This window comes from Acidobacteriota bacterium, assembly GCA_016208495.1.
Classification (GTDB): Bacteria; Acidobacteriota; Blastocatellia; order Chloracidobacteriales; family Chloracidobacteriaceae; genus JACQXX01.
The window spans coordinates 1-50,740 of the sequence record JACQXX010000113.1 but is presented as its reverse complement, the minus strand read 5'-3'; the positions used below and the strand labels follow the sequence as shown (position 1 = coordinate 50,740).

Sequence of the window (50,740 nt, the reverse complement as noted above, 5' to 3'; positions counted from 1 at the left end):
TGCCATGAGCTGGAGTCGCACGGGCAGTAAAGCCCTCGCCGTTTTGAAAGTCGTTGAACTCAACCAACAATGGCCTTCCTTATGGGATTTCGAGGATTTGGCTGCCTAATCTTGATCACAGGATTTGTGACAGAAAGAAAAGCTTTGGATCACGCTTGGCTGTGTCGTGGCGATTTCGTTCGCGGTACTGGGTGGTGTCGGATACAAAACCATTTCCGAAGCCCCGCCGATTCCGATTCGCGTTGTCTCGGTTGATGGTCAGGAAGTCATTGCTCCCGGAGAAATTCAGCGCGGGCAGGCCGTCTGGCAGTCGCTTGGCGGACAATCAATTGGCTCGATTTTTGGACATGGGGCCTATGTCGCGCCCGACTGGTCAGCCGACTGGCTCCATCGGGAAGCCGAATACATTCTCAATCGCTGGTCACGGGAAGCCAATGGAACTGACTATGCCAGTTTGTCAGCCGAACAACAGGCGGCATTTCGGGAACGGTTAAAACAGGAACTCCGAACCAATACCTATGATCCCGTCAAACAACAAATCACAGTGAGTCGAGTTCGGGCCGAAGCTTTCACAGTGTTGTCCCAGTACTACAAAGGTGTTTTCGCCAGCGGCAAAGACGCCTACGCGATCCCTCCTGGTGCGCTGACCGATGCGACCAGAGGCAGGGAAATGAGTACGTTCTTCTGGTGGACTTCGTGGGTATGCGCAACTAACCGTCCCGGCGAAGCCATTACTTACACCAACAACTGGCCGCACGAACCGTTGATTGGCAACGTCCCAACCGCCAGTGCCGTGATGTGGAGCATCTTCAGTATCATTTTATTGCTGGCCGGGATTGGTGCACTGGTCTGGTATATGGGATCAGAGAAAAAGGAATCTGAATCAAACGAAATACCGCTTCGCGACCCGTTGCTTGGAATGAATGTGACGCCTTCACAACGTGCCACGATGAAATACTTCATCATTGTCACGGCCTTGATTGTGGTTCAGGTGATTATGGGGGCGATTACGGCGCACTATGGCGTCGAAGGCAACGGCTTTTATGGCATTCCGCTGGCCAAATATTTGCCGTATTCGGTGGCCCGGATCTGGCATCTCCAGATTGGGTTGTTCTGGATTGCGACCTCGTGGCTGGCGACCGGATTGTTTGTCGCGCCGGCAATTGGCGGCAGCGAGCCCAAAGGACAGAAGCTTGGCGTGGACATTCTGTTTGGGGCGCTCATTTTCGTGGTCGGTGGTTCGCTCATCGGAGAGCTTTTGGGTGTGCATCAAAAGTTAGGTGAATTGTGGTTCTGGTTTGGAACGCAAGGCTATGAATACGTTGACCTTGGGCGGTTCTGGCAGATTGCGCTCCTGGGCGGGATGGTGTTCTGGTTGTGGCTGGTCTGGCGTGCGATTAAACCGGCTTTGCTGGCAGCGAAAGAAGCTAAATCGCTCCTGACATTGTTTGTGATTGCGAGTATTGCCATTCCGCTCTTCTACAGCGCCGGTTTGATGTATGGCAAACATAGCCACATTGTGCGGGCGGAATACTGGCGCTGGTGGGTGGTTCACCTGTGGGTCGAAGGGTTCTTTGAAGTCTTTGCCACAGTGGTGATTGCCTTCCTGTTTACGCGGCTTCAATTATTATCCATCAAAACCGCAACCAAAGCGGTGTTGTTTTCAACCATCATCTATTTGACCGGAGGCATTATCGGGACATTCCACCATCTGTACTTTACTGGGACGCCAACGATGGTGCTGGCCCTGGGCGCAACGTTTAGCGCGCTGGAAATTGTGCCGCTGGTGCTGGTCGGTTTTGAAGCCTGGGAAAATCTGCGCCTCTCAAAAGCGGCTGAATGGCTCGCTGCCTATCGCTGGGTGATTTACTTCTTTGTTGGCGTGGCATTTTGGAATCTGGTTGGTGCCGGGTTGTTTGGTTTCCTGATCAATCCGCCAGTTGCGCTGTACTATATGCAGGGATTGAACTTAACGCCGGTTCACGGCCACACGGCGCTGTTTGGAGTATATGGAATGCTGGGGATTGGATTGATGCTGTTCTGCCTGCGAGCCTATCAGCCGGAAAAGGTCTGGCATACCAAATCGCTGGCGGTGGCCTTCTGGTCCATCAACCTGGGGCTGATCTTAATGGTGGTGTTGAGTTTGCTTCCGATTGGATTGCTCCAGACCTGGGCCGCCATTGAACATGGCACGTGGTATGCCCGTTCGGCGGAATTTTTACAAACCGGTCTGATGGATAAACTGCGGTGGCTGCGTGTGATCGGAGACACCCTGTTTTCAGTCGGCGTGTTTGCGCTCGGATGGTTTGTGTTCCGGTACTTTGTGGACCGTCCATCGGCACAACTGGTCGAAGAGCCTTCGCACCGGCCACATCTGCCGGTTGGTCAGGCTCAGCCGAATACGGGAGACTGAGGATTTGGGGCTGAGGGCTTGGGGCTGAAGAAGTTCAGAGATCCGCCTTCAGGCGGGGATTGGTCACCAGGATCATTACTTTTTCTCCCAAATGATCACCACAACTGATCGGCCTTCGCAGGGAATCAAGGGAGCAATTTCAGCTCTGGGTTCTTCGGTCAAACAAGCCTGATACACTGTGTTGGCGGTTGTTTTGTCAAGAGGCAAAACAACCGCCATTTCAGCCGTTTCCAGAGAGTTTTTGTCTGATGCTTCTTTCAGTTGGTTGATGTACTGGTAGGGAATGACAACTCCATCGGCTCCAGCTTGATATAGCCGATCAACAAATTTATGAGCCTCTTCGACGGTTCGAAACCGGTTTAAAATCATTTGAGAATTCGTTGAATGCTGTGTTAACCACTGGCGGGCTTCAATTCCTTCATGCGCCTTCGGCATTGGAGGGCCGTCTTTAAGCGGAACCAGTTCAATCGGTGGTTCAGTTGTGCAACCTGTCAAAAGCAAGATGAGAAGAATTACCAGAGTGGATTTGTGATTCATAAAGCCTCTCAAGTAGAGGTTTCGCCCGGATGGGCGCTGGATCAACTTCAAGTTTGGCGACACTCATTCTTTGATGACCGGACTTCTTTTGCAGCGCCCTACCGGGCGCGAACACTTCACGGTCCGTGTTCCGGTGGGTGCGCCTCAAAGCAGGCTGCCCACCGGCTACTGTCCGGCGCCCTGCCGGGCGAAATCCAACTTTTCCCCATTCAAGAAAACCGTTGCGGCTGGGGGTTCCCGCCCGTCAGAAACCATCGCAAAATCTTTACCCACAGCGACCAGGGTTGCACATTCAACGGGAGTCCAAGTGATTGTTCCGCAACGGTAAAGCCATCTTCCACTAATGCGTCGTGAAGATGGCGAAACACCAACGGCCAGAGAATGATTGCTGTGCCGTGGGTTGTCATATCAATGGTATGCCGCAAAATGACGGTATTTTCCAGACCCTGAATGACTTCAAGGATATGGAATCCATTCAAGCCCTTCGGACCAGTGAACCGAAATTTGATTGAACTCCCTGGGGTGTACTCCTCGACATAGTACCGAATTGGACCATGCCCGCCATTGGCGCCAACACCAAGTGGACGATCAAATTTCATTGGTGGCCAGAGCCGTTTAGGCCAAAGCCGATCACCAGGTGAAGCCAGCGTGTCAATCAATGCTCCGACCTGACTGCAGGTCGCCTCAAGTCGGCGCTCGTGGATGTTTAAAATGTTCATAGTCGTAGGGTTCAGGGTTCAGGGTTCAGGGGTCGGGGTTCAGAGAATACATTATGAATAATCTTTCAATCTGTGGCGAATGCAAGCCCGGATTTTCAGAAAGTCTTACTTCCTCAAGATTGATGAGAGCTTTTTTCCCTGAACTCTACCGCCAGTTTGTTCTGTGGTGGTACAGGAATTGCACGAGCCAGCATGAAAACAAATTCTTATTGAATCTGAAAGTTGGGTTATGGAGAGGCTATTTAATTGATTTTTAATGATTTATCCTATTCATAATTCATAATTCATAATTCATCATTCGTAATTCATTCTTCCGGTGAGGAAAATTTACCAATGTCTACTGCACAGCTTGCACAACTGACGTTCGGTGGGGCGACGATGAACGTACCGTTTCACCTGATCCAAAAATACAACCGACCAGGACCACGGTACACGAGCTACCCGACCATTCCGGAATGGTCCACTGACTTCAGGGTGGAAGATTTTGAGCACTCCATTGCGCGAACCAATCAGGGTGAACAGCCGCGCCCGGTGTCGCTCTATTTTCACCTTCCGTTTTGTGAGTCGTTGTGTTTGTACTGTGCCTGCACGACGGTCATCACCAAAAATCATGCCGTCGTCGAACCCTATCTGGCACAAATCAAGCGCGAAGTGGGCTGGGTGAGCGAGCATCTGGATGCCGGGCGTCAGGTTGAGCAGATTCACTTCGGCGGCGGGACGCCAACATTTCTGACCCCGAATCAGTTGGCTGACCTTTACGGCGCGATTTCCAGCCAGTACCGGATTTCACCGACGGCAGAAATCAGCATCGAAATTGACCCACGGGTGACATCACCTGAACATTGCCGGACGCTCCGTGAATTAGGCTTTAATCGAGTCAGTTTGGGCGTGCAGGATTTTAGCCCCGAGGTCCAGAAAACAGTCCATCGGATTCAATCTTATGCCATGGTCAAGCAGTTGAACGACACCTGCCGTGACCTTGGGTTTGACAGCATCAACATTGATTTAATTTATGGCTTGCCGCACCAGACGCTTGAAAGCTTCCTGGCGACGGTTGATCAAGTCATTGAAATTCAACCAGATCGAATTGCGCTCTTCAGTTATGCCCACGTGCCCTGGATGAAGCGCCAGCAAAAAATTCTGGAAAAGCACCTGCCGCCGAGCGAAGTCAAATTTGAGATTTTTACTCAGGCCATCGCTAAATTGACCGGAGCCGGCTATCGCTATGTCGGGATGGATCACTTTGCGCTGGAAAAGGACGAATTATGCCGTGCCCAGGATGACCGGACGCTCCATCGAAATTTCCAGGGCTACACGACGAAGGCAAATTGTGATTTGTTTGGTTTTGGAATGAGTTCAATCAGTGGTCTGGAAGACACCTACGCTCAACACTGGCACACGTTGCCAAATTACTATGAAACCGCACACACCGCAGCCTGGCCATTGATGCGCGGATGCCAGTTGACTGATGACGATAAACTCCGCCGGGCCGTCATCAGCCGCATTTTGTGCCACACGTTGCTGGTGAAGTCGGAAATTGAACAAGAGTTTGGGATTAGCTTTGATCGTTATTTTGCTTCTGAACTCGAAACATTGACCGAACTCGAACAAGATCAACTGGTTACAGTGTCATCTGATCGAATCGAAGCGACACCGCTTGGGCGAATTCTGATCCGGAATATTGCAATGATCTTTGACGCCTACTTGAAGAAACCGGTTGAACAACGGTTTTCGAAGACTTTATGAAGTCAGTAGTCAGTAGTCAGTAGTCAGTAGTCAAACCTTCTGATACTTCAATGAGTTCATTCATGAGAAAAAACAGTTCGTAACCAGGACAAATAGAACTACATACGCCTGGCAAATAGATCAAAATCCCAACGCTTGACTACTGACTACTGACTACTGACTACTGACTATCAACGAAAGGGGGTATTCCTATGAAACACAAAGTAGGAATCTGGATTGACCACCGAAAAGCGGTCATTGTGAGCTTTGAAGGCAGCCGCGAACAGGTAACCGTCGTGGAATCGGACGTCGAAAAGCACGTTCGAACGGCGGGTGGTTCGCGGTCAGCTTCGCCATATGGACCACAGGAAATTGTTTCTGAAGGCCGGGTCGCTCGGAAATTTACGCAGCACTGTGAGAAATTTTACTCCGAAGTGGAGTCCCTGCTGCCGCCAACCGATGCGATTTACATTTGTGGACCCGGAGAAGCCAAACTCGAATTCAATAAACATCTGGCCCGAAATAAAGAACTGTTTGAACACGTGCGGGATGTTGAACCGGCGGATGAACTGACGGAAACACAAATCGTGGCCTGTGTGAAAGAGTATTTCCGCATCGCCTGAAAATTTGGAGTGCTGCGACTTGTCGCAGCTTTGGTATTTTCGCCACGGGTTCGGGCTCACGTCTGAATCCGTGGCTTTGCATTTTCGAACTATGAACGTCTCTCTGATCAAGATTGGGGTTGGTCAGGTCAATATTGAACCACTTCATCTTTCCGTACCCTCCAGAAAACGGCGTGCGGATTCCGTAAATTGTTCAATCGTCAGCGATTGCCGGAGATGGTTTTCAATCATTAGCTCCGAATAATTGATCCAAACCTGCCAGCCAGTCAGATACACATCCGTTAAAAAGCCAGCCATCTCGCCAGCATCAGGTGATGCGAAGTCAAACTGGAAATGAAGCCGAGGGGTAAACTTTTCAACCAGGACTTCATCTCTGGCATAAAAACAATACCACTCAAAAATCATTTGGTCCCGAAATTGTCTGAGGAGTAATTCCATCAATTGGATTGACGGAGTTGCAACATCCTTGAGTTCGTTTGGGAAATACTGTGATTGTAGTGTGCCAATCGTGATACTGGCAACTCCTGAGAAATGAAGGAAATAATAGTCCGAAAAGGTGATGGTCCCATCGCTTTGCTTACGGCAGAACTCAATGGCGGCCATCACCTTTTGGGTATTAAATACTGGTAAAAGAAAACACAGCCGGGCGTTGCCTTCGATGACTGAATTCAACTCATTCCGACGGGTCAGGAACTCAATCATGGTGCGCCTCGTTCACGGTATTGATTACCTCACGATGATTTTCTTGAGTTGCTCCAGGAGTGGCTCAGCCTTGTCTTGGGGAAGTGTGGTCGTCTTTTTGAGGACTTCGCGAACTGGTCGCGGAAGCTGTGTGTCCCCCAAAATTGGCGGGTTCGGAGGCGGTGTGGACGGCGGTTTGGGTGATGGTGGTTTGCGCATAAATCCTCCTTTTTGACGGGGCTGAAAAATCCTCGGGCTTGGGGCAATCCAAGGGATGAGGGATGAAAGATGAGGGATGAAATAAAACCAGTTCTTCCGCCCCAAGCCCGAAGTCTTCAGCCCGAGATTTTCGTTTCCGGCGGGCGAATCGGAGCCGTGAGATCAGTTTCAACCAGTTGCTGTTTGCGACGGGTGACCAGCCAGAGAAGACCCGTCCCCAGACTTTGAATAAGAATGAAACAAGCAAAGCATATTCCCAAAAGTGGAGTTGCCGCAACCAGTGTCACAATTGCACCGCCAACCAGCACCTGGATGATTTCAGACGCACGTGGGGTTTTGTGCAGCAGCATCACGTCCAGGCCGATCAGGCGCATCCGGGCAGTCAGTCCAAGGAAGGTCAGCCACGTCATGGCCAGGAAGATCAACAGCGCCAGAATCCGCAAGGCCGGAATCTGAGCCACAACGATGGCCAGGGTCATCAGCAGAATAAAATTAAACAGACCGACAAAAAATTGATACATCCCTGAGCGATTGATGGCAGTTTTATCGAGTTGTTCAATGCTCTGACGAAGATACATCCGCGCCAGCAGCACACCGGCAGTGAGTCCACATCCGGTAAAGATAATAAGTCCTGAAAGCAGAAATAATTGAGGCCCAGTCATAATCGGTTCGACTTTCTTTTCTTGAGTGCGATCAACAGGCTGTTGCCCAGAACGGCCACCGCCACAATGGCCAGAATTATCAATGAGTCTGAGAAATGAAGCTGGCCGGCAATGTTGGCAAACGTCTCGCTAATTCCATCAGAGAGAGACGGCTGGTTCCCGGCCACCTGGGCTGGTCCAGGGCCCTGTATCAACTGACTCAGCCCAGTGAAAAAGACGGTTCCGGCTGGCGTAAACACAAACAGAATCGTGGCGGCGGCGGCCAGCCCCTGGGCCAGAAATCCAGGTTTGATCCACCACTTCCCAAAGGTTTTCGGTCGTTGTATTTGCGGAATTGCTTCCCGAACCGGTGTTTTCTCGGCCAGCAATCTGATTTGATCCATCACATCTATAGTGAGTGTTGCCGGTGGAGGCTCTGGTGGAATTTGCCGCAAAGCTGCTGCTAGCCGCTGGTTTTTTGCCTGCCAGGACTGGCACTCTGGACAGGCGCGCAGATGAACCTGGGCTTCGGCAATCACCCGCGTAGAGAGCGATGCGCTGGCACGGTCTCCGTCAAGTTCAATCAGGCTCAGATATTCGCGGGCGTCAGAGCAGTTCATACAACATCTCAGAAGGTTCAATTCCCACCCACTCACGCAGGTGGTACTGACATCATAGTTGGTTATACCATTTTGGAATCATGTCCTTGATTTACAGGAAGGTTAAACTATTGAAATAAGTGTAGTTCCCTGAACTTTGAACCCTGAACCCTAAATGGTATTAGATTTTTCCAGCTCGGTTCGGAGCAGGTCACGAGCGCGAAAAATCCAGGTTTTCACAGTATTGCGCGGCGAACCAACAATTTCGGCGATGTCTTCGGCGGTCAAATCGTCGAGGTATTTCAAAATGAACACCAGGCGATAGGTTTCCGGAAGTTTTTGGAGCGCGTCGAGTAAAGATTCGCCAAGTTGACGACGCTCCAGGTTTGAAATCGGTGTTGGTGAATGGTCAGGGAGTTGGAGCGGGTGAATCTCACCCTGGGAATCTTCGCGGTCAATCGGTGTGGTTGGTACCCGACGTTGATTCAGAAAGTTAATCGTGTGATTGCTGGCAATCCGCAAGAGCCAGTTTTGAAGTGGTTGACTCTGATCATAGCGATGCAAATTTTGGTAAAGCTTGCAGAAAATCTCCTGCGAGAGATCTTCGGCATCGGCACGGTTGCCGACCATCCGGTTGACCAGATTAAATACCCGCGACTGATACCGCTCGACAAGGACCCCGAAGGCTTCAACTTTTCCGTCCAGCACGGCTCGAACGACCTGAAGGTCGCTGGCCGTGGTTGGAAAAAGGAAACGGAGTTCGGAAGCCATGATCTAGGGTTCGGGGTTTAGGGTTCAGGGTTTGAAAACCAGGGTTCGGGGTTCAGGGTTTGAAAACCAGGGTTCGGGGTTCAGGGTTTGAAAACCAGGGTTCGGGGTTCAGGGTTCAGGGTTCAGGAAAGGCATAAAAGGACATAAACCCGGAACCCTCTTAATTGGCGGTCAATCCTGCTACAGTAGTTCATACCACAAACCTCATCTCCGGGATTCAGCAAAAATGGAAAATCAGGACCAGTCAGCGCACTTGCGCCGTGAACTCGGTTTTCGCGATGTGTTCTTTTTCTATGTCATCACGGTATTTAACCTGCGCTGGCTGGCGACGGCGGCAGCGGCGGGGCCGAGTGCCATCACCATCTGGGTGATTGCCTGCCTGGCACTGTTTGTGCCGCTGGTGTTCTGTGTGTTGGAGTTGTCATCACGGTATCCGGAAGAGGGCGGCCTGTATATCTGGAGCAAGCGCGCCTTTGGGAATTATGCGGGCTTTATGACTGGATGGAATTACTGGGCATCAAATCTGCCCTATTTTCCAGGACTGCTGTATTTTGTCGCCGCAAATATTCTGTTTGTCGGTGGAGATTCGCTCCAACACCTGTCAACCAGTCCCGTCTATTTTATTTCAGTCGCGCTGATTGGTTTGACGCTGGCCGTGGTGTTGAATGTGATTGGGCTTGATGTCACCAAATATCTCTATGCGGCGGGTGCGGTTTGCCTGTGGACGGCAACTGGAATCGTAATGGTGCTCGGTGGGCTGGCGTGGTGGAAATTTGGCTCGGCCAACGAAATCAGCTTCAAAACCCTGATTCCAAGTACCAACCTCAAGGATGTGGTGTTCTGGTCCACGATTGCGTTTGCCTTTGGCGGTGTGGAGAGTGCTTCGACAATGGGTGATGAGATCCGCGATGCCCGGCGGACCATCCCTCGGGCTATTATCGCGGCGGCGGTGGTCATTACCGGGCTTTATATTTTAGGAACATTGAGTGTGTTGCTGGCGCTGCCGCAATCAGAAGTGAGCAGCTTGCAAGGCATTTTGCAGGCCGTTTCCAAGGTTGAACACCGGATTGGCGTTTCCGGGCTCTCGGAACTGGTCGCCTTGCTGGTGGCCATCAGCGTGCTGGGCGGTATCGGCGCCTGGTTTGCGGCCACGGCCCGACTGGCGTTTGTTGCGGGGTTGGACAAATTCCTGCCGCCGGCGTTTGGAAAAATTCACCCGAAATGGGGAACACCCTATGTCGCGTTACTGGTGCAGGCCGGAGTTGCGGCGGTGTTTGCTTTTTTGGGGCAGGCGGGAACCACCGTTCGCGGAGCCTATGAAGTGCTGGTCAGTATGGGAATCATCGCCAATTTCATCCCGTTTCTGTTTATGTTTGCAGCGTTGATCAAAGTTCAATCCTTCCCGGCTGGCCCGGACGTGTTGCGCGTTCCTGGAGGAAAACCGGTTGCCATAATCGCCGGAGCCCTTGGATTTTTCACCACGGCGCTCTCGATTGTTTTGGCGACGATTCCTTCGGAAAGCGAACCCAACCCCGCGCTGGCGGTTGTGAAAATCATTGGGCTGACATTTGTGTTGCTTCTCATTGGAACGGGAATCTTTGTTGCTGGTACCCGAGCCCAAAAGAGATAAATATTTTTGTTCAGAGTAACGCCTTCAGGCGTGAGAAGTGCCAGATGGGACGGAAGAAAAACCTCTCGTCTAAAGACGATACTCTGAACCTTTTTCTGAAAGGCTATATACAAACGGGTGTCACATCCTCCGCCGTGGGTGAAGAGGGTCTGGCCGGATTGAAGCAATCCCTCTGACAAAGTCAGGAAAACTGTTTTGGATCGATACCGAGCTTTTTCATGCGGGAAAGCAGTGTCGTGCGATTGAGCCCCAGGCGTGCCGCGGCGCCATCCGTGCCACCAACCCGCCCCTTGCTTTCGGTGAGTACACTGACAATCTTCTCACGCTGCTTCCTGGCATGTTCGTCAGCCTCGGTTTTCTGGCTGTTGAGCGCCGTGAGGGTTTCTTTCACAATCAGGGCAATTTCTTCCTGGCGGTGTGCCGCCGTCGTCGTTGGCTCGTCGAGGGGGAGTTTGCGGAGTTCCGCGAGCGGTGCCTCAAGTGAACTCCCGCGCGTGAGAATCACGGCGCGTTCGATGAAGTTTCCCAGTTCCCGGACGTTGCCTGGCCAGTCCCATTCGGTTAGCGTCCGGATGGCAGCGGCGGGGATTGTTTCGATCCGCTTCTGCATCTGCTGGGCGAACTTCTGAACGAAATAACTCACCAGTAAGGGAATATCTTCTCGCCGCTCCCGCAGGGGAGGGATGCGAATCGGAAAAACGTTGAGTCGGTAATAGAGGTCGCTGCGAAATTCGCGCGCCGCGATCATGCTTTCCAGGTCGCGGTTGGTGGCAGCCACCAGCCGCACACTGACTTTCTTCGTCCGGGTACTGCCCAGGCGCTCGAATTCACGTTCCTGTAGCGCGCGAAGAAGCTTGGGCTGGATTTCCAGGGGGACGTCACCCACCTCGTCGAGAAACAGCGTGCCCTGGTCGGCAAGCTCAAGCCGTCCAATCTTCTGGCTGATGGCGCCGGTGAAGGCGCCTTTTTCATGTCCGAACAATTCGCTCTCAAGCAAACCGGTCGGGATCGCCGCACAGTTGAGCTTCACGAAAGTATGGTTTTTGCGCGGGCTGTGATCGTGGATGGCACGGGCGATAAGCTCTTTTCCGGTTCCGGTCTCACCGAGCAGCAACACCGTGGAATCGCTGCGGGCAACCGTTTCGACCAGTTCCAGGACCTGCCTGAGCGCCGCTGAGTTGCCGACGATTTCATCAAAATTCATCTCGCTGCGAATCTCTTCTTCTAAATAGAGCTTCTCCTGGGAGAGTTTTTCCTTGAGTTCGGAAATCTCCTGAAAAGCCAGGGCGTTTTCGACGGCGATGGCAATCTGGCCCGATGCCTGGCTGAGAAACTCGATATCTTTCGGTGTGAAGTCCCCCTCTCGAGTCCGTCCAACCACCAGCAGTCCAACCGCCCGGCCACGGTTGGCGAGCGGGATAAAACAATGACACTTCAGCCCCTCGGCAACGACCGTTTCATAGGATTCGCGACTGATGTCAGCGGCATTGACCGTGTTGATGATGACCGGTTGCAAGGTGTCCAGCGCGCGTTGGGCCGGGTCGTTCTGGCCAGGGACAATCAGCAATTCTTCCTTAAAAAATCCTCGACTGCTCGGAAAATCAAGGGCATACATTTGAAAATTTCCTGACACCGGATGGGGCAATAAAATGGCGGCCCCGTCACATTCCATAACCTCGCGGATGTTGGCGGAAATCGCGCGCAATACCTCCCGCAGCTCCAGGTTTGAGGTGATCCGGTTGGTCAGGTCCAACAGCAACTGGAGTCGGCTGTTTTGCTGGCGTAATTCGGCCTGAGCCGCTTCCGCCTTTCTGAGGTTGAGGCCGTCATCCAGCGCAAATGCGACCACCCGCCCAACGAGTTGCAGAAAGCACAGGTCTTCGGTGCTGTAGGAACCCCCAGCGTGGCTGGCGATACTGAACGTGCCGAGGCGTCGGCGAAGGGTGGTCAAGGGGACACAGGCCACCGAGCCACAGGCAACTCCCGCCAGTTCAGCCCAGTGCTTGAGGCGTGGAAATCTCTCATCGCGGCTCAAGTCAACAATGTGGAGTGGTTCCTGACAGTTGTACACCTGCCAGATGGGCCACTCTTCGATTGGTTCATCCGGCAAAGGGAGTGCCCCCTTGCCCCAGGCGTGCCATTCGATTTCGTTGGGATTTTCCTTCAACGCGAGCAGGTCAAGATGGTCAAAGTGGAGAACGCCGTCTAACTGATCGGCCAGAACCTGGGCCAGGTCTTCAGGATCAGTGCAGGCGGAGATCATTTCAGAGATGCGCAGGAGGGCTTCATAGCGCCTGGCCGTACTTCCTGAGTCAAATTGTTGATCTGTATTCATCACCCACGGCTCCATGCAGAAAATCGCCGACACGATTGAATCCTATACCCCTCGTCGGCTTCAACGCAATCCACCACTCACAAACCCCATCACTCTCCCCATTTTGACGAAATTGACGATGACACTTTTGACTTTCGACACCAGGGTTCGACACCAGGATCGGCCTGTCGTCTTTTGATCTCCTGCAATTTCAATAGTTTAGCAGCCTGAATGAGTGCGTCGGGGTTGTGGCATACCAGTTGCCATTACCTGAGGTGTCAGCCGGGACCGGTCCAAAGAACCAGGGGTACGCAGATGAGACACATAACTCTCAATCCCTGGTGTGGCGAGAGCCCAAATACGGAGGAGAACAAATGATGCTCAGGATTACAACCCACCATGAGGCCCAGATGACCAGTTTCGTGATTGAAGGGAAGCTGGTCGGGCCGTGGGTAAAAGAATTGGAGAAGTGTTGGGAAAGTGCATTGGCGGCAAATCCATCCAGCGTGATGCTGGTAAATTTGGCTGCCGTGACGTTCATTGACAGCCAGGGGCGAGCCCTGTTGACCCGAATGCGGCGACAGGGGGTCAGGCTGCTGGCAACCGGAGTCCTGATCAAAGCGATTGTGGCGGAGATTGAAACTCTCGAAGAGCAACAAACGACGGAACGCAACAACTTCAAGCAGAAATGAGAAAGAACCGCCCCCGTTTGCCCAGCTTGCGGTGGCCAAACTGTAAGGATCAGTCTATGGATAATCGAATTGTTTTCGTACTGGTGATCATTCTCCTTCTGGGTTGCCCGGTGAGCGTCCCGGCGCAGCAAAAAGAAGGGGGGGCTTCGGGTGCTATATTGACGCTGGATGAGGCGATCTTCCTGGCGTTACGTGACAACCGCCAGGTCAGAAACGCCCAACTGGATGTCGGCAAAGCCACGGATGAAGTGGCGGCAACCAAGACTTTTCGGCTGCCGAAGTTCCAGTTTTCGGCGCTTGGCGCACAGCAACTCCAGGGGTTGGATTTCACCTTTACCAGAGGGGTTTTGGGCAATTATGCCAACGTCGGCCCGATTCCGGACCGTGATATCAAGATAAGAACGCCAAGCCGGCCAACGGCCATTCTCTTTGGCCAGATTACGATGCCGCTGTCGCAACAGTACCGCCTCGGTCTCAACGTCAAACAGGCCAGGTTGTCTGATGAAGTGGCCCGCGAGCAAGTGCGGTCACAAGAACAGTCGGTCATCACAACGGTCAAGCGCACCTATTACGCAATCCTCCAAACGGAAAGCGCCCTGGCCAGCCTTCAGCAGGCCCTCACCTTCTACCGCGAACTGGATCGTGTGACGGGCGATTACGTGGTGCAACAGGTGGCGCTCAAAGCCGAGGAACTTGAGGTCAAAACCAGACTGGCCAAAACCGAAACCGAGGCGCTGACCATTGCCAATCAACTGTCCACCTTGAAGGAACAACTCAATCAATTGATGGGGCGCGACATCGGCACTGAATTCAGAGTCAGCCCTGTACCAGAGTTGTCAACCCTGGAAATGGATGTCACCGCCGCGCGCAGTCGCGCCCTGGAATCCCGGCCTGAACTCCGGGAGGCCCGACTCCGAGTCAAACAGGTGGAACTGGAGAAGCGGGTCAAGAAATCTGAATACATCCCTGATGTCAGCCTGGCGCTGACCTATACCTCCCCGCGCAATTTCAATGAATTTGTCCCCCGGAATTTTGCCGCTGTCGGGATCCTGGTGAATTGGGAGGTGTTTGACTGGGGTCGGAAGAAGCACCAACTGGCACGAGCGGAGAAAACGATTGAGCAGGCCACCAACAGCCTGCGTGAGGCAGAAAACAACATTCTGATCGAGGTCGGGGTGAAATTCCGTGAAGTTCAACAAACCCGGCAGATGTTGCGCGTTGCCCAACTCAAGCAGGAAACGGTGCAAGAAATCATGCGCATTGCACTCAACAAATACAAGGCACAGATGGCGTTGCTTTCGGATGTGTTGCAAACCCAGGCCACGCTGGCCGATGCCGACTATCACTATCAACAGGCACTGCTGGCTTTCTGGACAGCCAGGGCCGAATATGAAAAAGCAATCGGAGTTGACCAATGAAACGGAACATATTGAACGTGGTTACCGTGAGCGCAACCCTCATCCTCACAGTTGGGCTGGGGGCCTGCCAATCCAAACGGGTGGAAAAATTGCCGAAGCCGGTGAAAATCACAGCGGTGGAGGTATCCTCGGCGGACACCAAAGCGCGATATTCAGCCACAATTATTCCACGCACCCAGGTGGAGTTAGCCTTTAAGGTGGGCGGCTATGTTGAGGCGATTCAACAGGTCCGAGGCATAGACGGTACGCTGCGTGACTTGCAGGAAGGCGACAGCATTACCGCCGGAGCCGTACTGGCGCAGGTTCGCCAAAGCGATTATCAGGTCAAAGTCAAGGAAGTGGAAGCCCAGGCCCACGAAGCCAAATCGGCGATTGAGACGAGCAAAGCCCAATACCAGGAAGCCCTCTCCGCCATTGCATCGAGCAAAGCCCAACTGGCGGAAGCCGAGGCGGCTTATGAAAAGGCAAAACTCGATTTTGACCGCGCACAAAACCTGTTTGTCAGTCAAAGCCTGACCAAAGCCAATTTTGACGCGGCCCGGGCCCAGTTTGACATGGCCAGTGCCAAAGTGGCCGCCGCCCGTTCGCAGGTGGGGATGATCCAGGCCAGAGCCGATTCCGCAAAATCGCAGATTGAAGTCAGTACCGCCAGATCAAGCGGCGCCGAGGCCGTTGTGTGGAAAGAAACCATTCCCCTCCAGGACACCGCACTCAGGTCGCCGCTCACTGGGGTTGTGCTGCAAAAGTCCATCGAGAAAGGAACCCTGGTCCCGCCTGGCCAAACAGGATTCATCGTTGCCGACCTGGCGTCAGTTAAAGCGGTTTTTGGTGTCCCGGACATTGCCGTAGCGGAAATGAAACTGGGCAAGACACTCAGCGTCGGGACCGAAACCATGCCCGGCACGGAATTTCAGGGACAAATCACCTCCGTCTTTCCCGCCGCCGACCCCAAGAGCCGAACTTTCAACATTGAGGTGTCAATCCCGAATCCAGATCAACTGCTGCGACCAGGCATGGTCGTCTCACTCAGCGTGGAACCTGAGCCGGTGGCGCCAGCCCAGCCGGTCATCCCCTTGAATGCAATTCTCAAACCGAAGGGCAATCCCGCCGGGTATGCCGTTTTCGTGGTGGTGGAGCAAGACGGACGTCAGATTGCCCGGCTTCGAGAGGTAACGCTGGGGAGTGCCTCTGGTCGCACGGTGTTCGTAACGGAAGGGGTAAAGCCGGGGGATCGCGTGATTACAACCGGTGGAACCCAGGTGACAGATGGGGATCAGGTTCAAGTCATTCCTTGAGACACGCTCAGGCGTCTTATCCGTGATAAAGGCAGGCTTTATACCATTTTGGAATGAACCTATTGCATTACGGGAAAGCTAAATCATTGGGAGAATTGTATTTCCCTGAACCCTGAACCCGATACCCTGAACCCAAAATGGTATTACTCGCCTTGACCTTCGAATTACAGGGAGAATTTATGGCACACGGTCAGAACAACAACGAGATGATTCAAAGCAAGTGGAACCTTTCCCGCTTTTTTGTCGAGCAACGACACATCACCTGGGTCATGCTGATTGCCCTTTGCGTCTGGGGACTTTATAGCTATCGGAGCATGCCCCAACGCAAAGATCCAGACACCCCGGTCAAAACCGCCGTCGCGCTCACGGTCTGGCCAGGAGCCAAGGCAGAGAAGATCGAGCAACTGGTAACCAGAAAAATCGAAGAGAAGATCGCGCAAAATGCCAACGTGGATAAAATCCGCTCGATCTCGCGAACCAACTTTTCGATGGTCTACGTGGACCTGGACGAGAATTTTCCCGGCAGTCAGGTCGGCAAGGAGTTTGATGACATCGCTCTCAAACTCAGTTCGATCAATGATTTGCCGGACGGGGTAGGACCGGTGAACTTCATCAAGGACTTTGGCGATACAGCGGCTTTGATGCTCACCGTCGCCAGTCCAAAAGTGAGTGAGGTGGAGGTTGACCTGCGCGCCAAGGCAGTGAGTGAAGCGCTCACGCGTCATCGGGCGCCGGAGGCGCTGACGGGAGGCGGAACACGCTTTACGATTGTCATCAGCCTCACCCATCCCATCAGCCCTCGCGTCGTGCAGGGCCCGCTCAATCTGTTTGCCGATTACCTGAAAGAGAAGAACGCGGCGCACGACCTGCACGTCATTCTTGAGCCAGGATTTATCGGGGTGGACGGTGTTTCCGAAGCCAGCGATGAAATCTTGCTCAACCACACCCGGCAATTTACCAACGAGCGGCTGCAGGCGACGGATTTTCACCCGGATAGCTGGCAACCAGTGGTTATCCGCGACCTCACCGAAGCCCGTTCAAAGCTGAGCCAGGTGGCAGGTGACAAATACAGCTACCGCGAGATGGATGATTTCACGGATCTCATCGAGAAAACACTCAAGAGCGTCCCACAAGCGTCAAAGGTGTCACGCTCGGGAATTTTGCCGGAGCGGGTCTTTCTCCGGTATTCCCAGGAGCGCATTGCTTCCTATGGTCTGCAGCCTGGAGATTTGCCGAATATTCTGGGCGCCCGCAATATCACCACGGCAGGGGGGCAACTCGAAGCGGTGGGCAAGACCTTTACCATTGATCCTTCCGGCGAATTTAAAAGTGAAAAGGAGATTGGCGATGTGGCCATCGCCCACACGGATCAGGGGGCACCGGTGTACCTGCGTGACCTGGTGGACATTGAGCGCGGGTATGACAGCCCGCCGAGGTTCCTGAATTTCTATGATTGGCGCGATGCCCAGGGGAACTGGTACCACAGCCGTGCGATTACGGTCGCGGTTCAGATGCGTCCGGGCGGCTACATTGGTGAGTTTGGTCACAGTATTGACGACGCACTGGCCGAGGTCAGAAAACAGTTGCCCGAAGACCTGATTCTGGCGCGGACCTCCGACCAGCCGCGCCAGGTCACTGAAAACGTTGACCTGTTCATGAACAGCCTCTATGAGGCGATCATCCTGGTGGTACTTGTCTCGCTCATCGGATTCTGGGACTGGCGTTCAGCCTTGTTGATGGGGTTGGCCATCCCCATTACGCTCCTTATCACCTTCGGCATGTCGCACATGCTGAAAATTGATCTGCAGCAGGTCTCCATCGCGACGTTGATCATTGCGCTCGGCCTGTTGGTGGACGTGCCAGTGGTCTCTGGCGATGCGATTAAGAACTCAATGGCAAGCGGATTGCCGCCGATCATTGCTTCCTGGCTCGGGCCGACGAAACTCATCACGGCGATTATCTTCGCCACCATTACCAACATCGTCGCGTACCTGCCATTTCTGACCCTGCCTGGGAGCACGGGCGAATTTTTATACAGCCTGCCGATTGTGCTCACCTGTTCTTTGGCGGCGGCATTGATCGTGGCGATGACGTTCATTCCGTTCCTCGGCTATTTTTTGTTGAAACCCACCCATGAACCGCCGATTGAGGAACGACGAAAAAAAGGGTTTCCGGCCTTCTATTACAAAATCGGTGAATGGTCTATTGCTCACCGCTGGCTGGTGCTGGCTGGTTCGCTCATCCTCCTGACGGGTGGCGGACTGGTGGCCAGCCAACTCAAGACCGACTTTTTTCCAAAAGACCTCTCGTACCTTTCATATCTTGATATCTGGCTGCCGGAAGATGCCCCGCTTTCGGCGACGAAGGAAGCCGCTCAACGCGCAGCGGAAGTGGTGCGGGAAGTGACCAACGAATACGGACGGGAGCACGCTGAAAAAAATGGGAAGCCGCATGAAGTCCTTGAATCCCTGACCACCTTTGTCGGGGGTGGTGGCCCACGGTTCTGGTTCTCAGTCTCACCTGAGTTACAGCAACTCAATTACGCGCAGGTCATCATTCAAGTCAAGGACAAGCATGACACCGGCCATCTGATCGGCCTGATCCAAAAGGCGCTGGACACGCAGGTTCCAGGTGCGCGCATTGATGTCAGACAGCTTGATACGGGCAAACCCATCGCGATGCCGGTTGAAATTCGTCTCACGGGGAGCGACATGACCGCGTTGCGCCAGGAAGCGGAAAAAGTGAAAGATATCTTGCGCGCCACTCCATACGCTCAGCGCATCCGCGATGACTGGGGGGAAGAGAGCTTCACCGTCAAACTTGAAACCGACTCTGACCGCGCAAACGCGGCGGGAATCACCAACCTCGACGTCGCGGCTTCTTCAGCGGCGGGAATCAATGGCAGACAGGTGACCGTGCTGCGCGAAGGCGATAAGCAGATTCCAGTCGTGACACGATTGCGGGTGGAGGAGCGCGCGCAACTGGCCGACGTGCAAAACCTCTATGTGTATTCCCTGCAAGGGGCCCAGAAAGTGCCGCTCAGACAGGTCTCAGCCGTCGAGTACGGGATGCAGACTGAGAAAATCTTCCGGCGTAATCAATTTCGCACCATCACCGTTTCGTGTATGGCCGAAGCCGGTCACCTGCCGTCTGAGATTATGAACGTTGCCCATCCACAGTTGACCGCTTTTGCCAATCAGCTCCCGCCTGGGTACCGCATGGAAATCGGCGGATCGGAAGAGGAGCAGGTCAAGGGATTTAAAAACCTGGTGGTTGTCCTGGTGATCTCGGTGATTGCGATCTTTCTGAGCCTGGTCTATCAGTTCAAAAATGCCATCAAGCCCTTTGTCGTCTTTGCGGCGGTGCCGTACGGAATTGTAGGAGGGCTGGTCGCGCTGTGGATTATGGGCACCCCCTTCGGGTTTATGGCGTTCCTGGGAATCATCAGTCTGGTCGGGTTAATCGTCAGTCACATCATTGTTCTCTTCGACTTCATTGAAGAAAAGCACGCGGAAGGCGAACCGCTGAAGGAAGCCGTGCTGGATGCCGGCATTATGCGTCTGCGACCGGTGTTGATTACGGTTCTCGCGCTGGTGATTGCCCTTGTTCCGCTGGCGATGCACGGCGGACCGTTGTGGGAGCCGATGTGTTACGCGCAGATGGGCGGGATGATCTGCGCGACTTTTATCACATTACTCTTGGTGCCGGTGATCTATTCAATCTTCGTCCTCGATCTCAAATTGATTCAGTGGGACACGACGGCCACGGCCACGGAGGATGGACCGGAAGCAGCCGCACTGGCCACGGGCATAAAAGTGCCAGGATAAGGAATGTTGATCGCTTTTGAGACCAGGAGACTGGGAGACAAGGGGACACAACCCATAAGCGCCAGGAGAAGGATTTGAGGCCCGAAGGGTCGTCGTGTAATAGCCGTGGTGCGAAGCCCACGGACCTGGCCAGGACGGGATCCAGGCCCGACACGAGCGTCGTTCAATGCCAACGGGAAGGACACGGGCTTTCTTATCCTGGCGCTTATGCCCCGCCCGGCCAGCCGCCGTAGGCGGCGGCTGGCCGGGCAGGGCATTTTGGATTGGAGATGACCCGCATCCGGTGGTGGCGCGTCCAAAGCGACGCTGACCACCGGCTCACCTTACTCCATCCCAACGGGGATGAAACCCAAAAAACACTTCAACCCTTAACTGGCATTACTGACTACTGACTACAAACTGATGTTAAACATATGACAAACAAGGACACATTCCAATGAAACCAATTTTACTGATAGTTGATGATGATCCGCAGGTATTGCGAGTCATCTACCGTGACCTGTGGCGACGGTTCGGAAGTGAATTCCGGATTTTGCGCGCGGATTCCGGCGCAACCGCGCTGGAGGTGCTGAGAAAGCTGAAAATCCGGGGTGAATCGGTCGCCCTTTTGCTTTCGGACCAGCGAATGCCGCACATGAGCGGAGTCGAATTTCTGGAGGCGGCCAGGCAGTTTTATCCGGATGCCAAAACGGCGCTGATAACCGCCTATGCCGACACCGACGCCGCTATTCGGGCCATCAACCAGGTCAAGCTTGATTATTACTTCACCAAGCCCTGGGATCCACCGGAGGAGCATCTCTATCCGGCACTGGCAGACCTGCTGGAAGATTGGGGCGATACCTTCGTCGCACCTTTTGAAGGAGTCCGGGTGATTGGACATCGCTGGTCTCCGGCCACCCACCGGTTAAAGGAATTCCTGGCCCGGAACCTGGTTGTGTACCAGTGGCTCGACCTTGATCTCAGTGAGGAGGCCCAGCAGTTGCGCGCCTCGCTGGGCACCGAAACCATGCTTCCACTGGTGATCTTTCCGGGCGGCGACGTGATGTCAGCCCCTACGCCGGAACACATCGCCGAGCGGATTGGCCTCAACCGCAACGCCCAAAACGAGTTTTATGACCTGGTCATCATCGGCGGCGGTCCCGCCGGATTGGCCGCTGGCGTCTATGGCGCGTCGGAAGGGTTGCGGACCGTGATTGTCGAAAAACACGCGCCGGGCGGACAGGCCGGCACCAGTTCCCGGATTGAAAACTACCTTGGGTTCCCAGCCGGTTTGAGCGGTGACGACCTGGCTCGCCGGGCGGTGGCGCAGGCCAGGCGGTTTGGGGTGGACATCCTGACGCCGCAAACGGCGGTTGATATTGTGGCAACCGACCCGTATCGGGTAGTCAAACTTGCCAACAGAACGGAACTCAACTGTTATGCGGTCCTCATCGCCACCGGGGTGTCCTACCGGAAGCTCGATATTCCCGGAAGCGACCATTTGGAAGGCGCGGGGATTTACTACGGCGCGGCTTTGACCGAGGCGATTTCTTGCCGTGACGAAGATGTCTACATTGTGGGCGGGGCCAACTCGGCGGGGCAGGCCGCCATGCACTTCTCCAGGTTTGCCCGCAAGGTATACATGCTGGTCCGGGCCGATGGGCTGGAACAGAGTATGTCCCACTATTTGATTGAACAGATTGCCAGCACACCCAACATCGAGGTCCAGTGCTGCAAACAGATTGTCGGGGTTTCCGGCACCGAGCACCTGGAAACGCTGACGATTGCCGACATCCGGACCGGCACCCAGGAAACGGTTCCAGCTTCTTCTCTGTTTATCTTCATTGGGGCGCATCCGCATACCCAATGGCTGCCTGAAACCATCCGGCGGGACGAACATGGATTCATTCTGACGGGGCTGGACCTGCGCCGGGAGGGCCGGATGCCCAAAGGGTTCAATAACCGGGAACCGTTTTTGTTTGAAACCAGCCTGCCGGGGGTGTTGGCCGCGGGTGACGTTCGAGCAAACTCGGTGAAACGGGTGGCTTCAGCCGTCGGGCAGGGCTCGATTGCCGTCCAGTTTGTCCATCAATATCTCACCATGGTTCGGTGACTCATCCCATTTTTGAATGAAGTGATCGGATTAGAAAACAGTCAAGTAATTCAATCAATTGAAGTTAGTGAACCACTGACTACGATCTACTGACTACAAACTGGTATCATTTTCCAAAAACCTATGAACGATCCTCAATACGATTCCCTTTGCCCGCAACTGACTCCCGAAGACCTGGACTGCCTGCGCCAGTACGGCTCAGAACTTCACTTTGAAATTGGCGAACGACTGTTTTCCGAAGGTGACCCCGGCTCCGATTGTTTTTTTGTGCTGCTTTCCGGCAAGGTCCGGGTCACCAAACGGGTGAGCGGTGGGGAACTGACTCTGGTCACCCACGAAGCCGGCCAGTTCACGGGTGAAATCGGCATTTTCACCGACGACCGGGCCTTTGCGACTGCCCGCGCCATGACGGCGGTCAACGCCTTGCAGATTCCCATCGCCGGGTTGAAAAAACTGGTGAGCCAATGTCCCTCGGTTGCCTCAATCATTATGCCGGCCTTGATTCACCGGCGTCCCGAGGTTATGGCGGCGTTTCATCAGCGCGAAAAACTGGCTGCGCTGGGCAAGCTCTCAGCCGGATTGGCCCATGAACTGAACAATCCGGCGGCGGCCATTATCCGGGCGGCCTCACAGTTGCGCGGGGTGCTGGCACGACTTTCCGCTGCGGTGACCGGCCCGGACTCGCCAGTCTCGAACCCCTATACCGAACTACGGACCAGGGCACTCTCAGGGCCACCGCTTCGGCTGGACCCGATTACCCAGAGCGACCTGGAAGACGCGCTTTCCGCCTGGCTGGAAGCGCAGGAGGTCGCGGAACCCTGGAATCTGGCACCAACTCTGGTCGCCTGCGGTTTGTCACCCGCCGACCTGAAATCCCTGGAAAAAAACGCCGCCGGGGATTGTTTTCCGGAAACGGTGGCCCGGCTGGCAGCCGACCTGACCGCCGCCCGCATCATTGGCGACATCGAGGAAGCCGCCGACCGCCTTTTAAAGGTCGTCAAGGCGGTGAAATCCTATTCCTATATGGACCAGGCAGCCGTCCAGGAAGCCAATCTGAACGAAGGAATTGACAACACGTTGACCATGTTTGCCCACCAGTTCAAGCGGGGCGTGACCGTGGTCCGTCAATTTGACCCGCAGCTTCCACTCGTGATGGTGGCCGTGGGCGAACTCAATCAGGTCTGGACCAATTTGATTGACAATGCCCTGGATGCGCTCGATGGAAGCGGCACCCTGACGGTCCGGACCAGCACCGAGGGCGACAGTGTGTTGGTTGAAATCATTGACGATGGGCCGGGCATCCCGCCGGAAATCCAATCACGCATGTTCGAGCCGTTTTTCACGACCAAACCGATGGGTGATGGGAGCGGATTGGGGCTTGATATTGTCTGGCGCATCATCCGGCGACACGGCGGCGATATTCGGTGTTTTTCAAAACCGGGGGAAACCCGCTTTTCGGTTCGCCTGCCGCTGTCGTCCAAACTTGAGCTACATGAAGCCTGAATAATCTTGCACTGCTGAAGCGTGGAAGCGTATGCGGAGCAAACCAGGGAACCCCTGTGGAAAATCTCCGTGCCTGCGCTCTGAAGAACTGTTCATCGAATTTCAATTGTGCGGTGAATGGCTCAGGCAACAAACGACGAGGAAATACATATGCATTTTTTGGCAAGTATTGTCTTGCTCTGGCTATGTTCCGGGTTGTACGCCCAGGAACCAACTCCAAATCCGGCGCCACCAAATGACATTGTGGACCTTTCCGCAGTTGCGGCTGAGGATTCGTCAGCCAGCCAGCCGCACGTGCGCATTATTGACGTCACCAAATTCCCGAAAAAAACCCCGCTGCTCGGGCGGATTCTGCTCGCCCCCTTTCGGGCCATCGCGCCAAAAGCCAATGCCGGGCTGACTTTTTTGGAGGAAAACAAAGGACTCAACCCGCTGGAGGCCATTTTGCGGGACCCGGTTATCCATCCGGTCTTTGGGAATCTGGGGGACGGCTCGGGATTCGGTTTTGGGTTCTATGCCTCGACCGCCGACAAGCTGTCAAAAAAATTCAGTTTGTTCACCCAACACCGCTACACCACCAAAAAGTACCTCGAATCCGCAGGTGGGATGCTGTTTAAACCGTTTCCGGAGTCGCGGTTGGGCGCGCAGGTGAGCCTCACGGGCACCTATCGGTTGCGCCCGGAGGAGGATTTCTGGGGCATTGGCCCCAATTCACTCAAGTCCGAGCGTTCAACCTATAATTTGGAGGAACGGCAGGTGGGGGTGACGGTTTCGGCCACCGTGCTGAAAAACCTCCGTGCCGGGGTGGGATTGAGCTATTCCAGCAATTCGGTGTTTGACGGCAAAGACCCACGCTTTGCCACCACCCAGGAGGTGTTTGGCCAGCGCGGCCTTCCCGGACTGGCGGAAGGAGCGGCCTTACTCGGAACCTCGGCGTTTTTGGAATATGAAGGGCGCGACGAACCATCCCATCCACGCACGGGCGCCTATGGCAACTTCAGCGTCACCAACAATGACAGCGTTGGACGGGGTGACTTCGGTTTCGTCAATTACCGGCTGGATGTGCGGGGGTATGTGCCGCTCGGGACCAAACGGCGGACGCTGGCGGTGCGCCTGCTGGGCGATTTCAACACTGAAAAAGGTGGTTCGCGGATTCCGTTTTTCCGGCTGGCCCGCCTGGGCGACCAAACCACCCTGCGTGGCTATGACACGTACCGGTTTCACGGCAAAAACGCTGTGCTGGGCACGGCTGAATACCGCTACCAGCTCGTCCAGGGGATTGAGGCGCTGGGGTTTGTTGATGTCGGCCAGGTCTTTAACCGGCGTTCGGAATTTTCCGCCGCCAACCTGACGGCGACTTTTGGCGGGGGCATTTCCTTTTCCTCGTCCCGCACGACGGCCTTCAAAATACTGGTGGCCCAAAGCCCCGAGGGCGCACGGCTGTTTTTCACTTTTGGCCCGACCTTTTAGGAGTTTGATACCGATTTGGGTTGAGGGTATCGGGCTAAGAGATGAGGGAAATACAATATTTCCAATATTTTAGCCTTTCCATAATGCAAGGACTTCACTCCAAAATAGTTTGATCAAGAGGATATTTATAATGAACGTAACTGAGAACCTGAGTATGAAAAAGGTATGGCGGCACACACTGGTTTGGGGATTGATTGGAATCTGGCTGCTGATGGTGACGGCCTTGCCGCTCGCCGCCCAGCAACCGCAAACGCCGGAAGTACCACCCATCTGGCTAGATTTCGACATGGAAAACATTCCCGAGCCGAAAGTGGTGGAAACCGGCTACCTCTATGACTTTGCCAACAACACGTTCTTTCAAAACGTCAAGCAGGCATTTGACTTTCCGCGCACGCTACGGGCCATCCGGCGTCGGCCAAAACCAGCGTACAATGTCAATTCAGTGGGCGAAGTTCCCGACTCATCCTGGTTTACCAATCGCAACGGACAGCAAGGCCGGATGTCGCTGGCGGCCCTCAAACAGGGACCAAACACCGGCAGCGGACCAGTGGCCGGAGAGTTGACGGTCATGAAAGCAAAATCCATTGGGATTACGCCCGGATTTTGGATTCGGGACAGCGCCGGAGTGACTTACATCCTGAAATTTGATCCCATCAACCATCCCGAACTGGCCACGGCGGCAGAGGTCATTTCCACCAAACTCTTGTATGCGATTGGCTACAACGTGCCGGAAAATTATCTCTTCCGGCTCGACCGGAGCCGATTGAAAATCTCCGAAAAAGCCACCTACACCGACGAACTGGGGAAGAAACAGGCAATGACTGAGGCCGACCTCGATCACATACTGGCCAAAGTCCATCGCCAGGAAGATGGAGTGTATCGGTGTGTGGCGAGCAAGTTGCTGACCGGCAAGCCAAAAGGTGGGTTCTTTTTCCACGGCACTCGTCCCGACGACCCAAACGACCTCATTCCACACGAACATCGGCGCGACCTGCGGGGGCTGCGGGTGTTTGCCGCCTGGCTGGAACACAACGACATCCGGGCTGGCAACACCCTTGATATGTATGTTTCGGAAGGCGGACGAAACTTTATCCGCCACTACCTGATTGATTTTGGTTCGACTTTGGGCAGCGACTCGGTTTTTCCGAATGTTCCGATTGTCGGCTACGAATATCAAGTGGATGGCAAGGAAGCGGTCAAATCACTGGTCACATTGGGAATTTATGAACGTCCCTGGCTCAACCCGGAGCGGGAACCCGATTTTTCACCGCAGGTGGGCCGCTATGGCGCCCGGTTTTTCAATCCGCGCAAATGGAAGCCGAATTTTCCCCTGGTGGCATTTGAAAACATGACTTTGGCCGATGCCATCTGGGCCGCCCACATCGTCGAATCCTTTTCGGATGAACAAATTCGGGCCGTGGTTGAAATGGGCGAGTACCGCCGCTCCGCTGATGCCGACTATGTTTTTGAAACCCTCTGCCGGCGGCGCGACCTGATTGTGAACTCTTACCTTCGGTCTTTGTGGAAACCAAAACGGCAGGTGACAAGGTGACAGGATGACAAGGTGACAGGATGACAAGATGACAAGGTGACAGGATGACAAGGTGACAAGGGAACAAGGAGAAAAAACAGTCCCCGCTCCCAACCGGAGGTCATTCACGCTCCCAATCTCGATGGGATGATCTCCGTATCTCCCCATCTCCTTGTCACACACACCGTTCCTTATCCTGGCGCTTATGCCTGAGACTCGTCTGTGGTTGCCATCCTCGTTTCACCAGCAACCACCATCAAGAGAGGAGAAAACCGTGATCGAAGCTGCCCCGTGCAAGTCGGAAGGCAATGTTCTTCAGCCGATTTTTGACATTCGGGCGGGTGAGTGGGCAAAGGTCCTCCCGATGTCTTTGTTCTTTTTTTCGGTGATTGCCACGTTTTGGGCGCTGAAACCCATGAAACGCGGCCTCTTTATTGATTACTATAAACAAAATCCCTTTGACCATTTTGGCTGGCACCTCGGCGGGGCACAGACGGAGCAGTTGGCGAAAATCACGAACGTGGCGGCGGCTTATGCCCTGGCGGTGTTCGTTACCTGGCTGGTGCGGAATTTTTCCCGGCAACAAATCATCTCCATCTTTTGCACCTTGTTCGGGTTGGGATTTTTGGCGTTCTCCGTCCTGCTGGACCAGCCGAGTGCTCCTGTGATTTGGACGTTTTATGTGTTTGGGGATATGTTCAACACGGTCATGGTCATGCTCTTTTGGGCCTTTCTGAGCGATATTGTCACGACTGGGGAGGCAAAACGGCTCTACGGGGTGATTGGACTGGGAGGCGTTGCCGGAGGGTTGTTCGGCGCCTTCTTTGTCGCCACGACGGTGAAAACCATGGGCCGGGATACCATTTTGCTGGCCTGTCTGGTGCCCATGATTCTCATTTCCCTTATTGTCTGGTGGGTGAATCGACAGGTGGAGATTGATCACCCTTCCGTAATTGGCGTGCCGGCTCACCCTGAATGTTCATCGTTTGACGAGGGCATCAAACTGCTGCTGGAGTCAAAATATCTGCTCTCGATTGCCGGAATGGTCATTCTCTATGAACTGGTTTCCAGCATTATTGATTTTCAATTGAGTGTGACCGTGGAAGCCATGGTGCCTGGTTCGATGGAGAAAACAGCTTATTTCAGCCAGGTGGCGGTGATTCAGGGGATGGTTTCGGTTGTGGCCCAACTGGTTGTGACCAGTTATGTCATGCGGAAATTTGGAGTGGGCACGGCGCTTCTGATTCTGCCGATGGCCATTTTTCTTGGTTCGGCGGGGTATTTGATTTTTGCCAACCTGTTATTTGTCACCGTCCTCTCGGTTTCAGACAACTCCCTGAGTTATTCGGTGAACCAATCCGCCCGGGAACTCCTGTATGTTCCAACCAGCCGCTGTACAAAATACAAAGCCAAAGCCATCATTGACATGTCGATTCAACGATTTTCCAAAGTGCTGGCGGTGGTGGTGAACCTGGGAGCTTCCTGGTACCTGAGTCTGGAGAATGTGCGGTGGTTGTCGCTGGTCTGTCTGGCGGTGGTGATGGCGTGGTTTTTCCTGATTCGATACACGGAACACAGTTTCCAGCACATGACAGCCGAAACTAAGCCCATTTTTGATCGTTCACCCCATTCTCGGACTGGTAGAAGCAGAAGCAGCCTTCTGATTCCACGAAACCAGCGATATGAAGGTGAATAGCAGTTCAGTCAATTTCCTGAGCTTTGGTCACCAGCGAGAGAAATTCCTGCCGTTCAGTGTTGTAAACCGGGCTTGTTTCCTGAGCGAGCCAGGCGATTGTTTCAGGCGACCAGGATGTGGCTTCGGCGCTTTTGCGAAGGATTTCGCCAAACCCGGCCACCGCGATGGCAAACCGAAAATCTTCAGAGGCCAGACGGACATCAGGCATTATCCGTTCGGCTTGATACTCGGCTGACACCTCAGTTGCAACTGCACCATCCGGTTGTTTGTACCGGAGATGAACGCTGGCCAGCCGCCCGGTTGGGTGCTGTGTGAGTTCGAGTTCATACAGGGCTGTTACCTGATGACCGGCTCCGATTTCACCACCGTCAACCTGGTCATTTCGAAAATCCTGGTCGGCGACATTCCGGTTTTCATATCCAATCAACCGGTAGCGGGAGACGACATTGGGGTTAAATTCGACCTGGATTTTGACATCTTTGGCAATGACCTGAAGCGTGCTGGTGAGTTGTTCGCCAAATACGCGCTCTGCCTGCCGCCGGTTATCAATGTAATAGTAATTGCCATTTCCTTTGTTGGCAAAGCGTTCCATCATTGTGTCTTTATAGTTCCCCATGCCAAACCCAATCGCACTCACGGTGATGCCTTCCTGCACATAGCCGGCGATGGTGTCGAGGATTGCGTCCGGGCTGGTATTGCCGACATTGGCGTCACCATCCGAACAAATGATGATTCGGTTGATCGCTTTGGGTTTGAAACTGGCGTGGGCCTGCCGATAGGCCAGATCAATCCCGGACGCCATGGCTGTTGATCCACCTGCCTGAAGCTGGTCTATGGCCTGCAAAATGGTGTCTTTGTGCTCGATACCTGTCGGCGTCAGCACCGTTGCCACTCCTCCGGCATAGGTTGTCAGCGCCACGATATCGCCCAGTTTCAGATGTTGCACCAGAATGTGCAGGCTTTGTTTCACCAACCCCAGCTTATCGTCTGACTGCATGGAACCACTGGTATCAACCAGAAATGTCAGATGGGCTTCGGGCCGTTGGGCAACTGGAATGGTTTTGCCCTGAATGCCAACTCTCATCAAATGTCGTTTGGGGTTGAACGGAGAGTGGGCCGCTTCGAGGGTGAGTGAGAACGGATGCTCAGTCTCGGGTTGTGGATAATTGTAAGAAAAATAGTTGATAAACTCTTCGACCCGAACCGATTCCGGCGGAGGAAGCTGCCCTTCGTTCAGTTTACGCCGGGCAATGGTGTACGACGCTGTATCAACATCAATGGCAAACGTTGACAACTGATCCTGGTGGGTATCCACCATCTGGTTGATACCATAATCGGTGTAATGCTCAGTATTTGAAGCTTCTGGTTGAGGAGATACTTCCTGGACATACATCGGTGGCATTGGTCCCGTGACGGTGTTGTCCAGGAAGCCAGCCTGAATGTCGGCATATTGGGCATTGGCCGGGTAGGTGGTTGATTGGGTTTGACGGCGTCTGGAAAGCAGGTTGGGTTTGGCAATCAGGAAAAGAATTCCCGCAACTGATACAACAATGACACACCACACGATTTTTTTCGCCATACAATGATGGACTCCTGAAAGGGGATTGATTCATGCGGGGTGTAAAAGCACGGTACACGCGACGTAATAGAAAATTGTTTCGGGGTGAAATCCCTCGGCCTGGCCGATGCTCGACACTGAACTTTTAATATTTTCTGCACCTGAATATATTTTCGAATGCGGTTGCAGATATTACAAACAAACCCTGTGCCAGAGAGTGGCAATATTTAGAATCAGCAAGATACGGCAGGCAGGTGGCGACCATAAAAGTGGAAGTGACACGAATCGTCAACTTCCACTTACACAAAATGGGGTACAGGAGGGGGCGATATTACAGAACCGTCGTCACAATTTCCCGGATGCTGCGCTGGAGCTGGCTATCGTCGGTAATCGGGTTGACGATAGAGACTTCACAGGCGGTGACCGGAGAAATGCCTTGTTTGATCAGTTGCCCGGCATAGACCAGCAGTCGGGTTGAGACGCCTTCTTCCAGGCCGTGACCTTTCAGGTTGCGCACTTTTTCACCGATTTTGACCAGATCCTGGGCAGTTTCCTGATCAACACCGCTTTCCCTGGCTACAATTTCCGCTTCGATTTTGGCTGGCGGATAATCAAATTCAATGCTGATAAACCGCTGGCGGGTTGATTGTTTGAGGTCTTTTAACACACTCTGATAGCCGGGGTTGTAGGATATCACGAGCAGAAAATTATCCGGGGCGCTCAAAATTACACCGCGTTTTTCGATGGGGAGGATGCGTCGGTCATCGCTCAAGGGGTGGATCAGAACCAGCGTGTCTTTGCGGGCTTCGACGACTTCGTCCAGATAGCAAATCGCACCGTGTCTGACTGCTGTCGTGAGTGGGCCATCGTGCCAGACGGTCTGGTCGCCTTCGAGCAGGTAGCGGCCAACCAGATCCGTGGCCGATAAATCCTCATGGCAGGCAACCGTCACCAGCGGACGGCTCAATCGCCACGCCATATGCTCGACGAACCGGGTTTTCCCGCATCCGGTTGGGCCCTTGAGCATCACCGGAAGTTTTGACTGATAGGCCGCACGAAAGAGTTCGATTTCATTCCCAACGGGAAGGTAGAACGGCTCTTTCGCAATCTGGTATTTTTCGATTGAAGTTTCTGTCTGCATATTCCGCACTTTACCAATGAAGCTGGAAAATTGACAAGCCGCCAACTCCCGGCTTCTTTCTCAAACTTTTTGACTGCCCTGAGTATCTCTTTGGTTTGGTGTGATTTGGCTTTCAGGTTGATGCCAGTGCTATACTGCCAGTTCAACCAATCTCAACCCATTTGACTTCCAAACCCTGTTGACCTGACGCTGTATTGTCTCGAACCCAAAAGCGTCTTTCACCGATAGAGGTTGTATGACTGAATCAGTAGTTACACTCAACATTGAAGATATCATTACCGAGGATGACACGCCTGTGGATAATCTGCCTTCTGAAAAACAACAACGCCTGCTCACCGAGCCACTCTACAGTTCATGGCAGCGCCCAGGTGGTGGGCCTTTCCTGGCCGCCGCCAATGTTGGCATTTTTAATTCAGTTCACCTGCCTCCGATTGTTCCAGACATGTTTTTAAGCCTGGATGTCCAGGTGGCGGATGACTGGTGGCAAAAAGAACATCGGTCCTATTTCACCTGGGAATTCGGCAAATCCCCTGAGGTAGTGATTGAAATCGTCTCAAATCGAGTTGGCGAAGAAGCGGGCCTCAAGTTTACCCGATATGCCACCATCGGCGTCGTTTTCTATGCCATTTTTGATCCGATGAAATTTCTCAAGGGCGATGTTTTGGCCGTGTATACCCTCCGGAGTGGCCGCTACGAAAAGATGGACTCGCGTGAACTGTCACCGATTGGACTGAAACTGGATTTATGGGAGGGTGAGTTTGAAGGCAAGCAAAATTCGTGGCTGCGCTGGTTTGATTTGGAAAGGAATGTCATTCCGACAGGGAAAGAGCGAGCCGAAGCCGAACGTCAACGAGCCGAAGCCGAACGTCAACGAGCGGAAACCGAACATCAACGAGCCGAAACTGAACATCAACGGGCCGAGGCCGAACGTCAACGAGCGGAAACCGAACATCAACGAGCTGAAACCGAACGTCAACGAGCTGAAGCCGAACACTCTGAAAAAGAGCAGGCATTGCAACTCATTGAACAGGAACGAAGCGAAAAAGAAGCAGCGTTACTCCGGGCTGAGCAACTGGCCGCCCGGCTGCGCGAGCTTGGCGTAGACCCCGATAACCTTTGAACGTACAAGGAGATAGCGGAATGCAAATAAAAATGGTCTGGTTGGTTGTAGTTGGGTTTGTGTTGGCTGGCTGTGGAATATGGATGCAACGTGCCCCGGTTGCCAGTGCCAGTGACTTAAAGCCCAGGGTTCAACAAAATGTGAGTTCACTTGATGGAGTATGGCAAACGGTTGAACCCGGCCAGGTTCGCCGATGGGTTTCGACTCGTCTTGCTTCAACAGCTCAAATACATCATTGCGCTTTGAATCGGACCGTGTTTGCCAGACTGATGGCTTCCGCTCCGATGGAATTTTCAGCGCCAGCGCGGCAACGGCAGACCGTGATGACGTTGCCGATGCCGGATGGCAGGTTTGAACGGTTCCAAATTGAAGAGTCTCCGATTTTTGCCCCGGAACTCGCGGCGCAGTTCCCAGAATTTAAAACCTATCATGGGCAGGGGATTGATGATCCAACCGCGATGGTTCGCTTTGATTGGACGTCAAAGGGATTTCACGCCATGGTCTGGTCGGCTGGAAATCGAGTGGTGATAGATCCAGAAGGGGACGGAAATGCTGAAACATATGTGAGTTATTATTCGCGCGATCTACAACGGATTGGAGACGCTCCGCAGTGCGAGGCCGTCGAAAAAGACGCCTCAGTGGTACTTCCAAATCAAGGTGCTGAACTCAAAACGGTTGAACCAAGGCAATCAGGAAGCCTGACGGTTGGACGGCAGCTTCGAACCTTCCGGCTGGCGCTGGGAGCAACGGGTGAATACACCCGGTTTCATGGTGGAACGGTCGAAGCCGGACTGGCGGCGATGACCACCACGGTCAATCGCATCAATGGGATTTACAGCCGGGAACTGGCCGTCCGCCTGATGTTGATTCCCCAGGAAACGGCGATTATCTACACCGACCCGGCAACGGATCCATACAGCGGGGGGAGTTCAACCAGGGTGTTGGACGAAAATCAAACCAATCTGGATCGGGTCATTGGTGAAGCCAACTATGACGTGGGTCACGTGTTTACCACTGGCGGCGGCGGTGTCGCGGCCTTGAATTCAGTCTGTGCCAGTGGCCGCAAAGCACGGGGCCTGTCGGGGTTGAGTCAGCCGATTGGAGACGTATTTGACGTGGATTTTGTCGCCCATGAAATTGGGCATCAATTTGGTGGAAATCATCCATTTAATGGATCTTCGGGAAGTTGTTCCGGAAATCGAGCTGCTTCAGCCGCTTATGAACCTGGGAGCGGCTCGACGATTATGGCGTATGCCGGTATTTGTAGCGAAGAAAATCTGCAACTCAACAGCGATGATTACTTCCATAGTTACAGTTTTCAGGAAATTCAGCAGTTTTTAACCCAACTCGGTAGCAATTCTTGCGCCAGCGTGACCGAAACCGGAAATACGCCTCCGACCGTGAATGCCGGGTCGAACTTCACCATTCCACGCCGAACACCGTTTACCTTAACCGCGAGCGGAAGTGATGCTGATGGCGATGCCCTGACCTATTGCTGGGAGCAACTCGATCTCGGCCCGGCTTCGCCGCCCAATGAAGATGACGGGCAACGACCGATCTTTCGATCTTTTCGACCAACAACCAGCCCGTCGCGAACCTTTCCGCAACTTGCTGATCTTCTGAGAAATCAACCGGCACTTGGGGAATCGTTGCCAACGACAAACCGGGTCCTCAATTTCCGGGTGACTGTTCGTGACAATCGCACCGTTGGCGGCGTCAGCAGCAATCTCATGCGGGTCAATGTCACGAACAAAAGCGGCCCCTTTGAAGTGACGTCACCCAATGTCCCCCTGCGCTGGCAGATTGGGACCATCCAAAACGTGACCTGGAATGTCGCGGGGACAACTGCCGACCCGGTCAATTGCGCCCTGGTCAATGTCCGGCTTTCAACCGATGGCGGGCTGACCTACCCAATCGTGCTGGCTGAAAATACCGCCAATGATGGCACCGAGCCGATCACGGTGCCCAATGTCGAGACCACCCAGGCTCGAATCAAAATTGAAGCCGTCGGCAATATCTTTTTTGATGTTTCAAACGCGGATATCACGTTGACTACGGAAACAGTTCCAGCCGTTGAAGTCACCGCCGCCAGCTTTCAACCGAAAAAGTTAACGGTGACAGGTGCTGGGTTTGGGCTGACGCCCATCATGATTGTCAACGGGGTCGAACTCCCCGAATCATTGTTGCTTCCAGGGTCAACTGAAAATCAGGTTACGGCAAAAGGCGGGAGGAAAAAGTTGAGTCTTCGCAAAGGAGCCAACACAATTCAGATCAAAGGCACGGGCGGGCAACTGTCCAATGTCTTTAGTTTTCAGGTTGAGTGATTGTGTTCAGGGTTCAGGGTTCAGGGTTCAGGGTTCGGGGAAACCCAATTTTTTCATTGAGTTATACCCGTTTGTAGTCAGTAGTCAGTAGTCAGTAGTTCACGAAGTTTATTTGATTGAACTATTTGACCATTTCCTAATACAAGGGGTTTATTGCAAATTGGTGTTACCTTTTCTGAATTATGAGTGCTGATCTCAAAAGAGTACGAGAGGGGTTTGAGATGACCGAACAATTTTCGCCTTCAGCAACTGACCGTGAACTCCTGGTCTGGTCGCTCGGGGAAGTTGATTATGTGGATGGATTACGATTACAGGAGGTCCTGGTTGACCTCCGTAAAGAAGGAAAAATCCCGGATGCCCTGGTGTTTCTGGAACATCCGCCGGTGCTGACCCTGGGCCGTGGCGCTGACAAAACGAACATTGTCGCCACGCCGACATTTCTGGAAGGGGCTGGAATCGAAGTCCACGAAACTGGACGGGGCGGAGAAGTGACGTTTCACGGTCCAGGGCAACTGGTTGGCTATCCAATTGTTGACTTAAACCCGGATCGGCGCGATGTGCGGCGGTATATGCGCGACCTGGAGCAGGTCATCATTGCCGCTCTGGCCGAACTGGGGATTGAATCTGACCGAATTGACGGCCTGACCGGAGTGTGGGTTGGTTCACGAAAAATCGCGGCCATGGGGGTGCGGATTTCCCGCTGGGTAACGTCGCACGGGTTTGCACTCAACGTCAACACGGCACTCGATTACTTTAACCTGATCGTGCCCTGTGGCATTCGGGATAAAGGCGTAACTTCAATTGCCGAAGTGTTGGGCCGGGACGTCGAATTTTCAGAAGTCGAACCCTTGATTCTGAAGCACTTCGGCGAGGTTTTTGGTCGGACAATTACGCCGAAGACGATTGAGCACGAATCCATCCAGGTGGTGATTGGCCATCGGCACAAAAACAAGGTCGAATATTTATTGCTGCACCGTGTCCCTGAAAGCGGAGGCTTCTGGCAGCCAGTCACCGGCACTATCGAACGCAAACGCAACGAAACGCCCTTTGAAGCGGCCAGCCGCGAAGTCTTTGAAGAGACAGGCTTTGAACTCCAAATCACACCGCTGGACTATGTTCACAGCTTTATGATTGATCCGATTTACCAGAAGAAAGGCATGAAAACGCCGATTTTCAACCGGGAACATTCTTATACTGCGCGGTCGCCGCATCGCGAAGTGCAGCTTGCCGTGAACGAACACAGCGAGTACGAGTGGTTGGATTACGAATCAGCCAAAAAGCGATTGATGTGGCGCGGCAATCATCGAGCCTTTGAACTGGCCAGCCGGATTTTGTGAAAACTGGTTTACCCTGGACGATTGAAGGAGGAAAAACATGGAAAATGTATTGATTCCGCACAGGTCAGAAAAAGGATGGGTTTTGGATATTCCTTCAGAGATGGCACAAGAAATGGGAGTGGCTGATGGATCATTCGCCGTTTTGAGCCTCAAGGGAGAAAAGATAGACATAGAAGTTTTCCCCCCACCTTCGTCTGAGTTGAAAACGACAGTGCGTCGAATAGCTGAAAAATATAAGGAAGTTTTTGAGGTATTGAAGCGGCATGGTGACTAGCTAGACAGAATAAGTTATTGGTATAAAGCGATTTATTATCAAATAGCCCAAATCACAATTGGATAAAACGCAACCAACGAAATCTTAAACCAAACCCTGACCCCCATAAGCACTAAAATAAAGGAAAATTTGAACCATCCGCTTGTTTTTTATGTCGCCCCTGCAGGGCTTGGGTCTTGACCTGACCGGGACCGGGGGCTGGTGCACCCCGGCTATCGAATGCCGTCCCTGCAGGACTCCGATCCTTATCCTGGCGCGTATGCCCTTGAACCCTGAACCCTGAACCCTGAACCCCAAGGCTCTTATGTCATACACTCCCCAAACTCTGACCTCAAAGCTCTCAATTGCGATTTTGCTTTCCGCCCTGGCACATCTGTGGTGTGAAACCATCGGCCCCTGGTACGGTATTTTGCTCTTCAAGCCGTTGACGATGGTGCTCATCATCTGGCTGGCGGCTCAGGCTGAGTCGCGAGTCTCGGCACACTACAAACGGATGATCGTCATTGGGCTGATTTTCTCGCTTGTCGGCGACATCTTGTTGATCGGCAAAGCCTCGGAGTTGATGTTTCTTCTGGGGCTGGGAAGCTTCCTGATTGCACATCTCTTTTATATTGCCGCCTTTATGCCCGATGCCTCGCCGCTCCAGCCTTCAGGATGGAATTTTCCGCTTCTGATTTATGGAATTTCAGTGGGGATGATTGTCTATCCCAGGCTGGGAGGTATGACCGTTCCGGTGATAACTTATATGGCTGTCATCTTCTTTATGGCGTACCAGGCGACGAATCGGTGTGAATTTTCCGACAAGGAAGGCCGCGCACTGGCCTTTATTGCGGATTCCGGGTTCCAGCTTCCGGGTTCCGGGTTCCGGGTTCCGGGTTCCGGGTTCCGGGTTCCGGGTTCCGGGTTCCGGGTTCCGGGTTCCGGGTTCCGGGTTCCGGGTTCCGGGTTCCGGGTTTTCGAACAAATAGCCTTTTCGTCTGTTTTGTCTTTTCCCAAAACCAATAAACCCTGCGTCTTTCAGCGAGGAAAAAAATGAGCGTTGTGACAATTGAAGGTAGTATTCAGGATGGAAAGATTGAACTACTTGAAAAGGTTGATCTTCCTGACCAAACAAGGGTCTACGTCGTTGTACCGGATTTTTCAGTCAGAGAGGTAAAACAAAGATTTGCGCGAATCGCAAGTCCACGATTAAAAGACCAATCCTTCATCCAGGATTTTGTGATTGAGGTAATAGATCAGGAAAAATAATCTGGGTCCAGGCTTTACCCTTCATTCAATGTTATATCATGCAGAGACTTGTCTTTCCCTGAACCCTGAACCCTGAACCCTGAACCCTGTTTCCAAACTCTCATGTCCATTTCCCACCTGCCGATTGACGACCTTGCCAAACATATTCTTTCGGCACTTGATCGCGTTTCAAACCTGATCCTCGAAGCACCTCCCGGAGCCGGAAAAACAACGCGCGTTCCAGCTTTGCTGATGCACCACGCAATCAACCCGACTTCTTCAACCCAACTTCTTCAGCCCCGAGCCCTCAGCCCTGGTTTTTTTCAGCCCGACGTCTTCGGCCAGGTCCTGGTGCTTGAACCACGTCGGCTGGCCGCCCGCATGGCGGCACGACACGTTGCCGAAGAACAAAACTGTGCTGTCGGAAGTCTGGTCGGGTATCAGGTTCGATTTGAAGACGTGACGAGCCCCCAAACCCGGTTGACCTTTGTGACTGAAGGTGTATTTCTGCGGCGACTCCTGACCGATCCGACACTGGCTGGGGTGAGTGTCGTCGTGCTCGATGAGTTTCATGAACGTCACTTTCAGACCGATCTTGCCATTTCGCTCCTGAAGAGATTGCAGCAAACTACACGACCTGACCTGAAGATCGTGGTGATGTCGGCTACGCTGAATTCAGCGCCGATTGCTGCCTTTCTAGGAAACTGCGAAGTGTTGCGATCAGAAGGAAAACTGTTTGAGGTGGAAACCCAGTTCGCCAGACAGGCGGATGATCGTCCCCTGGCTGAACAGGTGGCCGGAACGCTCAAAACGCTGGCTGGTGATCGAGGGTTGGATGGCGATGCGCTGGTGTTCCTTCCAGGCGCCGCCGAAATCAGAAAATGTCGTGATGCTTGTGAACCGCTGGCGAAACTCCACAACTGGCTGGTGCTGCCACTCCACGGAGACTTAACACCGGAGGAACAGGACCGGGCCGTCCGACCCGCTCAACAGACCAAAATCATTCTGGCGACGAATGTGGCCGAATCATCGGTCACCATTGATGGTGTGGTGACCGTGATTGATTCAGGGCTGGCTCGGGTCAACAAAACGTCGCCCTGGACCGGGTTTTCATCGCTTGAAGTTGCCAAAGTGAGTCGCGCTTCGGTCATTCAGCGAGCCGGACGGGCTGGGAGAACCCGTGCCGGGCGATGCCTCCGATTATTTACCCGGTTTGATTTTGAAGCTCGCCCAGAGCAGGACCTTCCAGAAATCAAACGGATTGACCTGGCTGAAACCGTGCTGTCATTGCGAGCACTGGGAATTGACCCGGCGACGCTGGACTGGTTTGACCCACCGCCCGAAGCCGCATTGTCGGCAGCCGATACATTGCTCCGGCAGCTTGGTGCGACTGATAATGAAAATTCTTTGACTGAAACTGGTCAGAAAATGGCATCGCTGCCGCTTCATCCGCGTTTCTCACGCTTGCTGGTCGAAACCAAACGACAGGGAATTGCTTCGGAAGGCTGCATTCTGGCGGCACTGCTTGGGGAACGCGACATTCGGTTGGACTCACGCACGCAACTCCATTCGTCATCTCAATCACGGCGTGGTGCAACGAGCTCTTCCTCCGATGTCCTTGAGCAATTTGATCTCTTTTGCGAAGCGGACCGGATGCGGTTTGTTCCGGACCGGGTGCGGATGCTGGGTCTTGATGTCGGAACAGTTCGGCGAGTCGAACGCGCCCGGCAGCAGTTACGCCGTCTGATAACACCAGGTAAAAACACCGGTTCCGCTTCTCCACCCGGCAATCTGGATGAAGCCCTGTTGAAGGCAGTTCTGGTGGCCTTTCCAGATCGAGTTGGACGACGACGAGCACGAAATTCAAAAGAATTCAGTCAGAAGGTTGTGCTTTCAAGCGGTAGTGAAGGAATACTTGCCGAAACCAGTTCCGTGCGTCAGGCTGAGTTTCTGGTGGCAGTTCAGGCCGAAAATCAGGCTGGAAAAGGCGTACTCATTCGGGTGGCTTCGGCGATTGAGCCAGAATGGCTGCTCGAATTTTTCCCGGACCGGATTTCTGAAACCGAAGAAATGGTGTTTCATCCAGAAACACAGCGGGTTGATGTCTTTAGCCAGATGAAGTTTGACCAGTTGGTGATTGATTTCAGCCAGCTTCGCAATCCCAATCCCGAAAAAGTCGCAGCGGAACTGGCCCGAGCGGCACTGGCCGCCGGGCTGTTTCGATTTGTCGAACAAGAAAAAATCGAGCGCTGGCTGGCGCGAGTTGAGTTTGTCCGAACCGCGTTTCCTGAAAAGAACTTCCCGACTTTTTCTGATGAAGACCTCAAGGCCGCTCTGGGTGATTTGTGTCATGGGTTAAAGAGTTTTGCCGAATTGCGCCAGATTGCTGATGACGATTCGGTTGGCTTACTGGCTCAATTGCGTGAGCGCCTTTCTGGGCAACAACGTGACTGGGTGGAACGCTTTGCACCAGAATTTACATCACTTTCAGGCCGAAAACGGGTCAAAATCAACTACGTCCCCGGTCAAAAACCCTGGGTCGCCTCACGATTGCAGGATTTTTTCGGGATGCAAACTGGGCCGATGATTGGTGGCGGCAATATTCCGGTTGTTCTGCACCTGCTGGCCCCAAGTCAGCGTCCAGTTCAGGTGACAACCGATTTAGCTGGATTTTGGGAACGCCATTATCCACAAATTCGCCGTGAACTGTGCCGTCGCTATCCAAAACACGCCTGGCCGGAAGACCCCCGGTTGGCGCCGGGTTCCGGGTTCCGGTTCGTGAACTTCAGAATCCCTTCAACTTGAATCAAAATTTGAGTTCTATTCCAATCAATTGTATGTTCGCCGATCAATCGGCCAACCATAAAAGCAGCGGGAGTGGAAATTTCGGATTGTCTGTTCGCTCCACGAACGTGGATATGAACAAGAAGTCATAGGTTTCTAGTGTGATCGGGTAAGTGCGTTTCTCTCCGGGGCTGAGGTTTTTCAGAATCGAGTTTTGGGTTCCAGATTTTGGGTTCTGGGGTTGTTTTACTTCTTGCCTGAAATCGTTGACTTAAGTGTCTGCTTTTGGGTTTCCTGTGGACCAGTGAAGGAAAATGACACTTGAGAGTCCAACCACAACCGTGGCTTTGAGGCGCTGAAACATATTACTTCTCCAGTCAGAAGAGATTGAGTTCTGAAGCAAATAGGGCAAAACCGCGAAAAAAAGACCTGATGCCAGATAAACAGGTCGTTGAGCGTTGCTGAACCATTGTAAGATGGATGACACACATTCAAAAGCCATCAACTCACATCAGTTTTGAATAAAAACCCGTCGTCACTTTTCACTCTTGTTTTTCGGTGGATACCAATATTCCTATGCCAAATACCAGGTACTGTGAACCTTGCCCCAAAGAGTTTCTGAAAACCCGGAACCCGGAACCCGGAACCCGGAACCCGATTTTCTTCCTCCTTCTCGCCGTTGTGTTGCTGCTGAGTTCCGAAACGGCCTTCGCCCAGAAAAAAGCGGCTGCCGGAAAAGCCTGCTCCTTGACGTATCGCGTTGGGTTTTCTGATCTGGAGGCCCATCTGTTTGATATTTCAATTGAGATTGGAAATATCCGCGAGCCAGCGATTGAAGTGGCGATGCCTGCCTGGTCGCCCGGACGGTATGCCATTTATGACTTTGCCAAGAATGTCCAGGAATTTACGGCGCAGACCCGGAGCGGGGAAGTCCTGCCTTGTGGAAAAATAGACAAGCAGACCTGGCGAATCCAGACCCGAGGTGCCCGTGACCTAAAAGTTTCATACCGCGTGTTTGGAAATGATCTTTCCGGGACATTCAGCGTCGTGAACCGCCAGCATGCCAATTACAACGGGGCCTCCGTCTTTGCCTATGTGGTCAATCACAAGCCGGATCCAGTTCATTTGATTATAGATCCGCCAGCCGGATGGAAGGTGATGAACGGCGCGGTTGATCGCGAAGGCCAGCACGAATTTGACTTTGCCAACTATGATTTGTTGATTGATACCCCGACCGAAATCAGCAGCGAACTGGTCGTTCGGTCATTTGAAGTAGATGGCAAAACCTATCGTGTGGTGATGAACCAGCCGGGCGGTGTGACCGGAGATGTAGATACGTTTGTGAAGCAGATTGAACAGATTGTCCGTGCCCAAACCGCGACCATGGGAACGCCTGACTATAAACACTACACGTTTTTGATCAATTTTGACCCAACTGGCCGAGCCAGTGATGGAATGGAACATTTGAACTCAACTCAGGTGTGCGTTTCGTCAACGCTTGAGACGCCCTATGGACGAGCCGAAGCGCTTGAAACGGCCTCGCATGAGTTTTTTCACGTCTGGAACGTCAAACGGTTGCGACCCGTTGAACTTGGGCCATGGGATTACAGCCGCGAAGTCCATACCCGCAGCCTCTGGATTGCCGAAGGATTGACGAGTTACTACGGCGATTTATTCCTGGGGCGGTCAGGTGTCTACAGTCCGGAACAAATGTACCAGCTTTTTGCCCGTCAAATGAGCTACTTTGAAAGCCTGCCTGGAAGGAAACTGATGTCGGTTGAGCAATCAAGCTGGGACACGTGGTTTATTGTCGGCGCGCCTACACGCCAGGAGACCAGTCTTGGGCGAACCTCAGTCAATTATTACAACAAGGGCGAAATCGTGGGGTTGCTCCTCGACCTGGAAATCAGAGGTCGGACAAATGGGACAAAATCGCTGGATGATGTGTTTCGCTCGATGTTCAAAGCTTTTTATGAACAGCCAGCCACAACCTATTATTTAAAGGGGAAAGGGTATCGAACCGAAGATTTTCTGACGGCGGTCAATAAAGTCACCGGAACCAACTTTTCAGACTTCTTCGAGCGCTATGTCAGCGGGGTTGAGCCGCTGGATTACAATGGAGTGTTGAAATATGTCGGCCTGGAGTTGATCACTCCGGTTGGATCAGGCGGTGAGTGGTCATTTCGGGATGTAGACCAACCGACGCCAAAGCAATTATGGATTCGCAAAGGCTGGCTCACGGGTGTTGTGAGCCAGGCGGTTGGGAAGTGACGCGAATAAGGGGATAGCGGATAGGGGGTAGCGGATAGGGGATAGGTAGTCGAGACAAGGAGGGGTGGATGTAAGGGCGCTGTTGCTTTGAACCGCGCCCTCTTCGAAAACTCGGAACTCGGAACCCGGAACCCGGAACCCGACTTCATCCAGTTGCAAAGCGGTTTGGAATCAGATAGAAAGCCCCATCTCAACCGAGGCACGCTATCCGATGTGCCTTTCCCTGATTTCCCAAACCGGCTCCATCATCCCAATTTAATGAATAACTTCTGAATCCAGGAGGCCAAGATGAACATTTTCCGAGCAAAGCTCACGTTCGTGGTACTGGTGCTGGCACTGCTGTTTGCTGCCTGTGGCGGCGGGGAGGAAAAACCGCCTTCACGCTGGGACAAAGCCCAGGAAGAAAGTACCAAGAAAGTTGAAGAGAAGAAGGAATCTCCGAAAAAAGCTGGCGACAAACCTCTGGCTGGTGGGGAATTCAATAAATTTTTCCCAAAAAATGTAAGCGGGTATGACATTGTGCCCTCACAGGAAAAAGAAGGGTTTGCACTTCACAAAGTCAAAAAGGACGGCAAAGACGTTGCCGAACTGTCAATCAATGATGTGGTGAGCAACCCAGCGGCGGCTGATAAATACAAGAAGAGCACTGCCAAAATTGGTGGCTATCCAGCCGATGATATGGGCATTGCGACTTCGATCCTGGTTGCCGACCGGTTCCAGGTCAAAGTCATTTCCAAAGGACCCTCGCTGGCCAAACCCGACCGCGAAACCTGGCTCCAGAAATTTGATTTATCCGGGCTGGCTGCGCTGAATTAAGAATGAAGAATGAAGAATGAAGACCTCTTGTTCAGGGAGTTTGATTGATTCAATAATTTTTCACTCTTCACATTGGTTCATCTTTCATTTCGAATGTGTACCGTGAAATGAATTGATTGGGGTATGAAAAGAATATTTCGTTGATTCACAATGAGTTAGTCATTCATCATTCATCATTCATCACTGGTATTTTAATCCGCTGAACGAAACCAAATATTCAATCAAGGAGATCTGGTTCAATGACCAAGCCGATTTTTGAAATTGTTGACGAACTGCCTTCCAGTGGAATGACGGTGTCATTGCTCAACGCTTTGGATTTTGTTGTCCCTGGACAGTGGCAAAACATCGTGGGTTTTGAAAATACGATTCGCACGGTTACGGGCGTGACCGATCAGAATGTGATTCAGCAGATTGGCGAACGTGCCATTTATCTCTATAACGACCCGGCTGAAGGGTATCAACGGGCCATGTGGTTGTATCAGGTCGCCAATAGCGCCGGTGGGATGATCGGATCCGCCGCCATGGCCAATAAAGTCACTGAAAGCGTTTCATTTTTGGGGTTTTTGAATCGGTTGACGCCGAAGGCCGATAAATTGCAGGCGATTGATTTCTCGCTCAAGATTGTCGTCGAACTCATTGCCTACACTCAAATCAACGGCATCCCAGGCGACAGCATTGGCGATTTTGTCAGGGGGCTGGCCGATTATGGCAATGAATCGCTGATGCGCATGGCGGCCCTGGTCTGTGTTGATGGATTGGTACCACTTGGGCCGGACTTTCTAAGTTCAGTCGGGTCAACCATTCGGGCTGTCTCCGCCTATGATCTTGATTCAAATCCGGTGTTTAGCAAGATCAGCAGCTACATTCCAGGTGGTGACACCATCGGAAAGCTGGGATTTGTCGGACAGAGTTTTGATTCGGTTCGCGGCTGGATGGAAGGCTTTGTTGCTTCGCGTGGTCTGACACCACAGATGATCACGGGCAGCCTGCAGCGCTACATTGATATCACCGATGACAAGCTTGACTATCTGGCGGCCTTCCTCGATATGACGACCAATTATTATGAGCATACCGGCGTGCAAACCCTGGCCCGCCGTCTGGTCGAACGGGCAGTGGCTGAAATCTAGTCGAGAGGGCTGAAGAAAACGGGCTCGGGGCAATCGAAGGGATGAGGGATGAAGGATGAGGGATGAAATAAAACCAGGTCTTCAGCCCCAAGCCCTGAGCCCTGGTTTTTTCAGCCCGAAGACTTCAGCCCCAAGCCCTGAGCCCGAAGTCTTCAGCCCAAAGTTTTCAGCCCAAAGCTCACTTCCAATCGGAAATAGTGAAATCACACCAGTCCAAAGCGGATTCAAACGGCCATGATGAAAGTAAATTGGTTCCGAATGATGTTCAGTTTTTGGTGTTTTCTGGGATGGGATTTTCTGGTTTCCGCCCAATCACCTGCAATTGGGTTTCAGCGGTTTTCCATCGAGCAGGGGCTTTCCAGCAACATTATCCAATGTCTGGCCCAGGACCAGCAGGGATTTCTCTGGCTGGGTACCCCAGATGGATTAAACAAATTTGACGGCTATACTTTTACTGTTTTCCGCCACGATCCCCAAAATCCAAACAGTTTAAGTATGAATGATGTCCGTGGACTGCTCGTTGACCGAACGGGGATGATTTGGATTGGCACATCAAGCGGTGGATTAAACCGACTCAATCCTCAAACTGGTCAGGTGACGCGATTTGTTTCCGACCCGGCCCATCCGACCACCCTGAGCGATAATCGCGTCCGATGTCTGGCATTGAACCGGCAGGGAGAAATCTGGGTCGGCACCTTCGGCGGTGGGGTAAATCGGTTTCAACCGACGACTGGTGAGTTTCAACGATTTCAGAACAATCCATCAAATTCCTCCAGTTTAAGTGATGATCGGGTAATATCCGTTCTGGTTGATGGTGAAGGGGTTGTCTGGGTAGGAACTGCGGCAGGCGGATTAAACCGATTTGACCCGCATTCCCAAACTTTTCAGCGATATCAACAGCGGGCAAATGATCCCGCCAGTCTGGGAAGTAATGATATTCGGTGTATTCTCCCGGATCCATCAGGAAAACTATGGATTGGGACTTATCAGGGTGGATTAAACCTCTTTGACCCAAAAACGGGAAAGGTGAGCCGGTTTCTCCACGATCCTCAAAATCCAGCCAGCCTTGGTTCAAATGATATTCGGGCGATGGCGATTGATGCTGAAGGCACGCTCTGGATTGGAACCGAAGGAGCTGGAGTCAATTCCTTTGACCTGCGGCAACACCAATTTCTCCGATTTCAGCATCGTCCATCCGATCCACACAGCTTGAGTGGAAATGACGCATTGTCAGTACTGGTTGACCAAAACCAGTTGATCTGGATCGGAACCAATGGAACCGGGCTGAATATATTAAGTCGAACCGCCACGAAATTTGTCCATCTAAAAAATGACCCGGTTGACCCGAGCAGCCTGGGTGGAAATGATGTCCGGGCAGTTTGCCAGGATCAGCGCAGGCAGGTGTGGATTGGTACCAGTGATGGAGGATTGTCGGAATATAATTCTGAAACCAATCGGTTTACCCGGATTTCGACAGTTACCCCAAAGACTGGCAGCCCAACACCAACCAGGGTCAGTGCGTTGGCCTGTGACCAGTCAAACCACCTCTGGATTGGAACTGACGGCGAAGGGGTTATCCTGTTTGACCCGGTGCAAAAGCGAGTGTTGAACCAGTTTCAATCTCGGGCAGATGATTCCACCAGCTTGACTGAAAATCGGGTGTTGACCCTGTTTGTTGATCACACGGGAAAATGCTGGGTTGGAACCTATGGCGGAGGCATCAGCCTGTTTGATCCACAAACAAGGAGCTTTCAAGCGTTTCGGCATAACTCACTGGATGCGGCTTCAATTAGCAGCGACGACGTAAGTGCTTTTTTCGAAGACCGTCAGGGAAAGGTATGGGCCGGCACACTGGATGGTGGCTTCAATCGGTATGATCCGCAAACCAGAACTTTTCAGCGAATACCGCTCAAGGGAGCTGGTCCCAATCGGTTGAACAACCACGCCATCACGGCCATTCTCAAGGATCAGTCGGGTTGGTTATGGATTGGTACCCTTGGCGGTGGGATTATCCGGATTGATTCCCAAATGAAGGAAGTGAGTCCCCTGACAACCCGCGATGGACTTCCCAACGATACCGTCTTCAACCTGATGGAGGATGCCCAGGGGACGGTTTGGATTAGTACCAATTTTGGGCTCAGTCGCTTTGACCCAAAAACCAACCACTTTCGCAACTACACGGTGCAGGATGGATTGCAAAGCAACGGGTTTCATCGCGGCTCGGGGGCTCGCTGCACCGACGAGACACTGATTTTCGGCGGCGCAAATGGGTTCAATCTGATTTACCCAACCCGGTTAAAGGATAACCTTGCCATTCCACCGATTGTAATCACTGAATTTCGAGTGTTTGATAAACCAGCTCCCTTCAATTTAGAAGGGATTGAACTGGCCTATCGTCAAAATTTCTTCGCGTTTGAATTTGCCGCCCTGAGTTTTGTCTTTCCTGAAAAGAATCAGTATGCCTACCGACTGGAAGGTTTTGATTCAGATTGGGTTTTCTGCGGTTCCAGGCGCTATGCCAGTTATACCAATTTAAATCCGGGCGAATATGTCTTTCGGGTCAAAGGTGCCAATCACGATGGCGTCTGGAATGAACAAGGAGCAGCCCTTCGCATTCGAATCGTTCCACCCTGGTGGCGATCCTGGTGGGCGCTTTGCGGGTATTTGATTGGCGGCGTTAGTCTGGTGTCAGGTGGCGTGGCATGGCGATGGCAAATTGTCCATCGGCGGCAGGAACACCGTTTACAGGTCCTCCGCCAAATGCTGGAAAGCATCCGGGTGATCAATTCACAGCATTCACTGGCCACCGTGCTGCAAAATCTGGCCGAAGAAGCTGGCCGTCTGATCGGGGCGATACCGGTGGGCATTGGTCTGGTACAGGATCGTCACCTGACGTTTCACAGCATTTTGAAGGGAACGCATTGGGTCAGGAAAGACCTGACGTTTGAATGTTCCGGCCAGACCTTTGTGGGAAGAGCCGTTACCATCACCCAATCCCAAATTGTCAATCCCATGCCATCTGAACCATCAAGTGACTTGATGACCTTGTTTGGAAATCAAGCCATTGGGAGTGCCGTGGCGGTCCCAATTTTGAATCGTGGACAAGATGTGGTCGGGGTCATGGTTTTGTATCGGACTCAAGGCCAACCAGCGATATCTGAAGCTGATGCCCGGTTGCTTGAATCCCTGGCCAATCAGGCTGCGGTCGCAATTGAAAATTCACGATTGTATGGGGAGTTGGGACAGCGGAATCAGGAACTGGAAGAGAAAAATCTGATGATTGGGGAATCTCTGGCTGAACTCCAACGGCTCTATCAGAATGAACAAGAAGTTTCGCGTACCTTGCAGGAACTCAACCAGATGAAAACCACTTTTATGGTGGTTACTTCGCACGAAATCAGAACGCCGCTGACGATTTTACAAGGGTACGTTGAAGCCCTGCGCGATGGGTATTTAGGGTCACTCAATCAGATTCAGTTAAGTTCGCTCAAAACGTGCGAGATGATGGTTGAGCGTATGGTTGATGGCTTTAGCCGCATTTTGGAAATGCTCAAAATCAAAGAAGGCCGGATTGAGTTGAATCTGGGGCCGGTTGATATTCAAACTGTCATTGAGCAGGTCATCAGTTCAATGTCCCCGTTTTTAACCCGGCGACGGCAATCCATCCACTTTCGATCAGGTCAGCCGCTGTGGGTCGAAGCAGATTATGAAAAAGTCTATTTATCGCTGAGCAATGTGGTCTTGAATGCCATTAAATTCACACCTGATGATGGGGAAATGACGATTACCGTTTTCGAAGATCAGGATGAGGTGTGCATCCAGGTTATAGATCCTGGGATTGGCATTGATCGCACTGAATTAGATCGAATTTTTGAAATGTTCTACACCCATCAGGATACCTCGACCCATACTTCAGGCACCTATGAATTTACGGCGCGGGGGGCTGGGCTTGGGCTCTCGATTGCCAAAAACTATGTGGAACTGCACGGCGGGCGGATCTGGGCTGAATCAAAAGGCAAGGGGCAGGGCGCCTGTTTTTCGATGGTGTTCCCGGTTCAGGCGCGTCCTCCCCAATCAAGCCGGGTTCAATCAGCTTCGGTGAACCTGCATCAATCGCGGAAGTGAATCGGACTGCTGTCATTGTGCTTCGTGCTGTTTCACGACTTTTCCAAACCCAAAGAGGAATCAAAGAACAGTTCTTGACGAATGCGCTGCTCTGGCTCAGACTGGAGGGTGTTTTAATAAACCGCAAACAATGACTATCCCTGGTGAAGACCCGCTGTGTTGGATGCCGACTTCATTCAATGCGGTCAGTCTTTTCAGGGGTGAGAATTTTCCCCGTGAGGTATGAAACTTTGAATTTCTTTGTCAAGTCGTACGAGTCAGATGGCGCTCAGATTCTCATTTTAGGTGGCAAATTAACCATTGGGGCGCCGGTGCGTGAATTACGCCAGGCCATTGATGCCCGGCTGGCAAGCCAATCCAAATGTATTATTCTGAATTTTTCCCAACTGATGTTTATGGATAGTTCCGGAATTGGTGAACTGGTTGGGTGTAATAACAAAGTGAAAGCGGCTGGGGGCACCCTGTTGCTCTGTGAATTGCCAAACAAAGTCCGCGACCTGTTTCGTATCACGCACGTCGCCAAGCTCTTCAGTATCCACGAATCCGAGTCAGCCGCCATCGAATCCTTCCTGGTCGGGGAAACGAAGAGCGCTACATCCGACATCCGATAGAGTGCCATTAAAACCCACTCCTCATCTTTCAACTACCTTCGTTTGAAAAGGATTCACAACTTTATGAACACACGTTTCTGGAAGAGGACCTGCGCCGCCACTGGCCTGGCGCTGGCACTTGGATTCAACACCCTGTCCTTTGCTGGTTTCCCAGCCCCACTGGCCGCCAGTGGTCCTGCCGTCGCGTCAGCCCGCGCTGAATCGGTTCTTTCATTTTTGCCCGCGTCAGATACTGTGTTGCTGGTTGATATGAACCGGCTTTACACCTCAGTGGTTTTTCAAATTGCCAGGGATAACCCCAAATTCGCAAAAGAATTGTCTGAAATGGAATCCATGGCTGGAACGTTTGGAATTGATCTTTCCAAGCTTGACTATCTGGCGGTCGGCGTCACCCCCAAATCTGGCAACCCCAATGATTTTGACGCGACGTTTGTGCTCAGCGGCGCCTTTAACCAGGAGCAACTCGTCACCGGGATCAAAAACAAGGCTGAAGGCAAAATCGGAACGGAAACCTATGGTTCAGACACGCTCTATGTGTTGAACGGTGCCGCTGGTTCAGACACCGCCGCGACCAAAGAGAAAAAAGTTCTGACCAATGAGGATTTCAACGGCGGAAGCGAGCCAAAACCTGAAAAAGCCCCAGCGGCATCAGGTTCGATGAAAATGTCTGACATGGCCTTTAGTTTTGTGAATGCCAACACCGTGGTCTTTGGGCCCAAAGCCAATGTCATCAAGTCGCTCGATACCCGTTCCGGGAAATCTCCTTCGATCACTTCAAATAAAGATCTGGTGGATGGCCTGGATGCTGCGGACAAGGGATCAACCATTCGGTTTGCGACAGTGGTACCGGCCAGGTTTCGCAAGGACCTTGAAAAAGAAATGGCCAGTGATCCGAAAGCCGAAATGTTTATCAAACCATTGCTGGCCGTCACCCATAGCTTTGGTGCCGTTGATTTTTCTTCCGGATTAAAGCTGGATACCACATTGCGGACGCCATCAGCCGATGACGGCAAACCAATTTTTGATCAGCTCAACGGGTTGCTGGTACTCGGTAAAATGGGGATGGGCAACAGTGATAAACCAAATGAGAAAATGATGCTCGATGTCCTGAATCAAATTTCGATTTTGAACAAAGGACGCGATATTCAGATCCAGTTGAGTGTTCCCGAATCAACGCTAAAAACTTTACTGGTCGGCAACCAAAAAGCACCCCAGTAAGCAACCGATTTGACCCAGTATTCGATAGAAAAAAGCAGGGAGGATAAGCTGAAAGGCTTATCCTCCCTTTTCTTGTTCACACAAAGGTTATTCGCTGGCGCGTGGCGGTCCCAAATCGAGGAAGGTGGTCAATGTCCGCCCATCAATGACCACGACATCAAATTGCCCAAACTCACTCCCGCCGAGGTCATCAATTACAATCCGAGTCTCACCCACGTCACTCGAAAGTTCATAAGGAATCACCGTCGTTGGAGTCTCGCCGCCTTCGCCGTAGAGCAACAGCATCCTGGATAACGGCACATCAAGTTGACTAACCGTAATGGCCAGCACCGTGCCCCCGATTTGACTTTGTGGACCGATGCCACGACCGACGGTGTTTTCCGGGAGGAGAATTTCACGGTACAGTGAATA

The 50,740-nt window shown here is 52.7% G+C and carries 37 protein-coding genes; 26 read left to right on the top strand and 11 right to left on the bottom strand.

Annotation, left to right across the window (positions count from 1 at the left end; translation table 11 throughout):
- Window positions 1-166 precede the first annotated feature (166 nt).
- Complete coding sequence (locus tag HY774_23825; protein MBI4751521.1) at window positions 167-2,413, top strand: nitric-oxide reductase large subunit; 2,247 nt, start codon at window positions 167-169, stop codon at window positions 2,411-2,413.
- 75 nt (window positions 2,414-2,488) lie between these two features.
- Here the strand turns inward: HY774_23825 and HY774_23820 are convergent, their stop codons facing one another.
- Window positions 2,489-2,950 carry a hypothetical protein gene (locus HY774_23820; protein MBI4751520.1) on the bottom strand — a complete coding sequence of 154 codons (462 nt, stop codon included), beginning with the start codon at window positions 2,948-2,950 and terminating at the stop codon, window positions 2,489-2,491.
- Between the two features lie 209 nt (window positions 2,951-3,159).
- Window positions 3,160-3,669: an SRPBCC family protein gene (locus HY774_23815; GenBank protein MBI4751519.1), complete on the bottom strand. Its 510-nt coding sequence runs from the start codon at window positions 3,667-3,669 to the stop codon at window positions 3,160-3,162.
- A gap of 378 nt (window positions 3,670-4,047) precedes the next feature.
- On the opposite strand from HY774_23815, the gene hemN reads away from it, so the two are divergent.
- Entirely contained in the window at window positions 4,048-5,415 is a 1,368-nt protein-coding gene (gene hemN, locus HY774_23810) for an oxygen-independent coproporphyrinogen III oxidase (protein MBI4751518.1), read from the top strand.
- Window positions 5,416-5,606: 191 nt separating this feature from the next.
- Entirely contained in the window at window positions 5,607-6,017 is a 411-nt protein-coding gene (locus HY774_23805) for a hypothetical protein (GenBank protein MBI4751517.1), read from the top strand.
- Window positions 6,018-6,161: 144 nt separating this feature from the next.
- Here the strand turns inward: HY774_23805 and HY774_23800 are convergent, their stop codons facing one another.
- The 5 genes from HY774_23800 to HY774_23780 form a co-directional block, all read right to left on the bottom strand.
- Complete coding sequence (locus HY774_23800; protein MBI4751516.1) at window positions 6,162-6,719, bottom strand: hypothetical protein; 558 nt, start codon at window positions 6,717-6,719, stop codon at window positions 6,162-6,164.
- Between the two features lie 24 nt (window positions 6,720-6,743).
- The gene (locus HY774_23795) at window positions 6,744-6,917 is read right to left on the bottom strand and encodes a hypothetical protein (protein MBI4751515.1); all 174 of its coding nucleotides are present in this window, start codon (window positions 6,915-6,917) and stop codon (window positions 6,744-6,746) included.
- Window positions 6,918-7,033: 116 nt separating this feature from the next.
- The gene (locus HY774_23790) at window positions 7,034-7,579 is read right to left on the bottom strand and encodes a hypothetical protein (GenBank protein MBI4751514.1); all 546 of its coding nucleotides are present in this window, start codon (window positions 7,577-7,579) and stop codon (window positions 7,034-7,036) included.
- Window positions 7,576-8,178, bottom strand: coding sequence for a hypothetical protein (locus HY774_23785; protein MBI4751513.1), 603 nt, complete (start codon window positions 8,176-8,178; stop codon window positions 7,576-7,578). Before HY774_23785 ends, HY774_23790 begins: the two co-directional genes overlap by 4 nt.
- Window positions 8,179-8,328: 150 nt before the next feature.
- Entirely contained in the window at window positions 8,329-8,928 is a 600-nt protein-coding gene (locus tag HY774_23780) for a sigma-70 family RNA polymerase sigma factor (GenBank protein MBI4751512.1), read from the bottom strand.
- Window positions 8,929-9,154: 226 nt separating this feature from the next.
- On the opposite strand from HY774_23780, the gene HY774_23775 reads away from it, so the two are divergent.
- Window positions 9,155-10,558: an amino acid permease gene (locus HY774_23775; GenBank protein MBI4751511.1), complete on the top strand. Its 1,404-nt coding sequence runs from the start codon at window positions 9,155-9,157 to the stop codon at window positions 10,556-10,558.
- Between the two features lie 181 nt (window positions 10,559-10,739).
- On the opposite strand, the gene HY774_23770 is transcribed toward HY774_23775, so the two are convergent.
- Window positions 10,740-12,908 carry a sigma 54-interacting transcriptional regulator gene (locus HY774_23770; protein MBI4751510.1) on the bottom strand — a complete coding sequence of 723 codons (2,169 nt, stop codon included), beginning with the start codon at window positions 12,906-12,908 and terminating at the stop codon, window positions 10,740-10,742.
- Window positions 12,909-13,246: 338 nt separating this feature from the next.
- On the opposite strand from HY774_23770, the gene HY774_23765 reads away from it, so the two are divergent.
- The 9 genes from HY774_23765 (at window position 13,247) to HY774_23725 (ending at window position 28,396) form a co-directional block, all read left to right on the top strand.
- Complete coding sequence (locus tag HY774_23765; protein MBI4751509.1) at window positions 13,247-13,564, top strand: hypothetical protein; 318 nt, start codon at window positions 13,247-13,249, stop codon at window positions 13,562-13,564.
- A 56-nt stretch (window positions 13,565-13,620) separates the two neighbouring features.
- Complete coding sequence (locus tag HY774_23760; GenBank protein ID MBI4751508.1) at window positions 13,621-14,982, top strand: TolC family protein; 1,362 nt, start codon at window positions 13,621-13,623, stop codon at window positions 14,980-14,982.
- Entirely contained in the window at window positions 14,979-16,277 is a 1,299-nt protein-coding gene (locus HY774_23755) for an efflux RND transporter periplasmic adaptor subunit (protein MBI4751507.1), read from the top strand. The genes HY774_23760 and HY774_23755 overlap by 4 nt, the downstream gene beginning before the upstream one ends.
- Before the next feature lie 179 nt (window positions 16,278-16,456).
- Window positions 16,457-20,104 (top strand): efflux RND transporter permease subunit, encoded by a 3,648-nt coding sequence (locus HY774_23750; protein ID MBI4751506.1) that lies wholly within the window; start codon window positions 16,457-16,459, stop codon window positions 20,102-20,104.
- A gap of 436 nt (window positions 20,105-20,540) precedes the next feature.
- Window positions 20,541-22,196, top strand: coding sequence for an FAD-dependent oxidoreductase (locus tag HY774_23745; GenBank protein ID MBI4751505.1), 1,656 nt, complete (start codon window positions 20,541-20,543; stop codon window positions 22,194-22,196).
- A 123-nt stretch (window positions 22,197-22,319) separates the two neighbouring features.
- Window positions 22,320-23,699 carry a cyclic nucleotide-binding domain-containing protein gene (locus tag HY774_23740; protein MBI4751504.1) on the top strand — a complete coding sequence of 460 codons (1,380 nt, stop codon included), beginning with the start codon at window positions 22,320-22,322 and terminating at the stop codon, window positions 23,697-23,699.
- Window positions 23,700-23,849: 150 nt separating this feature from the next.
- Window positions 23,850-25,169, top strand: a complete 1,320-nt coding sequence (locus HY774_23735) for a BamA/TamA family outer membrane protein (GenBank protein MBI4751503.1) — start codon at window positions 23,850-23,852, stop codon at window positions 25,167-25,169.
- 154 nt (window positions 25,170-25,323) lie between these two features.
- Window positions 25,324-26,721, top strand: a complete 1,398-nt coding sequence (locus tag HY774_23730) for a hypothetical protein (GenBank protein ID MBI4751502.1) — start codon at window positions 25,324-25,326, stop codon at window positions 26,719-26,721.
- A gap of 184 nt (window positions 26,722-26,905) precedes the next feature.
- Window positions 26,906-28,396: an MFS transporter gene (locus HY774_23725; protein MBI4751501.1), complete on the top strand. Its 1,491-nt coding sequence runs from the start codon at window positions 26,906-26,908 to the stop codon at window positions 28,394-28,396.
- Window positions 28,397-28,400: 4 nt separating this feature from the next.
- Here the strand turns inward: HY774_23725 and HY774_23720 are convergent, their stop codons facing one another.
- Entirely contained in the window at window positions 28,401-29,975 is a 1,575-nt protein-coding gene (locus tag HY774_23720; protein MBI4751500.1) for a von Willebrand factor type A domain-containing protein, read from the bottom strand.
- 310 nt (window positions 29,976-30,285) lie between these two features.
- Complete coding sequence (locus HY774_23715) at window positions 30,286-31,095, bottom strand: CbbQ/NirQ/NorQ/GpvN family protein (GenBank protein ID MBI4751499.1); 810 nt, start codon at window positions 31,093-31,095, stop codon at window positions 30,286-30,288.
- 235 nt (window positions 31,096-31,330) lie between these two features.
- On the opposite strand from HY774_23715, the gene HY774_23710 reads away from it, so the two are divergent.
- The 13 genes from HY774_23710 to HY774_23650 all read left to right on the top strand — a co-directional run bounded on the left by HY774_23710 (window position 31,331) and on the right by HY774_23650 (window position 50,329).
- Window positions 31,331-32,215: a Uma2 family endonuclease gene (locus HY774_23710; GenBank protein ID MBI4751498.1), complete on the top strand. Its 885-nt coding sequence runs from the start codon at window positions 31,331-31,333 to the stop codon at window positions 32,213-32,215.
- Between the two features lie 20 nt (window positions 32,216-32,235).
- Complete coding sequence (locus HY774_23705) at window positions 32,236-34,539, top strand: hypothetical protein (GenBank protein ID MBI4751497.1); 2,304 nt, start codon at window positions 32,236-32,238, stop codon at window positions 34,537-34,539.
- Window positions 34,540-34,760: 221 nt separating this feature from the next.
- Complete coding sequence (gene lipB / locus HY774_23700) at window positions 34,761-35,876, top strand: lipoyl(octanoyl) transferase LipB (GenBank protein MBI4751496.1); 1,116 nt, start codon at window positions 34,761-34,763, stop codon at window positions 35,874-35,876.
- 37 nt (window positions 35,877-35,913) lie between these two features.
- A complete protein-coding gene (locus tag HY774_23695) occupies window positions 35,914-36,150 on the top strand; it encodes a hypothetical protein (GenBank protein MBI4751495.1) in 237 nt (78 codons plus the stop codon).
- Between the two features lie 304 nt (window positions 36,151-36,454).
- A complete protein-coding gene (locus HY774_23690; GenBank protein MBI4751494.1) occupies window positions 36,455-37,186 on the top strand; it encodes a lysoplasmalogenase in 732 nt (243 codons plus the stop codon).
- Window positions 37,183-37,398, top strand: coding sequence for a hypothetical protein (locus HY774_23685; protein MBI4751493.1), 216 nt, complete (start codon window positions 37,183-37,185; stop codon window positions 37,396-37,398). Before HY774_23690 ends, HY774_23685 begins: the two co-directional genes overlap by 4 nt.
- 102 nt (window positions 37,399-37,500) lie before the next feature.
- A complete protein-coding gene (hrpB, locus tag HY774_23680; GenBank protein MBI4751492.1) occupies window positions 37,501-40,182 on the top strand; it encodes an ATP-dependent helicase HrpB in 2,682 nt (893 codons plus the stop codon).
- A gap of 555 nt (window positions 40,183-40,737) precedes the next feature.
- Entirely contained in the window at window positions 40,738-42,432 is a 1,695-nt protein-coding gene (locus tag HY774_23675; protein ID MBI4751491.1) for a M61 family metallopeptidase, read from the top strand.
- A 288-nt stretch (window positions 42,433-42,720) separates the two neighbouring features.
- Window positions 42,721-43,248 (top strand): hypothetical protein, encoded by a 528-nt coding sequence (locus HY774_23670; GenBank protein MBI4751490.1) that lies wholly within the window; start codon window positions 42,721-42,723, stop codon window positions 43,246-43,248.
- A 239-nt stretch (window positions 43,249-43,487) separates the two neighbouring features.
- Window positions 43,488-44,375 (top strand): hypothetical protein, encoded by an 888-nt coding sequence (locus tag HY774_23665; protein MBI4751489.1) that lies wholly within the window; start codon window positions 43,488-43,490, stop codon window positions 44,373-44,375.
- A gap of 234 nt (window positions 44,376-44,609) precedes the next feature.
- Window positions 44,610-48,500 carry a GAF domain-containing protein gene (locus HY774_23660; GenBank protein ID MBI4751488.1) on the top strand — a complete coding sequence of 1,297 codons (3,891 nt, stop codon included), beginning with the start codon at window positions 44,610-44,612 and terminating at the stop codon, window positions 48,498-48,500.
- A 230-nt stretch (window positions 48,501-48,730) separates the two neighbouring features.
- A complete protein-coding gene (locus HY774_23655; GenBank protein MBI4751487.1) occupies window positions 48,731-49,111 on the top strand; it encodes an STAS domain-containing protein in 381 nt (126 codons plus the stop codon).
- A 63-nt stretch (window positions 49,112-49,174) separates the two neighbouring features.
- Entirely contained in the window at window positions 49,175-50,329 is a 1,155-nt protein-coding gene (locus tag HY774_23650; GenBank protein ID MBI4751486.1) for a hypothetical protein, read from the top strand.
- An 87-nt stretch (window positions 50,330-50,416) separates the two neighbouring features.
- Here the strand turns inward: HY774_23650 and HY774_23645 are convergent.
- Window positions 50,417-50,740, bottom strand: a 324-nt coding sequence (locus tag HY774_23645) for a hypothetical protein (GenBank protein ID MBI4751485.1), incomplete at its 5' end; no start/stop codon positions are given.

Bases quoted from the DNA above. Each gene is read 5' to 3' on its own strand.
- HY774_23820 (MBI4751520.1), bottom strand. From the start codon at position 2,950: ATGAATCACAAATCCACTCTGGTAATTCTTCTCATCTTGCTTTTGACA.
- HY774_23815 (MBI4751519.1), bottom strand. From the start codon at position 3,669: ATGAACATTTTAAACATCCACGAGCGCCGACTTGAGGCGACCTGCAGT.
- hemN (MBI4751518.1), top strand. From the start codon at position 4,048: ATGAACGTACCGTTTCACCTGATCCAAAAATACAACCGACCAGGACCA.
- HY774_23805 (MBI4751517.1), top strand. From the start codon at position 5,607: ATGAAACACAAAGTAGGAATCTGGATTGACCACCGAAAAGCGGTCATT.
- HY774_23800 (MBI4751516.1), bottom strand. From the start codon at position 6,719: ATGATTGAGTTCCTGACCCGTCGGAATGAGTTGAATTCAGTCATCGAA.
- HY774_23795 (MBI4751515.1), bottom strand. From the start codon at position 6,917: ATGCGCAAACCACCATCACCCAAACCGCCGTCCACACCGCCTCCGAAC.
- HY774_23790 (MBI4751514.1), bottom strand. From the start codon at position 7,579: ATGACTGGGCCTCAATTATTTCTGCTTTCAGGACTTATTATCTTTACC.
- HY774_23785 (MBI4751513.1), bottom strand. From the start codon at position 8,178: ATGAACTGCTCTGACGCCCGCGAATATCTGAGCCTGATTGAACTTGAC.
- HY774_23780 (MBI4751512.1), bottom strand. From the start codon at position 8,928: ATGGCTTCCGAACTCCGTTTCCTTTTTCCAACCACGGCCAGCGACCTT.
- HY774_23775 (MBI4751511.1), top strand. From the start codon at position 9,155: ATGGAAAATCAGGACCAGTCAGCGCACTTGCGCCGTGAACTCGGTTTT.
- HY774_23770 (MBI4751510.1), bottom strand. From the start codon at position 12,908: ATGGAGCCGTGGGTGATGAATACAGATCAACAATTTGACTCAGGAAGT.
- HY774_23765 (MBI4751509.1), top strand. From the start codon at position 13,247: ATGATGCTCAGGATTACAACCCACCATGAGGCCCAGATGACCAGTTTC.
- HY774_23760 (MBI4751508.1), top strand. From the start codon at position 13,621: ATGGATAATCGAATTGTTTTCGTACTGGTGATCATTCTCCTTCTGGGT.
- HY774_23755 (MBI4751507.1), top strand. From the start codon at position 14,979: ATGAAACGGAACATATTGAACGTGGTTACCGTGAGCGCAACCCTCATC.
- HY774_23750 (MBI4751506.1), top strand. From the start codon at position 16,457: ATGGCACACGGTCAGAACAACAACGAGATGATTCAAAGCAAGTGGAAC.
- HY774_23745 (MBI4751505.1), top strand. From the start codon at position 20,541: ATGAAACCAATTTTACTGATAGTTGATGATGATCCGCAGGTATTGCGA.
- HY774_23740 (MBI4751504.1), top strand. From the start codon at position 22,320: ATGAACGATCCTCAATACGATTCCCTTTGCCCGCAACTGACTCCCGAA.
- HY774_23735 (MBI4751503.1), top strand. From the start codon at position 23,850: ATGCATTTTTTGGCAAGTATTGTCTTGCTCTGGCTATGTTCCGGGTTG.
- HY774_23730 (MBI4751502.1), top strand. From the start codon at position 25,324: ATGAAAAAGGTATGGCGGCACACACTGGTTTGGGGATTGATTGGAATC.
- HY774_23725 (MBI4751501.1), top strand. From the start codon at position 26,906: ATGCCTGAGACTCGTCTGTGGTTGCCATCCTCGTTTCACCAGCAACCA.
- HY774_23720 (MBI4751500.1), bottom strand. From the start codon at position 29,975: ATGGCGAAAAAAATCGTGTGGTGTGTCATTGTTGTATCAGTTGCGGGA.
- HY774_23715 (MBI4751499.1), bottom strand. From the start codon at position 31,095: ATGCAGACAGAAACTTCAATCGAAAAATACCAGATTGCGAAAGAGCCG.
- HY774_23710 (MBI4751498.1), top strand. From the start codon at position 31,331: ATGACTGAATCAGTAGTTACACTCAACATTGAAGATATCATTACCGAG.
- HY774_23705 (MBI4751497.1), top strand. From the start codon at position 32,236: ATGCAAATAAAAATGGTCTGGTTGGTTGTAGTTGGGTTTGTGTTGGCT.
- lipB (MBI4751496.1), top strand. From the start codon at position 34,761: ATGACCGAACAATTTTCGCCTTCAGCAACTGACCGTGAACTCCTGGTC.
- HY774_23695 (MBI4751495.1), top strand. From the start codon at position 35,914: ATGGAAAATGTATTGATTCCGCACAGGTCAGAAAAAGGATGGGTTTTG.
- HY774_23690 (MBI4751494.1), top strand. From the start codon at position 36,455: ATGTCATACACTCCCCAAACTCTGACCTCAAAGCTCTCAATTGCGATT.
- HY774_23685 (MBI4751493.1), top strand. From the start codon at position 37,183: ATGAGCGTTGTGACAATTGAAGGTAGTATTCAGGATGGAAAGATTGAA.
- hrpB (MBI4751492.1), top strand. From the start codon at position 37,501: ATGTCCATTTCCCACCTGCCGATTGACGACCTTGCCAAACATATTCTT.
- HY774_23675 (MBI4751491.1), top strand. From the start codon at position 40,738: ATGCCAAATACCAGGTACTGTGAACCTTGCCCCAAAGAGTTTCTGAAA.
- HY774_23670 (MBI4751490.1), top strand. From the start codon at position 42,721: ATGAACATTTTCCGAGCAAAGCTCACGTTCGTGGTACTGGTGCTGGCA.
- HY774_23665 (MBI4751489.1), top strand. From the start codon at position 43,488: ATGACCAAGCCGATTTTTGAAATTGTTGACGAACTGCCTTCCAGTGGA.
- HY774_23660 (MBI4751488.1), top strand. From the start codon at position 44,610: ATGATGAAAGTAAATTGGTTCCGAATGATGTTCAGTTTTTGGTGTTTT.
- HY774_23650 (MBI4751486.1), top strand. From the start codon at position 49,175: ATGAACACACGTTTCTGGAAGAGGACCTGCGCCGCCACTGGCCTGGCG.